Raw genomic sequence first — 57,671 nt, 5'->3', positions numbered from 1 at the left:
CGGCTTTTCTCTTTTAAAAAGCGTAATAGCTCTTTGTAAATGATCCCTTTGGCACAATAGAAATATTTACGCATCAGGGTTCTCCTTCGTCAAATATTTGAAGGTTTGGGTCAAATCCGGTTGGTTATGTTCTGCGATGATTGTCTCAACTTTACCCGTCCCCAGTATTTGCCCTTTATGAATGATCGCGAGGCTGTCGTTTGCTTGAACTTCATCAAATAAGTGGGTAATCCATAAAACGGAAACATCCCCTTGTTCCACTTTGCGGCGCAAATAGTCCAGAATATCAAATCGGCTTTTTAAATCCAATCCGACCGTTGCTTCATCCAATAAAAGGAGCTTAGGTTTGTTGATAAGTGCCCGTACGATTTCAACCCTTCGTCTGTGCCCGCCGTTGAGTTTTTGAACCTTGGTGTCCAGCTTTTCATCCAGTTCAAGATCTGTCAGCTCATCTTTGATCGAGGCAATCGTCTCTTTAAAACTCAAACCTTTTAACGCACCGTAATAGTAAAGATTTTGTCGGACGGTCAAATCCAGATCGAGGGTGGGTTCTTGAAAAACGATACCGATATCTCTGAGGGCTTGGGAATAGTTTTGTATGGTGTATCCATTGATTTTTATCGAACCTGACTGAAGGTTTAAAAGTCGGGTCAACAACGAAAATATCGTCGATTTACCGGCGCCGTTCAGTCCTAGCAGGACAAAAAAGGAGGCTTCTTCGATCGAAAATGAGACATCGTTGAGTACTATATCTTTGTCATATTTGTGGGAGACGCCTTCAAGCTCTAAAATATATTTTTTCATCTTAGTTTGTCGGAACAACCGCTATTCCCCAGGGATAACGGCCTACTTTGATACTTTTAACAACTTTCAGTTCATTCACATCAATCACCGAAACGTCTCCGCTGATCCCATTGGTCGTATAGAGCTGATGTTCATTCTCCGCAAAGGCCATCTGCCATACACGTTTGCCGACTAAAAGATACGTAATGACTTTATAGGTTTTCGCATCAATGACAGCTACATGATTGGCAGGTCCGAGAGCAACAAACGCATATTTCCCATCACGCGTAAGACGGATACCGACGGGCTGAATCTGATCTTTAAAAATACCCGGAATAGCAAACTTGATTTTGGCAATACTTTTTTTCGTCGCAGTATCGACGACCATCACCGTACCGCCGATCTCGGAAGAAGCCCAAACTTTGTCACCGCTTTTACTGAACTCTATATAACGCGGTCTTTGATCCACCAAAGTCGTATGTACTATTTTTTTGGTTTTGGTATCTATCCAGTGTAAAAAATTAGAGGTCTCTGTTGTGGTGATCGCCAATTTGCCATCGGGGCTTACCGCCATCCCTTCCGGTTCTATTCCGACCTCAATCTGTGTCACAACACTTTTTTTTACTGTATTTACGACGGTTACCATCGCATCATTCTCATTCGCAATATACAGCTCTATCCCGTTCGGGTGAAGTGCGAATTGTTCCGGATCCTCACCTGATGGGAGGTTAGCGACTACTTTTTTGCTTTTAAGGTCTAGAATCTGTACGGTATCATCGTCGCTGGCACAGACAAAAAGTTTTGTTTTAGACTTATCGAGAACGATGCCGCGCGGTCTTTGCCCAACCTTTATCGTATCGGTCACTTTCTGGGTTTTAGAGTCTATGACCGAAACCGTATTGTCCTTCTCATTAGACACATAAACCGTGTCTGCCTGAACGCCGATACTAAGAAACAAAATTCCCAAAAGTGCTATTTTTTTCATACAAATCCCTAAACCGCTGAGTTGTAAAAATTATACAAAAGGAATATAGCTCGAAAATAGCTATATACACGCTATATACTTTTTCTATAATAAGCGCATATCATTATCACAGGAGAGAGCATGCCTACTGTACTGCGGTTACTGCTTTTTACACTTATATGGACCGTTTCATTGAGTGCTTCAGGGCTACGTGTCAACATCCTTTATTTGAACCAAAAAGTACAGCGTCCTCCTGTACTTTCAAACATCATCGAAAAACCGGATGATTTAGGATTGACTGGGGCGAAGATAGCGGTAGAAGACACTCAAAAAACGGCAAAGTTTCTGGATCAGCATTACTCTTTGACAACGGAAGTGTCGTATAAAGAGGAAGATCTGATAAAAGCTTTTGAGCGTTTTGTCGATGCCGGCGGACACTATGTGATTGTTAATGTCAAGCTTCCTCTCTTTCTTAAACTGATGAAACACCCGAAAATCAAAGAGGTTCTGATAATCAATGCGGGACTCAGCGATACCAGTCTTCGTATGTATTACTGCAACATTAACCTTTTACACACGATGCCAAGCGATGCCATGCTTTATGATGGATTAATGCAATTTCTCGTCAAAAGAAATTTCAAAAAAATATTTTTGCTCCAGGGAAAAACGGTTAAAGACAAACATATAGCCATCGCCATCAGAAGAGCCGCAAAAAAATTCAATGCCACGATTGTTAAAGAAAAAATCTGGAATAACGCCACGGATATTCGTCGAAAAGCCGAAGATGAATTACCGGTATTTACCCAAGGCGGAGACTATGATGTCATCGTCACGGCAGATTATTTCGGCGATTTCGGGGAGTTCGTCTATTTTAATTCATGGCTTCCCCGCCCTGTAGCCGGAACGCAAGGACTCACTCCCCTCATGTGGCATAAAAGCATCGAGCAATGGGGTGCGGCACAAATGCAGGAGCGTTTTAAAAAATTTGCAGCGCGTGATATGGAGTCCGAAGATTTCGCGGCCTGGGTAGCCGTCCGAACGATTGCAACCTCCCTAATGCATACGAATACGAGCGATGTCAAAACCAATATTGCCTATATCCGCTCCAATGAATTTGAACTGGCAGCGTACATGGGACGGCCACTCTCGTTTCGAAGCTATAACGGGCAGCTCAGAATGCCGATAGCTCTTGTTCAGCCGCTGGCGCTTATCTCTAGCTCACCGCAAGTAGGCTTTCTGGATCCCGTAACAGATTTGGATACGCTGGGAATCGCGAAATTCGAGATGAAATGCAAAAGATAATTTTGATTTTAGCCCTCTTCCTAAACGGAATGCTCTGTGCGGAGAGTCTCCGTAGTGAGACAGAAAACTCCATCTCCTACAGAGTCAGTGACACTTCTTTCGAAGAGGTGCAATTGCGGATCAACAATGAACTCCAGGTTAATGCCTTTAATATTGCCTACGAAATCAATATCGCCAAAGCTTTGTCAGGGGTATCCAAAAGTATGGAACACCAGCCCCTGATTGTGAAGGGAGTCGGAATAGGATTTTGTAAACCTTCGGCTACGTATAAAATGGTGGAGAAGAGCGTCGATGTACTGCTGTACTGTCCATTCAGGATACTGATTGTTGAAACACAAAAGAGTCCTGATATTACGGTCTCTTTTCTCAAAAATCCTCGCATCAGTGAGAAGATTGATCCGAAAGAGCTTGATGAGATGATTGAGAATATCATCTCGTCTGCCTTGAATTAGAACGTTTCGTAAATCTTATACGTCCCGTCGGCGTAGATAATATAGACTTTTTTGACCGCTTCTTCATTTTGGCTGGCGGGAAGACTCAGGCCGATAGCCCCTTCGGGTTTCTCTGCCATAAACTTTTTAATCACGGCAGGAGGGACATTTCCTTCAAATACATAATCGCCGAGAACGGAAGTATTGCAAGAATAGAGCTCTCTTGGAATACCGATACTGTGTTTTAGACTTTTAACGTCGGTAAGCGAGACTATTTCCGGTTTCGCTATCGTCATTTCCATCTCCGTCATCCACGATGCGGGGCATGAACCGGTTAACGGCTTGTAAATCTGTAGTTTAAGATCTTCTGCATCTGCTAATGAAAGCATCAAAAGAATCAGGGCTGTTTTTTTCATAATTTTCCTTCTAAGATATGGGGATGACGGGATAGGATATTCTCTTTTATCGATTGAACCTGCATGGGATCAAGAGTCTCAAATCCGTTTGTAGGATTGTGATGCGTCATGATTTCTTCGGTCACTTGACCGCCTAAAAAAAGTATTTTCTGCGAGAGTGCGATGGCTTCATCCAGATCGTGTGTGACCAAAATCACAGTCGGATTGAAACTTTTGCAAAAGAGCATAAGATCATTTTGGAGCGCTCGTGCCGTAGGTTTGTCCAGTGAGACAAACGGTTCATCCAATAAAATGAGTCTCGGTCTGTTGATAAATGCCCTCACAAGAGAGACACGTCTTGCCATACCGCCGGAGAGATTTTTAGGGTACATTTCCAGCGTATGCTTCAGCCCCACCATCTGTAAAAGATTCTCTATCTCTTCGGGATCACCGATTTTGTCTATCACGGAGATATTTTCTCTGACGGTAAGCCACGGCAATAGCCGGGGTTCTTGAAACATCATTCCGATGGAATCACTGTCCATCTCGATGGAACCTTCAAAATCATCATCTAACGATGCAATCAGCTTTAGCAGGCTCGTTTTTCCGCATCCGGAAGGGCCGACGATAGAGAGAAAAGTCCCCGGTTCAAGAGTGAAACATATATCTTGGAGAAGCTCTCTATCCGCGTATTTTTTACTATGAATATCGATATTCAGCATCTTATCTCCATTTCGCTATCCGGTCGTCAATCGGTCGGAAAATAAAATTTTCGATGAGTATGATGATAATGATAAATGAGAACGAATAGGCAAGAATCGATGTGATATCAAAAAACTGAAAAAACATGGAGAGCTGAAATCCGATACCGTCGCTTCTCCCCAAAAGTTCTACCACCAGAACAATTTTCCAGATCAAGGAAAGGCCGTTTCGGGCACTTGCAATGATATACGGATAAAGCTGCGGAATGTAAAAGGTTGAGAGCAATCGGTAGCGTGATACCTTGTAAACGCAGGCAACCTCCAGAAGTTTTTTGTCAATCGCCTTGACCCCTTCTCTGATATTGACGATTACCATCGGGACCTTATTGATAACAACGGCCAAAATCGCTGCAACATCGCTTAATCCCAGCCAAATATAGCAGAGCATGATAACGACCAATGCCGGCATATTCAGACCGAGGATCAAGAAGGTATCCAAAGCCGCATCGATTTTTTTAAAGTTCCCCATCAGCAGACCAAACGCGATACCGATAGGCATGGCAAAAAGAAAAATCATCGATACGCGATAAAGGGTAACACCCAGATGATGGAGCAGTTCTCCGCTTGAGATATGCTCTATCAGACTACTAAAAACATTCATCGGTGAGGGAAAAACAGGAGAATCGGCCAAAATTGCTGTTGCCTGCCATAACAGAACCAGCAAGACCATCGATCCGATACGCAGATACATAGAATTAGACATCTGTTTTACCGCGAAGCATCATAATCATAAGGCCAAAACATGGTTCTATCCAGACGTGTAGCATTGCCGACCAGCTCTTTGCCGCCGGTTTTTTCCAAAAGGGTATAGATTTTTTCAATCTCTTTCATTTCATCTTGGGTAAACTTTTTAGGAATTCCCGCACGGTACCCTTTTTTTAGGGCTTCAAACGTTGCATCATCGTTGACATGCATGGATGGCCGTAAATAATCCCATGCTTTGTCGTCTTGCTTAAGTATCGTATTGGCTTCCTGTGACGCTTTTAAAAAACGGTTGATCACGTTTTTATTTTCTACCGCATAGGAACGTTTAAATACCCATCCGATTAGCGGGACTTCTTGGTTGGAAATACCGAGGCTGCCTAAAATCTCCGGAACGGATAACACCGGGGTCATCCCCTGATCTTGCAAACGTGCATTATAGTGCCAATAATTGAGCACGGCATCCAAACTGCCGTCTTGTAATTTGGCATTTAAAATCGGAGGAGCGGCAAAGACGATCTCCGTGCTGTCTTGCAAATCGATTCCGAGTTTTTGTGCCGCATACGCCTTTAAGAATAACCAGCTTTTATCCATCGGACCTCCGGCAACACCCAATTTTTTACCTTTTAGGTCATTAAGGGTGCGGTAGCGGGGATTATTGGTGTAAATTCCGCCGGATACTTTGGAATAAGGGTAGAAAAATAAAGAGGGCTTAGGGAAATTTTGACGATTGACCCAGACCCAGTCATTCACGATGACATCAACACTGTCCGCTTGAAACGCAACGGCGACCCCATTTTTAGAAGCGAGTTCTTTAATTTCAAGATCAAATCCGTATTTCGTATCGAGTCCGCGTGATTTGATAATCATCAATTCCCAATTGACCGTTCCGTATGCGAGAACGCCCACTTTGAGCTGCTTGTTATTTCCGTATATTAATGTAAGTAAAAATAAGAGCGATAGAAAGATTTTCATAAATAGTTCTCCACATTTTAATTCGAAGTACCTGTATTCTAGTACAGAAATATAGCTTGAATATAGCGGTAAAAATTTCTTTTAAAGCGCTATTATCAGGCTATTTTCATATCCTATAATTTCCACATCAAAAGAAAAAAGGAGTTGAGTATGAAGAAATTGCATACACTTGGATTGATGGCATTGCTATCAACAACACTAGTATTTAGTCACGGAAACGTAACCCCTCAACCGGTAGACACTAAAGGTTTGGCGCCGATAGGAGAAAAATGGTTGGAAACGAATCCCTATGTCGGAAATGAAACGGCTATTGAAATCGGTAAACATGCCTATGCCGAAAACTGTGCCCGTTGTCATGGATTGGATGCTGTATCCGGCGGTGTTGCACCCGATCTTCGTTTTCTTGATCCGGGCTTAGAAGGGGACCAATGGTTTATGGAGAGAATCCGCGGCGGAGCTGTACGTAACGGTAACGTTTACATGCCTAAATTCGAAGGTATTATCAACCAAGAAGGTATGTGGGCAATCCGTTCTTACTTATTTTCAGTCAAAGTCGACCATTAATCCATGAAACTTCTAACGCTCATCATCGCGTTCCTGCTTCTTCCTCTTTGCTCCTATGCCAGGAGTATTGAGGATATTCAGGCGAGCGGAGAAATCATCATTGCTGTCTATAATGATTTTGCACCCTACTCTTACATGGAGAATGGTGAGGCCAAAGGGATTGATATTGAAATCGGCAAGGCTATTGCCGAGTCCCTCAATGTCAAGCCCAAATGGTACTTTACAAACTCAGATGAAAATCTCGATGATGATCTTAGAAATTTGATATGGAAAGGTAATATAATCCATAAGAACCGCGCAGATGTTATGCTCAGAGTTCCCTATGACTATGATTATATGCGAGAAACAGATGCCACAACCGGTGGACTCCGAACCGATATGGTGGTTATCAAATCACCCTATCATGCGGAAAAATGGGTTATCGTGACGCACAAAGAGACGATACCGTCGATTAATACGATGGGTATTTTTGCCTATCATACAATCGGTGTAGAGCTCGACACCCTTCCGGACAAACATCTCTCAATGCTCAACCGAGGTCTGCTGCGTAAAAATGTTAAACGCTACGCGAAATACGGCGATGCCGTCCAAGATTTTAAAGACGGTAAAATCGATGCTATTTCCGGACTGCAGTCACAGCTTGAGTTTTTACTTGATTACAAAAACAATCAAGACAAATATTATATGACCAAGGAAGTGCTGGGTATCAAATCCATATGGGATTTAGGTATCGCTGTTCGGACGGACTACCGTGAGTTAAGCAATCATATCGATGGCGTCATTACAAAACTATATCAAGCCAACACCCTGCAGACAATATTTGATCAATATCACGTAATGTATACCAAACCGGTCTCTTACGGACCTTAAAGGACAATAGATGCATTCTATCCTGTGCAAATGCGCACTCACTATTCTTCTGCTAGGGATCACCCTGGAAGCAAAAAATCCGATTTATTCCCCCACATTTGATGATCTTATCCACAATACACTTCATGGCGCAACCTATAGTTATGATGACACCAATATTACGATAAGCGTCCCAAAATTTGCGGACAATCCATCCCAGGTACCGGTATCGATCGATGCTTCGAAAATCAAAGAGGCAAAACGGATGATCGTCTTCGCCGATCTCAATTACATACCGGAAATTATGGATGTTAAATTATTAAAACTCGACCCCATTTTTTCTTTTAATATCCGTGTTGCACAGGAAACCCCTGTTCGAGTGCTCGTAGAAGATGCAAATGGACTATGGCACGTAGGGAGCGCCAATATCAAAAGTTCCGGAGGAGGATGCGCAACACCGAACACGCCGGAAGAGAGTAAAAAATTTGCACTTCTGCAGGGTAAGCATAAAAGCAGCGTGACACGGGTTAAGGATACTTATTTTATCAATTTTTCTATTTTTCACCCGATGGAAACCGGTTTGATGTTTGGAACCACCGCATTTTATATCAAGCATCTTGACCTTTACTACAAACAAGAGCTGATCGGCAGTATGGAACTGACCTCAGCCATCAGTCAAAACCCGACATTATTACTCCAAACCTCAGCCGGAGACGGCACCTACTCGATCGATCTGGAAGATACGGATGCCAATGAGTACCGCATATTAACGAAACTCCATGCGGAATAAGGGGCTGTTCGGGCACCCTTACTCAGATCCTTCCATATCGTCTTAGAAGTTATAATTTAAACGAACGAGAAACCGGTTATATCCGCCGTCATACTCGCTAATGCCGTCATTTCCCAGATTATTGTTTTGATCATTTACAATCACATAGTTTACTTCGGCATGAAGCGCTTCCGTTATCTTATACATAGCGATGAGATCAATCTCTTCCACCTTCATATTTCCCGGAGTACTCGTAAAGTGAGAATAACCGGCATTCAGGGTTACCCCTTGTATACCTGCATCTTCCAGATCCGCTTCCGCATTGAATTGATAAGCACTGACATCTTCAAAATCATCTAGATTCACCTCTTCCGTATCTACCACATACGGCCCGTTACCAAAGCCGCTTGTTATCTGCTTTCCCGCACTGCTGGATGCTTTGTTGTATGCTGCGCCGAATGTCAGCATACCGATACTCAGATTCGTACCGATGCCGTAAACATTCCCCTCTGCACCACTGCTGCTTTTTTCATTAAATCGGCTCAACTGACCAATGATCTCTAATCCGTCCTTTTCGTTGAACTCGATGGTATACGTTGCATCCGTGTAGAAAATATCAGAGAGCTTGTCTATGCCGTAATACCATCCTTGCAATGCAAGATTCTCAATACTTTCGTTCGTTATACCGGCAACGGCGGCACCGTTGCTTCCCGGAACCATTTTTTTGAATTTTGAAATATCGTTCCCGGAATCGTACCCCGCCCATCGCGTGATGTATCCTCCATGAATGGTTGTCTCATCTATCCCTTTATAGGTTGCCATCGCCGCTTCAAAACTGTTCGGATGCATACGGATGTCATCGGTATCGGCGAACGGAGTATCAATCAACTGACGGCCGATACGAAACTCCAAATCTTCGGTACCGTAATGGAGATATCCCTCTCCGATATAAGCATAGGAGCGAGTCTGTTCTCCGAAAAAATCCGGATTTGTTTTCTCATCACTGAAATTACCGGTTGCAAAATTGAGTTTCCGGGATATATATCCACCGACTCCGAGCTTGATGCCATTCCAGGTATCTGTTTCATACTTCACGATACCTCCGACTGCGCTTGCGTAGGTATCACTCTCTATTTCATTATTTTGGCTGATGTATGCGGTACGGATTTCACCGCTTATTTTCTCTTGTATAAATGCTTCATCAATACTGGATGCATTTAATACCGCTACCGCAGATAAACTCAACGCAACTGTTTTTTTCATGTAAATCTTCCAATCGTATCTTTGTTTGGGAATAAGTATATAGAATGTAAATAGCTCTAAAATAGCTCTTGCATGAAAAAAACAAAAGGGGGATTTGACTCTTGTTCTGGAGGTGATAGATGGTTATGAGGATTTTTTTTGTAGATTGAAGAGAGACGGTATACCCGAAAGAATTTGCATCCTCAGGTACATGTACGTCTTTCTCCCCTTCTTTTCATCATTACCTTATTGACGTCGACGAAACTTCACATAGGTTCAAAACTTTTTTAAAAAGGAGGGTTCATCCCCGAAGGGATGAGTCTTGCATATCGATTCTTAGAAATTAAGTGTCAAATATACTTGGATTGAATTGGATTGTGAACCGTTATTCTGGTCATCCGCGTCCGTAGATACGTATGCCAAAGTCGTGTCCAATGCTCCAAAAGACTTCGATGCTGACAATGCGATCTCTTGCATATCAACTCCGACGCGCGGCGTTGCAAGGGTATCGACGAATCCATTGTTTACATTAGTATAATAAGCGCCGAATTTAGCGATATCCATATTGTATTCAGCACTCACGTTTACAGTCTGTGCATTCGGTGCACCGACATAGCCATAATTCCAAAATGCTTCCGTATACAATTTTGATTGGGAAGCAACCGTATTGTTAGTAGCAAGGTTGGCAACTTTAAATACACTGTCTTTGTCTACATCAGAATAGGCAGCAGATACTTTGAGGTTTTCGATACCTTCATATCCGACTTTGAATGCATATCCTTTGGAATCATGAACACCTTCATATTCACCTTTTGGACTGATTTCAGTATATTGAGCACCCAATTTCAGACCTTTAAGCAATTCGCAATTCACGTCTCCCTGTAACCAGAAAGCATCTGCGGCATCAACAACATTGTAGTACCAGGCCTGTGCTGTCAACGGTTTGTACGAGTTGTTGATGATACCCGCTACATTCGCACCCTGCGCACCATGGGTACCGAATTTTCCTCCCGCACCTACAATACCGTCAAGTCCAAGACCCGAAGTGTTATCGGCAGCACCGCCAGGACCGTCAGTGTAGCCGACAGCATTGACACCGTTACTGTGTCCGGCATATACAGCGACCAAAGTCGTATCAGGAATATCCTGGTTGATAAGAACAAAAGCTTCATAGCTATTGGGTGCAACCGACCACGTTTCACTAAATGAAAGCGGTGAATCGAGCAGCATACGCCCTGCTTTAAACGTTGTATTGCCATACGTTGCGGCAATCCATAGTTCACCGATCCATGCTTCATCAGAAACATCATTACCGGCACCCGGGTTAGTAGCCGTGTGCGCACTTGACCAGGTATTGCTTACAAGATTGTTTTCAAGACCGAGCGTACTGATCGCATATCCAGTGATACCGAAAGAGAAATGTTTGGCAAGATCTCCGGTTACACCGAGACGAAGAGCAGTATCTGCTGAACTTGATGCTTGACTAAAAAGATCACTTGGATTTTTATCATCCGTATAATAATAAAGCTTAGCGTCACCGCTTACTTTTACATTATCGATTGCAAATGCACTTGTTCCTAGCAATACTGCCGCTGCAAGACTCATTACGACTGCTTTTTTCATATCATCTCCTTATGTTATCGATTTTGATTATAAAAACAATACTAATTTATATAGATATTATTTATATAATTTGAAATCTTCCGATAAGTATATATAATGTAAATAGCGGTGAAATAGCTTGAAAATAGCCTGAAAATAGCCATGTTGTGCAAAAATAAATCCATAGTGATTTAGCATGATTTTGAAACAGATATGGAAATTATCTGAAAAATGGTCTCGGCAATGAATGAGATCTATTTTTTACTAAGATCTACTGATCAAGGGTATGTTTTTATAAAAAAAGACCAAATTCACCCTCGAATACAAATCCTTTAGTATTATTTAAACGTATACGTCCTATGATGCTTTAAAGAGAACAACATATAAGGATTTTTAATGTCAGTAAATCCATTAGAGAGTATAAGCCTGCAAGAAATTCTAGATCATTCTCCTGATGGCATATTTACGATAGATACCAATCAGTTCATTCAGTATGTCAACCCTTCCTTCTGCCGACTGCTTGGATATTCTGCGGATGAACTCTATCGAACCTCAATTACCGATCATCTCGGAGATTTAAAGATTCTGGCTACCTGCATGAGAAGTGTCGAAGCCAATGGACACTGCAATGATCAGGAAACCATTTTCAAACGCAAAGACGGTTCCATCGTCCACATTTCCAAAAATGTTCAAGCTCTTTATGATGAAAACAATAACATTCGCAGTATTCTCATCAGTATCCGAGACATGACAGCGCTGCATCAGCTGAACAAAGAGCTGATGGAAGCCAAATACGATACACTCACCAATCTCCCGAACCGGACAAAGCTTCTGAGTGATATCAATGACATTCAATCCCACTTTACGATCATACTGCTCAATATTGACAGCTTTAAAGAGGTCAATACCTTTTACGGTCATGAAATCGGGGATCAGCTTCTCCTCTCACTGGGGAGACAGCTGGGCAATTATGCTCAATCGTTCGGGCAATCTATCATTTACAAACTCCCTTCCGATGAATATGCCATCCTGATCAAAGGTTCGCATACAAAAGATGAGATTGAAAGTTTTATTTTCGGATTGTCTCATTCCGTCAGCAATACGACATTTCAGATATTGGACCAGGAGATCAGCCTCAATATCACCGTCGGCATCGCAGGATCATCATCTAATCTAAACGTACCCAAAAAAGAGATCATACTCCATGCGGATATGGCGTTAAAGCTGGCAAAACAAACCCGAAAAAATTTTCTTTTTTATGATGAGTCTCTCCACATCAAAGAGGATTATGAAAACAATCTTTTGTGGATCAAACGGTTACGAAACGCTATCGATGACAACCGGATTGTCCCCTTTTTCCAGCCCATCGTCAATGCCAAAACGCTTAAAATCGAAAAATACGAAGCACTGGTGCGTATCATCGAAGAAGACGGAACCATCATCTCCCCGTTTCACTTTTTAGAAATCTCAAAAAAAGTAAAACTCTACCATCAGATTACGACCATTATGATTGATAAAGTATTTGATGAGATGCAGCATCATCAGAATCTTCAATGTTCGATCAACCTCTCGATTGAAGATATTCAGGACGGTTTTATGAATGCCTATATCCTCAACAAGATCAAATGTTGTCCATACGGAAACCGTATCATCTTTGAAATACTCGAATCAGAGGGTATTCGCAACTACGAAACGATCAATGCTTTTATTACCGAAGTCAAAAAATACGGTGCCAAGATTGCCATCGATGATTTCGGTGCCGGATATTCCAACTTTGCCTATATTACGAAACTCGACATTGATTTTATTAAAATTGACGGTTCCATTATCCGCGACATCAATACCAATACGACGTCCCAGATCATTACCAAGACCATTATTGATTTTGCATCGCAGCTGGGGATCGAAACGGTCGCGGAGTTCGTCCATAATGAAGATGTTCATAATTACCTCAAACACCTTCCTCTCAACCACTTGCAAGGATACTATTTCGGAGAGCCGAAGCCTTCTATACCATAAGGAGTGTCTCTCTGAAATCAGCTATGATCCTGCTCTTTTTTGTGAATGGGAATACGCCCGAAAAACTCTCGGCACACTCCTATGATCTTCTCCTGACGCTCTTTGCCGACAGGTTCGTTTTGTCGAATAGAATGTACATGATCGATCAGTCCTCCGATCCCCTGAGGGATCATCGATGTCAAATACTGACGCAGAGCCGAGCTCACGGCCGGTGCACGTCCTGAGGTATTGATCCCGACACAGAGATCCCCTTCCACGATCAAAGCCGGAAAAATAAAACTGCACAATGCGGGAGAATCGACACAATTGACGGGAATACGCTGTTCCATACAGATTGTATAGATTTTTTCCTGCTCCGATAAATCATCCAGCGCCCCGATCACCAGATAACGTCCTGCTAAATCTTCGATGACGTAAGGACGTTCGATAAGGGTAATAGTGTACTCCTGAGAGAGCAGACGAATCTCATCATGTATCTCTGGCGCTATCACCGTTAAGGACGGATTGAACTTGACCAGCTGTTCGATCTTTCTGAGGGCAACTTCCCCCGCTCCGACGACAAGACACTCTTTGTTTTTGAGATCAACGAACATTGGAAATAGTGCCATAGGCTGTCCTTTTTAGTTTAACCGTCAGATTGATTAAAAAATAATCATAAATTTGTTTTACTTATCGATATTTTACACTATTATTTTTGAAGACAAAAAAGTCCTAATAAAAGGAAACCCTATGAACGGCAAACTTTATTTGATCGGTTGCGGTCCAGGCGATGCCGACTTGCTAACGCTCAAAGCATTAAAAACCATCGAAAAACTTGATGTTGCTTTAATCGACCATCTCCTTACCGATGAGATCATTGCCCTTATTCCAGATACCACCAAAGTAGTATTTGTCGGAAAAGAGAAAGGGAAACACAGCTTTCCGCAAGAAACGATCAATGCAATGATTACCGAATACGCCCATCAAGGCTACACGGTAGGCCGACTCAAATGCGGCGACCCCTATATTTTCGGACGGGGAACAGAAGAAGCGATCTATGCCTCATCCAACGGGATTGAAACCGAAGTGATCCCCGGTATATCCTCGGCACTCTCAGGTCCGCTCTCTGTGGGAATCGCTCCGACGGCCCGCGGAGTCAGTACGGGAGTCTCGATCGTGTCGGCACACTTGTCCGGAGACCGCGTCAACCTCTCATGGATTCCGATGCTCGGAGTGAGTGATCATACGACAGTCGTACTGATGGGTCTCAGCCGTATACGCCAGATCGTCAAAGAAGCATTGGATCAGGGAATTGATCCCGCTCTTCCGGTCGCCATTGTCTCCAATGCCACCACAGCGATCCAAAGTTCCATCGTCACGACCCTCCGTGATCTCGCCGCTACCGCCAAAGGGGCACCCAAACCGGCGATCTTGGTCTTCGGGGAAGTGGTCAATCTCTCTCAGGTACTCCCGAAATACCGCTATGAGGAAAAGGAGGTTTCGTATGACATCGCTAATGCAGGCTAATGAAGCACGCTCTGCCAAGCGCCACAAAACCGAATCGATCAAAGATACCTTCGATGCCGCCGAAGCATGGGACCGCCTGATAGGGTATTCGAAAAACGGCTACGCTTCGATCAGCGATGACGATAAAGATTTTGTCCTCAAAAGTTTCGGGATTTTCGACCGACCTGCCACGCCGGAGCGCTTTATGCTCCGTGTCCGCATTGCAGGAGGCTCTTTAAGCGTCGAACAGGCTATGGCGGTTGCTTATACGGCAACGACATTCGGACAGGACTATATCGACCTCACGACCCGCCAGCAAATCGAACTCCGCTATCTGCGGATCGAAGATATGCCCGAAGTCTACAAGCGCCTGGAAGATGTCGGACTCACCGGCTATCAAACCGGGGTCGATAATTTCCGCAATATCCTCATCGATCCGCTCGATGGCTTGGCTATGGACAACATTATCTCCTGCCGAAACATTATGGAGGAGATCCAATCGATCTTTTTAAAAAATCCCGACTGGATCACCACCCTTCCCCGTAAATTCAACATCGGCATCAACGGCTCACTCTCCAACCGGTGTAATATTTTCGGTCAGGACTTTGCCCTCTCTCTTGCACAAAAAGACGGAATATACGGGTTTAATCTCTATCTGGGAGGCCGTGTCGGATCGTTGGCTCACAATGCAAATATGTTTGTTTTGCCCACTGAAGCGGTCAAAGTCTTCGAAGCGGTCGCAACCCTTTTTAAAACCTACGGCTTCCGGGACAACCGTAATAAAAACCGTCTCAAATTCCTCATCGAAGCGGTGGGAATGGATGAGTTCAGAAAAGCGATCGAAGAGCAGCTGGGGCAGACAATGGCGACGGCGGGAGAGTCTTTAACGGCATTGGAAGGGGGTGATCATTATGGAAAGATATCCCTCAACAACGGTTCATTCGCCCTTTATTCCGCAGTTCCTTCCGGTGTTTTCAGCGGAACCGATCTTCGCCACGCGGCAGAAATCGCCCAATCACAAAACGGAGAAATCCGTCTTACGATTGAGCAAAACCTGATCATTACCGGGGTTCATGATGAAGAGAGTGCACTGCGTTCACCGCTGTTTATCAAATATCCGAACCGTCCTTCCCCCTATATGGCCAATCTCATCGCCTGTGCAGGGAGCGAACATTGCCCTTTTGGAGTCATTCCCGGTAAACCCGATGCGATCAGTATGAGCGAATACCTTGCACAGACCGTTCCGATGGAAGATGGCAAAATACGCCTCTACTGGTCAGCCTGTGTCAAAGGATGCGGTGTTCACGGAGCCGGAGATCTGGGATTTGTCGGGTGCAAAGTCCCGAGAAACGGCAAGACGGTTCTGGGTGTCGATATTTTCATCGGCGGAACGCTCAGCGGCGAAGGGGGAGAAGCTCATCTCCTGCTCAAAGGGGTCGTCCTCGAAGAGGCAAAAGAATACGTTGCCGAATTGATGTGCGAATACCGTGATCTAAAACTTCCGAAAGAGAGTCTGGAAAATTTTATCCAACGCCTCCAGACCCGTTACAGCAACTATGCGATCGCTTTTTTGATGCGATGGAACCGTTTGATGAATCTGCAAGAGCTGGATACGCACCTGCATTTTAATCTCAAATCCCACGGAGGAAATCACAAAGAGTCCGATGAACTCTATACCTTTGGATTGATGATGGTGCATACGATCACCGGAACGCGCGCTTATGATGTCGACGAACCGTTGCTAGAAGGCAAAAAACCGTTTGGGTTTGAGTCCAAATCATTGGAAGGCCGTTATCTCCCCTATAAATCCATCATCGAAAAAATGGTCCATCCCAATCCGATGAATCGGTATCAGGTCTTTACGGAAATCGTCAGTGATATTGAGAAAATTCAAAATGATATTTAATAATATTACATCTACCGGATGCCCATTTTGCGGGACTGGATGCGCATTAAGTGTTGAACGCAGCGAAAACGGCTACAAAGTCAAAGGGGATAAAACCAATCCTTCCACCCGTGGAGATTTGTGTTTTAAACCGATTCAGATGGCAAAAGCTCTTGATACCAATCGTTTGAATGCCCCGCTGTACCGCCTAGATAAAACGAAACCTTTTCAGGAAATATCGTGGGATGAAGCGATCACGATTCTTGCTCAAAAAATTTCCGAACTTCCGAAAGAAGCCCTCTATTTCTACCTCTCCGGTCAGCTCCTGAGTGAAGAGAGCTACCTTTTTACGAAACTCATCAAAGGCTATCTCGGGACCAATAACGTCGATGCCAACTCCCGCCTATGCATGGCGAGTGCCGTCGTTGCCCACAAAATGGCGTTTGGCAGTGACGGTCCGGTATCCAGCTATAGCGATATCGACGATGCGGAGGTCATCATCATCAGCGGCTCCAATCCCGCGTGGGCACATCCGATCATCTTCCGCCGAATTCTCGCACGGAAAAAATCCCATCCGGATACGCAGATCATCGTAATTGATCCGATTTATACCGAAACGGCGGAAAAGAGCGATCGATGGATCGGGCTCTCCAGCGGAAGCGATACGATGCTTTACAATGCCCTCATGGGAGAGCTCTACCGCCGCGGGAAATGCGACCTCGCTTTTATCGATCGCGCTACTGAGGGTTTTGAATTGAGCCTCGCCGAGGCTCTCTCCGTCCCTTTTGCCGATGCACTCAAATCCTGCGGGATCACGCTGGAGGATGGCGAATATCTGATCGAACAGTTTGCGTCTTCCAAAAAAATTCTCGGATTATGGTGTCAGGGGCTTAATCAGGCTGTTGACGGTGTCATGCGCAATCTCGGATTTATCAACCTCTTTTTAGCGACGGGACGGCTGAATGCGGCTAAAGGATCACCCCTCTCACTTACCGGTCAACCCAATGCCATGGGCGGACGAGAGGCAGGATATCTCTCCAATGCCCTCCCCGGCTACCGTGATGTACGCAATCTCCCCGATAGAGAAATGTGTGAAAAGCAGTGGAACCTGGAAAAAGGCTCGATCGATTCTACCGTCGGAATGACTATCACCGACGCTATCGATGCCATCATGGATCAGCAAATTCAATTGTTATGGGTCGCGTGTACCAATCCGCTCCTCACCCTGCCCGATCTCCAAAAAACCGAACATGCCCTTAAACATCCGAGTCTTTTTATGGTTGTGCAAGATTGTACGATGAGTCAAACAGCCTCTTTGGCCAATCTCGTCCTTCCGACACTCTCCTGGGGAGAAAAAGAGGGGAGCATGACCAACTCCGAACGTTTTATCAAACGTGTCCGCCCTTTCAAATCCGGTCCGGAAGAAGCCAAATGCGACAGCGATATTATTTGCGGCGTAGCGCAGAAACTCGGATTTGAAGGTTTTGAGTACACCAATACGGAAGCAATCTATAATGAGTACAAAGCGCTCACAGAAGCTCGCTTGTGCGATCAAAGTACTCAGGAGTACGAATCGCTCTCCTATCAATGGGGAGGCGAACGCCTCTATGCGGATGAGCACTTTGCCACACACAGCGGCAAAGCACAATTCCACCCCATTGTCTCCGCAGCCGACACACCCGATTCAGATACATTTATTTTGATAACCGGCAGAACGAAAAAACAGTGGCACACGATGACCCGAACCGGATACGTCGCGGAACTGCTCAAAGAAGAAGAAATGCCCTATCTGCTGATGAATGCTTCGGAAGCATTTGCACTGGGAATACAGGAAAACGATGTGGCTGTGATCACCAATGCTCTGGGATCTTTAGAGTTCAGAGTACGATTCGGGCGGCTGGCAGATGGACATGTATTTGTCCCGTTCGGATACCCATCGGCCCCGGTCAATATCCTTGTCCCGGTCCGTAACGATCCGTTCTCTTTCCAAAGTGCACTCAAATCTTCACGGGTGACGGTAAAGGCAAAAGCATAAAATACTCATTTAAAAATCATTTTATACTTATTTGCCTTTTTCATTGACATAATAAAACTTACTTGTTATATTATGAGCATAAAGATATATGTAGATAAAAAACGTAACAACGTAATTTGGATTAGCATGAAAAAACATACATATGTCGGCATTGGTTCAAGCTCGGAGAGTCTGAAAGCATCGCAAAAACCTGCGGCGATCGAGCCTCTCAAAACCATACGGACGATCTTCCGGTCTCAGATTCATTATAATTTATGCAATTATAAAGATGAGACGATTGCCCGAAGACTTAAAAAAAGGATGGTGGCACTACACCTTGATACACCGCTGCAATATGCCGAATATCTTTTAGAACATCCGGAGGAAGCCCATCTGCTGCATCAAGAAATTTTGATTGGAGCCGGCGATTTTTACCGAGACAAAGAGGCATTAAACGCTCTCGAAGACATCCTGATCCAGTCATTGGAGAAAAACCCTGAGCAGAGCGAATTACGAATCTGGTGTTTAGCCTGTTCTACCGGAGAAGAAGCCTATTCTTTGGCTATTCTGGCCTCTGAAATGTGTAAACGGCTTAAAAAAAATATTGATATTTCTATTTATGCGACCGATACGGATGACGGTTCCCTGATCAAAGCACGTGCGGGTGTTTATTCCAAAGATTCTCTCCAAGAGCTGGATAATGCTTTAATAGAAGAATATTTCACCCTGGATAAAGACGGGTACCATGTCGTACCGTCTCTGCGTCAGCAGGTTCTCTTTTCTAGACATGATCTTCTCCAAGATCCCCCGCTCATGAATCAAGATCTCATCAACACTCGTAACCTGCTGAATTATCTTTTGCCTGTCGACCAAAAAGAGACATTCTCGCTTTATCACCAAGCACTGAATCCACACGGAATCCTCTTATTAAGTCACTTTGAATCAGCACACAAGAGCGTTGATTACTTTACGCCCCTGAATTACCTGTATAAAGTTTACGGAAAAATCATCTGATTTTGGGAATAAAAACATCAAAACCGTCTATAAGGGCTTTCAGCACGGCACGCTTTCCATGCGCTGTTTCCTGATAGAATTAGTTATCCGAATGCTATTCGCCGCTCATCAACTGAATACTCCAGAACACCAAGAATCCGGCGAATAACCAGAGGGTTGATGAGGGCTTTTCTTCGATCGTATGGGCTTCCACTAAAAGTTCATCGGTAACCAGATACAAAAGAGCCGCGACACCGAATGCCAAGATAGCACTGATAATACTGGTCGATGCCCCGGACAAAAGATAGTTCCCCAAGAGAGTACAGGTTAATACCACACCGGCCAAAGCAACCGTCATGATGACAACGCGCCATCCTTTGATCGTATTGGAGACCAGAGACAACCCGAGAAAGAGCAATTCAACCGACAGCCCCAGCGCTAATATCAGCCCGGTATTTCCCCCCGTGGCAAATCCGGCACCGATGATGAAACCATCCACCGCAACATCGATAAACGTCGCGGCGATTAATCCGTAGTTGAACGATTCACCCCCCGAATGACTCTGCTGTTCCTCAAGATGCATACTCCACAGTTTCATCAGATACATCAACACACCGCCGATCGTGAAAGAACCGATCAGTACCCATCCCGGGGCGTGTTCCCGTCCGAGTTCGGGCAATACTTCAACCGCTAATGCCGCCAATACAACTCCGGCAGCAAAATGCTGAATCAAACTGCGTGCCTGGTGCGAAGGGCTCCAGACAACGGCCAAAAGACCTCCGAGGGAGGCAACGATAGCGGGAATAAACATAGCGATAAAGGGTGTCATATCAATCTATCCTATAATAATTTTTTTACTCAGATTTTAATGTCAGTATTTTAATCCACGACGATCGTAAAACGGTGAAATCCATTCTCGTAGTCATACGTCAGGTAAAAACCGTGTTTCTCAACAATTTTTGTGACGATATTAAGTCCAAGCCCAAACCCCTGTGTCGTGCGGGAGCTCTCTTGGCGTGTAAAGGGGGTCAGGAAATGGGTATATTCTTTTTCCAACGGCTTTCCGTGATTGAGTACACTGATCCCGTGTGCATTGACTTCACATATGATCGGCAGTTGATCGGCGTATTTGAGTGCATTATCCAGAAGATTTTTCAATGCCAGAGAAAGATACTGCAAATCCCCTCGCAGCGGCAGATTGGTTTGTATATCGATGGTTATATCCGATTCATTCACGAGACAAAGTTTGCTGAGTGCTTCCAATACCAAGGTTTCGGCCGTAAAATTCTCGGATTGAATGACATCGGTTGCCTGAAGCTTTTCGATCTCCAACAGCTCGCGTGTCAGCCGGTCGAGTTCGTCATAGGAGTGTTTGAGCGTCTCTTTGGTTTTCGAATCTTCCATCTGTTCCAATGCAAACAGTCCCCGCGCTATAGGGGTACGCAGTTCATGCCCGATATCCCGCAGCAGTTCTTGACGCGAAAGGATCAGATTTTCTATCGTTTGCGCCATCTCATTGTAGGTATGTGCGACTTCCCCTATTTCATCGTGCGAATCTACATCACTGCGATTGCGGTACTCTCCGGTTGCGAATTGACGCATACTGGCCGTTATCGATTTCAGCGGCGACAGCATCCGTAAGATGATCATAAAGATAACCGCCAAAACAACCATATCCGCAATCACCAAAAGATTCAGTATCCACCCCTCTTTTTGTGAATCCTGCAAGGACGTATCGCGCAGATAGATATCGTCATCGATGTAGCGAACATGCATCACATACTCTCCGCTATCCGCTTCAAATATCTCGAAAACACCGAAGGTATGGGGTTGACGCATAATGATCCGTTTGGGGGAAGACGGCGCTATGGTCACAAGGTTTAATTTGGAAAGTTTATTCTGCAGTTCGTCGGCTGAGGAGGTTGCCATCCACGAAAAAATCTTTCGGCCGTCGACGACATATTTTTGGAGTATCAGCGATTCATATTTTTGGGTATTGATCGTATCGATTTGATACCCGATCCCGATCATAAGGGTCAGACTGATCGTAAATAAGAGGCTTATTTTAGTAAAAATAGACATCATTCCCCCACAAATTTATAGCCGATGCCCCACACCGATTTGATATAACGCTGCTCTTTGGCATCATCTCCGATTTTTAAACGGATATTACTGATATGCATATCGATCGTCCGGTGTTTGGTCTCCTCATCCAGCCCTAAAGAACCGATGATCTGGTCACGTGAAAGATTTTTGCCCCGGTTTTTGATCAAAAGGAGAAAGATATCGAATTCAATCCGTGTCAGATCGATCGGGTAGCCGTCCATCTGGACGGATTTATTTGCTTCGTCAATCGTAAAGTCGGAGACGATTATCTCATTCTTATGTCCATAACGGCGTAACACGGCTTCCAGACGTAGAACAAGCTCACGGGGTTCATACGGCTTGTCCAGATAGTCATCCGCCCCCAGATCGTACCCGTAGATCTTGTTTCCGAGATCGGTACGAGCCGAAGAGATGATAATCGGTATGTCCATTTGTCGTTTGATCATTTTAGCGACATCAAATCCGTCCATCCCCGGAAGCATCAGATCGAGGACCACGATATCAAAAGGCTCTTTTCTCACCAGCAGGGCATCCAACGCTTTTTGAGGATCGGCATATCCGACAGCCTCAAATCCGTACGGTTCCAAAAACGAGACGATCAATTCTTGAAGGGGAAGATCGTCTTCGATCAAAAGGACTTTTCTACTCAACTTCCCACTCCTTGATATGGCGGATAAACCGTCGCTTTTGTTCCGGGGTCAAGATCGTATGGAGGCGCTCAAACAGCCGTGTCCGGATTTCGATCGAAGTACGTTCCATCTCCAGATTCTTGGTACGGAATGTTTCCGTATCAAACGTCGGGCTGAGAAACAGACTGTTCAATTCATCCTGTGTCTTTTCACTTTGGCGGTGATGGCGGCGATAGGCATGCTGATACTCTTTCATCGCCGCTTCTACCGATTTATGCTGCTGGTGGGTCAAGCCCAGATCATGCAGGTCCATAGGAAAACTGCGGACATCGTCATCTGCATAGACGGGATTTGCCGTCGTGAGGCACAGTGACACTATGATAATTTGAATCCAGCTCATACTTCGCCCTTTCTCATATCGCTTTTATCGCGTTGTCTTCGATAATCCCCTGCTCTACATCGCTATGGCATGCTTTGCAATTGGCACGGCTTTTGATCGCATCACGTTTGAAGACCTCATCCGGGATATCCCTGTGGGTCCGTTTCCAAAACGGTGTTTGGGTAATTGCTATCATATCGCGATTTTCCAGAGATTGCATCATTTTTACCGACATTTCCTGTGATGAACTTTCTGCCGAGTGCGCAAGCAGATACGCTAAAATCGTAGTATGATCGGCAGGATCAAGCGAAGCATCGTCTCCGAAATGGTTCGATAGATCTCCCATCATTTTTGTCCACGATTCTCTCGGTAAAAGGGTCGGAGGATAGAGGGTATGGCATGAACCGCACTCGTTTACAAAAGCCGGATTGGCTTTTGCGTAATCGATCTTCTCATTGTGTCCGGCCGTGAGCGGGTTGCTCGGTACATAGAGCGTATAGATGAGCAGCGCTATCGTGCCGCCGATCCCTATGAGTGCAACCATTTTTTGCGTTCCTGTCAAAACAGCACTCTCGCCGTCAACATTTTTGTGCCCGTCGATCATCGAGTTGAGGGTACGATCCGATTTATGCAAGAGTCTGTCACTCAGGACTCCCATGACATGCGCCGCGATCAACACCCATAAAAGGTTGACAAAAAACTCGTGTATTTCGCCGAACCAATCCATCTCAGCAAAGAGCCCTGTATGCATAAATGCCAACAAGCCTCTATTTTCCTGAATACCGTAAGCCAGCACTCCCGTAATGATGGCAAGTGCCACGGTGGATAGCATCGCGATCATCACATAACTGGCGGCAGGATTATGACCGGCATAGTGACGGGAGGGATTAAAGAGAGTCAGAAGATACTCTTTCAATGCATCCAGCCGCAGATTGAAGTCACTGAAACGGGAATATTTCGGTCCCATGATTCCCCATATGACCCGAAATACCAGCAATACGCCAAGAGCACTGCCGATCGCCGCATGCAGTGAAAGCCAACGATCTTCCAAGGAGGCGATCCATGCACCGACTATCAGCGAAACAAACAGCCAGTGGAATAATCGTGTTGGAAGTGTCCAGACATATACCCGTTTCATTATGATCTCCTTTGGTTTTTACTCTTTATTCCCAACTGCCGTAATTTGGAATACGGATTTCACGCTCTCGATAGCTTCCGCTGGCGGCTTTCGTATGACATGCCGCACAGTTGGCAAAACTTTTGACTTCTGCCTGGGTTACCATTTTTTTAGGTATTTCACGGTGTTCACGTTTGAAATTGGGTGTTTCGGATATGCGCATTGCGATTTCTCCCCCCATTCCGGTCATACGGTCGTATTTGGCTGCGTGCGTTGACAAATAGCCTTGTATCGTTTTATGATCAGCTGGATCAAGTGTTGCGTTGGTACCGAAATGGTTCTCCAGCGTATTCATCGTCTTATCCCATGAACGTTTAGGCAAAAACTCAGGCTGATAGGCGAAATGGCACGATCCGCACTCTTTGGTATAAAGAGCGACGGTAGCTTTCTCTTGTTTACTCATCGGTTTTGCCACTACGGAAGAAGAGTGGTGTTCCCCCTCTTCAAAATCATCATCAGCATACAGATAGGCTCCTCCGGCCAGGATAAGAGCGGCTACGGATAGGTTCAATAGGGTTTTCATTGTGTGTCCTTAATGTTAATGTATAATCTATTCATCTTGCAGAGTAGACTAGTTTTTCATGATGTACGCGAGTACATCCCCTTTTTCCTGAGCGGTTCCCTCACGCGCGTAGACATCCATAAAGTTGCGTCGAAGCCATTTGGTAACCTCTTTAACACTGGTTAAACGCTGCGGATTGGCTCGCGGCGACAAGGGATCGATGACTTTTCCGGTCAAAGAATTTTTACCCGGATTAGACAAGTTCAGTGTATGACAGCTGGTACATGCCATCGGTTTGCCTTGTTTTCCCGTGTGCGTTGAAGTAAATATCTCTTTGCCCCGTGCCGCGTCAAATCCGGTGAAAGCGCGATTCTCTGCTTTTGCTGCCGTTGAGAGTTCGTTCATATATTGAACCACTTCGGTCGATGCCCCCATAAGCGACATCGAGAACATAAATACGATTGCGAGGTATTTCATAACCTGCCTCCTGTTTTTTGATAGTCAAAGTTTAGGAGAAAGGTGTCAATATGTTCCGTCTACTCTCTTGACACTTTATTGACAATTAGATCCGGTTTGACATATTTAATGATTGAGATACTACAATAGAGAAATCTAAAAAACGGGAGCCATACTCTATTATGGAAGAAGCCAAATCAAACGGATTATCCGGTTTAGAAGCGTCATCTTTATTAAAACAGCATGGTTCCAACGTATTGCCTGAAGCTCAACCCAAAACATTTCTCTCAATCTTGCTGAATGTCATAAAAGAACCGATGTTTTTGATGTTACTGGTTGCCGGCTCGGTATATCTGGCTTTGGGGGATCGTGCGGAGGCTCTTTTTTTACTGACATTTGTCTTCGTCGTCATCGCCATAACCTTGGTGCAGGAGCACAAAACCCAGCGTGCCTTAGAGTCATTACGGGATCTCTCTGCCCCCCGTGCATTGGTCAGACGTGATGGAGTAGAGATTCGTATCCCTGGACGAGAAGTCGTTCCGGGAGATCTGCTGATTTTGCATGAAGGAGACCGCATTGCAGCGGATGCGGTGATTGTGGAAGGACAGTTATCCGTCGATGAATCGCTCCTGAGCGGAGAATCCGTTCCGGTAAGCAAATTAGCGAATGGTTCTTCTATCCATCCGGGAGCAGATTCCTGTACGACATTATTTGCCAGTACGATTGTGACGAAAGGGGTGGCATCCGCCATCGTCTATGCAACCGGGATCAATACGGCGGTCGGACATATCGGCCAGTCGATCGCTGCAACCCGTGAAATCCCCTCAGGTCTGCAGCGTTCCTCCAGAACCCTTATTTACAATCTCAGTATCATCGCGATAGCTCTTGCTCTTGCATTGGTTTTTCTCAATTGGCTGTTGAATGATCTCTCTTTTTTAGAAAGTCTCCTCTCGGGTATTACACTGGCCATGGCGACCCTGCCCGAAGAAATTCCCGTCATTCTCACCGTATTTTTGGCACTGGGTGCCTGGCGTATTACGAAAAGAAAGGTACTGACCCGTCGCATAAGCGCCGTTGAGGCACTGGGTGCTATCAATATTCTTGCCGTGGACAAAACGGGGACACTGACACAAAACCGTATGCAGATTGCCGAACTCTCCGTAGGAGATACTTTCTTTACTGCCGGATATGACGAAGAGTTGCCCGAAGATTTTCACCTTTTGATGGAATTTGCAATGCTGGCAACCCCCGCTGACCCGTATGATCCGATGGAAAAAGCGATCCAAACCTTCGGGCATACCCGTCTGATCGGAACAGAGCACCTCCACGACGAATGCAGCCCGGAGTTTCAATATGACCTTTCGCCTGAAATCATGGCCATGACCCTGATTTTTTCCGATATTAATCCTGCACTGCGTTTACTGGCGACCAAAGGTTCTCCGGAAGCCGTCGTCGATCTATGTCATCTCCCTGAAATACAGAAACATGAAATCCTTAGCCGTGTCGAAGCGATGGCCGCACGGGGATTACGCGTACTCGGAGTTGCCAGAGGCGAATTTCAAGCTGAAAATGACACACCCGTTTGGCCGAAAACACAGCATGATTTTGATTTTACTTTTCTCGGTCTTCTAGGGTTTGTAGACCCGCCGCGCCCGGAAGTCTCCGATGCAATAGCCGAATGCCGAAGCGCCGGAATACGGGTACTGATGCTTACAGGCGATCATCCGGCTACGGCACAAGCCATTGCAAAGCAAGTGGGTCTTTCCGAATCTGCCGATGTGATTACAGGCGATGAAATCGCCGCTTTAGCTGATGAGGAGTTGCTTACACGCCTTGGTCAAGCAGATGTCTGCGCGCGTATGCAGCCGGAACAAAAACTTCGTCTCGTGCAGCTTCTGCAGCAAAGCGGTAACGTCGTGGCCATGACGGGTGACGGAGTCAATGACGCACCTGCGCTTAAAGCTGCCGATGTCGGTATCGCTATGGGAGAACGCGGCACCGACGTAGCCCGCGAAGCCGCTGCAATCGTCTTGCTGGATGACAGTTTTACCAGTATCGTCGCTGCCATTTTGCAGGGGAGAAACATCTATGACAATATTACCAAAGCTACCCGTTTTGTATTTGCCGTACACATTCCGATCATAGCCCTTACCCTCCTGCCTGCACTGCTGAACTGGCCGATAATACTGCAGCCGGTCCATATCGTGTTGCTCCAACTTTTCATCGATCCGGCCTGTGCGGTCGTATTTGAAGCCGAACCTGCCGCTGACAAAATTATGCACCGCCCTCCGCGTCAGCTTCATGCCAGCCCTTTTACGGCGAAAAATGTCGGATTTGCCGTGGTGCAAGGATCCGGTATCGCCCTCATCCTGCTCGTCGGATATACCGTATTGGAATCCATGGGATGGCCGATCGGCAGTATCCGTATCAGCCTCTTTTCGGCACTTGTTGCTGTTCTTTTTCTTTTGGTTCTTGCCAACAGCAATACGAACTATTATAGACGATCCGATATCCCAAAAACGAATCCTTGGCTGCTGTATATGTTTGCGGGGGTGAGCTTTTTGCTTGCGGCAGTTTTGTTGATTCCGTTTTTACGCAATCTGCTGGGTTTTGGTTCCCTGACTCTGATGCCCGTTATTGCGTCATCTATTCTACTTCTTTTCTCCGGACTATGGCTTCAGTTGCTCCGATGGAGACCTGCCCGGCACACAGACCTATAAGGTCGTGTTCTTCAGACGCAATGCATTGAGTATGACCGATACGGAACTAAAACTCATGGCGGCCGCGGCGATAACCGGCGATAGCAAAATGCCGAAAAACGGATAAAGCACTCCGGCGGCGATCGGGACTCCGGCACTGTTGTAGACAAACGCAAAAAAGAGATTTTGCCGGATATTCTTCATCGTTGCATGACTCAGCTTTCGCACCCGAACAATCCCGAGCAGATCCCCTTTGATCAAGGTAATTCCGGCACTCTCTATCGCGACATCGGTTCCGGTTCCCATCGCTATACCTACATCAGCCTGGGCCAATGCCGGTGCATCATTGATTCCGTCACCCGCCATCGCCACAACACTGCCGTTCTCTTGTAGTTTTTTGATGACGTTTGCTTTATCCTCCGGGAGTACATGGGCATAGACTTCATCTATCCCCAGTTTTTTAGCTACCGCATTCGCCGTTGTCTCATTATCGCCGCTGAGCATCACGACATGGACTCCTTCGTCTTTCAGAGCTTTGATCGCTTCTTTCGAGGTCGGTTTGACAGGGTCTTCAATCCCGAAGAGTGCACTTAGTTTCGAGTCAATCGCCATAAAAACAACACTATGCCCCTCGCTTCTCAGGATATTTGCTTCACTCTGAATCTCTTTCGTCTCAACCCCCAAGCTGCCCAGAAAAGTATCGCTGCCCAATACGACTTTATGATTTTCCATTTCCCCTACGATCCCTTTTCCGGTAACCGCTTGAAAGTCGTTGACATCGACTAAAGCGACCGAAGCGTCTTTGGCGCGCTCGATGAGGGCTTCCGCCAAGGGATGTTCACTGGCACGTTCCAAACTGGCGGCATATTTCAAAACGATGTTATCCTCGAAACCGCCGAGACTTATCAGACGTGTCACGGCAGGTTTTCCCTGGGTCAGGGTTCCTGTTTTATCGACGACCAATGTTGTTACTTTTTCCATCGTCTCGAGTGTTTGTGCATCTTTAATCAAAATTCCCGAAAGGGCCGCACGTCCGGTTCCTACCATAATCGATATCGGAGTCGCCAGACCCAAAGCGCACGGACAGGCAATAATCAACACAGACACTGCGGCTACAACGGCATACGCAAGGCGAGGTTCGGGACCGGCCAGCCACCATCCGACAAAAGCCAAAATCGCCGATATCACAACCGCCGGGACAAAATAGCCCGATACGGTATCCGCCAACCGCTGGATCGGAGCACGCGAACGCTGCGCGGTGGCAACCATCTGAACGATCTGAGAGAGCATCGTATCGCTTCCGACACGGTTTGCACGCATCACCAGGGTACCGTTTTTGTTGAGCGTCGCGCCGATCACGGCATCATTGATCGACTTGGAAATAACGACAGGCTCTCCGGTGATCATCGATTCGTCCACATTGCTCTGCCCCTCGATGACGACACCGTCGACCGGTATTTTTTCCCCCGGTTTGATCCGAAGGTGATCTCCGACGTGAACATGTTCCAGAGGAATATCCGTTTCGTTCCCCTGTGCATCGATATGATGGGCTTGTTTGGGTGCGAGGTTAAGAAGGGTTTTGATCGCCGTGTTGGTTTTGCTGCGTGCTTTGAGCTCCAGTACCTGACCCAATAGCACCAGGGTGATAATGACGGCTGCCGCTTCAAAATAGACATGAACCAATCCCCCCTCATTTTGCATAAGGGGAGGGAAAATATGAGGTGAAACAAGAGCGACGATACTGTATACCCACGCTGTTGCCACCCCTATCGAGATCAGGGTAAACATATTCAGGTTCCAGGTTCGTACCGACTGCCATCCACGTACGAAAAAAGGCCACCCTGCCCATACCACAACGGGGGTAGAGAAAACGAGTTCAAACCACTGGATAGTTTTCATCGTAATGGCTGCGGGTAAATATCCCGCCGCCATATCGCCCGCCATAGCAATGATGAACACCGGAAGCGTGAGTGCCAACGCAATCCAAAATCGCCGGCTCATATCCTCCAGTTCATCCGTATCTTCAGGAGCCTCTGCCATCATAGGTTCCAACGCCATGCCGCACTTAGGACACGTCCCCGGTACATCGCTGATAATTTCAGGATGCATGGGACAGGTATAGCGCGTACGGGAAGTGGTGAGTATGGGTGTTTCTTCCTCTAATGACATACCGCATTTCGGACAGGTTCCCGGATGCTCTTGATGAATTTCAGGATGCATAGGACAGGTGTAAAAAGGTTGTCTGCTATGGCAGGTATTCATTTGACAGTCTCTATGGTCTGGGATACTCACGCAACACCTCCGGTTATTGTTCTAGATCAGCCTTCTTTGTTTTATACTCTTTCTCATCAATCTCGCCCTTGGCATATCGCTTATCCAGTATATCTCTGGCCGAATCACCTTCTTTTTGATTCTCTTTGATGTAATAGACCACTATGACCATAAAAAGGAGCGGTATTAACCAGCCGATTCCCATTCCGAAACCCCATCCGTGCATTCCAAACTCTGTCATGATAAACTCCTTTTTAGCTAATCGGTTATCTTATTTTTCTTTTGTAAATAGATCGTATACAAAATCGGGATGATCAGCAGACTCAGCACGGCAGAAGTGACAACACCGCCGATCATCGGGGCCGCAATGCGCTGCATCACTTCACTCCCGACTCCATGCGAATACATGATCGGCAACAACCCGGCCAAAATAGCAAAAACCGTCATGAGTTTCGGACGGAGACGCTGTACCGCCCCCGTATAGATTGCCGTTCGCAGGCTCTCTTTACTCAAGCGCCCGTCTCTGCGAAGCGTTTCATCCACACTCTCCTGCAGATATACGATCATCACGATCGCCGTCTCCGCAGCAATCCCCATCAAGGCCAAAAAGCCTACGATAACCGCGACGCTCATGTTGAAATTGAGCCAGTCGATATAGAGCAACCCGCCCAAAAGGGCAAACGGAAGTGTAAAGAAAACGATTAATGTCGGGATCGTCTCTTTAAGGGCAAAGTAGATGAGAACCAAAATAACCATCAAAACGCTCGGAGCGATCCATTTGATTTTTTGCATGGCACTGTCCAGATATTCCGACTGTCCGGCCCATTCGATATAGTAGCCATCAGGCAATTTGATTTGATCCACCAGATCTTTGGCCCCTGTTTTGTACTCCGTAGCCCCTATGCCGCTCTTGGGAGTGATATAGATAAAAGTCACCGGTTTTGCCATCTCGGATTTGATGACCGAAGCGCTTTGTTGATAATCGACTTTGGCCAATTCACTCAGCGGTACAAACCCAAACGGCGTTTTGACTTGGATGTTACGGATAGCGCTGAGCGAATTACGGTCCTCTTCTTCGTAACGGAGTGCGATCGGATAGCGCTCCAGTCCATGGATTTGTGTCGTTACTTTCATACCGCCCAAGGCGCTTCGCGTGTAGGAAAGGACCTCATCTTTTCGTATCCCATAGCGGGCAAGTGCCGTTTCATCCATATCGATATTGATAAAATACCCCGCATCAGTTTGGTCGGCAAAAACCGAAAGAGTTTTATCATAGCTTTGCAATTTCATCTGGATTTGTTCTCCGATTTCCCGGAGCTTTTTAATATCTTTTCCGTAGAGTTTGATTCCCAGCGGCGTGCGGATACCGCTGAGGAGCATATCGATACGTCCACGGATCGGATAGGTCCATGAGTTCACCAGTCCCGGAACCTGTAAAGCATCTTCCATCTCCTGCTGAAGCTTCTCATACGTCATCCCATCACGCCACTGATCTTTCGGCTTAAAGGTGATGATCGTTTCAAGCATCCCCAAAGGAGCCGGATCGGTAGCGGTGTCCGCCCGTCCCCCTTTGCCGAAAACGGTATCGACTTCGGGAAAACTTTTGATAATTTTGTCGGTTTTTTCGGTAATTTGTTTGCTCAGGTCAACGCTGATCCCATAGGGGGTGACAGGCATATACATCAGCGTCTCTTCATTGAGCGGCGGAATAAACTCCCATTTGAGTCCCATATAGACCGGTACCATCAATCCCAGTAAAATAATCGCACCCGCAATAACGCCATAGCGTAATTTCAGACTCCAAATCAGAATCGGATGATACAGCCAGACAAAGAAACGGCTTAACGGATTTTTAGACTCTGACGGCACTTTCCCCCGTATAAACCATACCATCAGGACCGGGACCAGAGTAATGGCCAGCAAAGCCCCTGCTGTCATCGCAAACGTTTTGGTATAGGCCAAAGGGCTAAAGAGGAGCCCCTCCTGGCCCGAAAGGGCAAAGATCGGCAGAAAAGAGACGACGACGAGAGCCAATGCAAAAAAGATCGGACGGCCGACGATTTTGGCGGCATTGACGATCGCTTCTGAACGCTGCTCATTTGTAATGACTCCATTGTTCTGATCGAGAACTTTGTGTATCTCTTTATGGGCATTTTCAATCATAACGATCGAAGCATCGACCATTGCCCCGATCGCAATCGCAATCCCGCCGAGACTCATGATATTCGATCCGATTCCGAAAAGTTTCATCAATAAGAACGTCACCCCGATCGTCAACGGCAATACGATCAATACGATCAGAGAACTCCGAAGATGGAGCAAAAAGAGAGCGATGACGATGACGACGATCACGCTCTCCTCGATCAGTGTCTTTTTCAGGGTATCGAGCGATTTATCGATCAGACCCGATCGGTCATACACCGGAACGATCTCGACCCCTTCGGTTTTGAGTTCGCTGAGTTTTTTCTTGATGTTTTGAATCACACGATAGACATCTTCACCGTAGCGGACCATGACAATACCGCCGACGACTTCTCCCTCCCCGTTAAGGTCCGCCATTCCTCGTCTTGCCGCAGGGACACTTTCTATCCTGGCGATATCTCCCAACCTCAGCGGAATCCCTCCGCGTGAGTTGATCACGAGGTTTCTCAAATCATCCAGACCTTTGATATAGCCGTGCGCCTGCACCATCCATTCGAAGCCGTTATTGATAACGATACGGCCTCCCGTATCGTTATTGTTGGATTCTAGAACTTTCGTCACATCCGTAATAGAGAGGCCGTATCGCACCATCGTATCATTATGGATACTCACCTGCAATGTCGGCACAAAACCGCCGATGGTCGCGACATCACTGACTCCGTCTACGCCGCTTAGAGCATATCGGTAGGTATAGTCCTGCAGCGTTCGCAGTTCAGCAAGATTTTTTGTTTTGGAGCGAAGGGCATATTCATAGACCCATCCCACGCCCGAGGCGTCGGGGCCGAGAGCGACCTCTACGCCGGAAGGAAGCGTGCTTTGTATCGCGGCCAACTGCTCGAGGACACGGCTTCGCCCCCAGTAGAGATCGGTATTTTCTTTAAAAATAATATAAATCAGACCGTTTTCATAGGTGGAAAACCCGCGAACGGTTTCGATCCCCGCAATCGCCAAAAATTTTGCGATCAGAGGATAGGTCACCTGATCTTGGATAATCCCGGGGCTTTGTCCCTTCCATGTCACCTGCACGATCACCTGAGGAGGAGAGAGATCGGGAAGTGCATCCAGGGGAGTATTGCGAATCGACCAAATAGATCCCAAGATCAAAAACAACGTCGCCATCAGAACCAGAAAGCGGTTTTTGACACTGAAATCGATGATCTTCTCTATCATTGTCTCATCCTAAAAAAGCCCGTTGATCTGGGCATCGCTGTCGATCAGGAACAAAGCGCTTCGTATCACCGTGTCCCCCTCGGCAAGTCCCGATAAAACAGCGTAGCGATCTGCATCGATCGCTTTGACTTTAAGCGGCACAGGGGTATATTCTCCCGGAAACTCCCCGGCTTTAAAGGCATACCACTTTCCGTTTTTTCGGATAATCGAGGTTGCGGGAAGCGTCAGCAATGTTTTCGGAGTATTCGTAGCGTAAAGGGTTGCGAACATCCCCGGAACCAGCAAACGTTTCGGGTTGCTGATATCCAAACGCAGTGTTGCCAGTGCTTCGCTGTTGCTGATACTGGGATTCAGCCTCGGGTGGGTCGCATTGAACGTATTAATCAGCGCTCGCGGTTTGAGAGTGAAACGTTCCGCACTTAATACGCTTTGAATATCCTGCTCGGGGACTTTTGCCTCTACCCAGACATTGCGGAGATCGACGATTTCAAACAGGACGCTTTTCGGGGTAAACGATCCTCCCTGATTGACATTTTTTAAAAAGAGGTACCCATCCGCAGGGGATCGGATAATCGTATGGGCATCGGCATTGTTATCCGTTTCGATCGCTTTGATATCGCTTCCGCTGAGTCCGAGATAGATCAGTTTTTGCTTCGCACTGCTTAGCATTCGCGGGTCGTGGCGCTCTTGATCGTAACGAAGGGCAATCAGATACTCTTGCTTTGCCTGAAATACTTCAGGACTGTAGACCTTGGCGAGAGGTTCCCCCTTTTTAATCGGCTTGTAGACCGTATCGGCATACAATGAAACCACATACCCCTCAAAACGGGGGACGACATCGACAACCCGGCTCTGATCGGGGGTAATCAAACCATAAAACGTTTTGGAAAAAACGACCGTCTCTTTTTTGACTTTGGTTGTCTGCACATTAAAAAGCTGTTCTACGCTGGGTGTCTTGGCAAACAATAATAGCGGTGCCATTAACCATAGTATTCGTTTCATTTGATTTTTCCTGTAAGCCGATCGATTTCTGCCATTGTCATGTAAAAACTCCCCTGAGCACGGACCATCTCTTTTTCCAGCGCCAGTTTTTGCTCCAAAAGATCAATGTATTTACTCATATCTCCCCCTGAGGTCACATTCAGACGAACCAGATCGAACATATGCTCTATCTGCGGAAGACTCTCATCTTTGATGATGTGATAGATCCGCTGTTGGTTTTCCAATTTTGCATAAAGAGCTTTCAACTCAGCTTCCAGTTCTTCTCTTAGATTCACCGTATCACTTTGCGCCGCCAGCAATTCGGCACTTCTCTGTTCTACGATACTCTCTTGAGTTCCATAGATCGGCAGGGAAAACCCTATGCCGACAGAGACATAATCTTTGAATGCCTGACGCTGGGAATATTCCGCCTGCACGATCGGATCGATATTTTGATCGAGTTGTGCCGATGTGACCAATCTCGCCTGTTTGCGCTTGATATTCTCCAACATTTCAAGCCGATAGTTGTGCACGAGGTTTTCATGCAGTTCTTCAAAAGAAGGTATTTTCGGCTCTTGCATCGAAACATCGACCTCCTCCACCTCCATACCGCTGAGATATGAGAGTTGTGCGAGCGCGGTTTGTTTATCCGATTCGAGCTGGGAGTGTTCCGTTTTAAGACGCGAGAGGACTAAGCGGCTGGCGAGAATAGAAGCATGCTGATTATTTTTCAGGGTATTGTACGCTTCGGAGAGTTCGATATTCTGCCGGGCCAACGATGATGTTTTATCCACGATCGTTACGAGTTTGTTGATCATCCATACCTGTGCACTGTTTTTTTTGATCCGCTCCGCCAAAGTGGCCTGTGCCTCTTTCAAAGATGCGAATACCACCTCTTTTTGGGCACGCTCACTCTCTTTCAGTGCTTCACGCTTACCGAACCACGGGAGTTTTTGGGTAATGCTCACCGAATTGGTCTGCATCGGTTCAATCGAACGGTTGCTGATATCCTGAAACTGGATGTCATTTATCCGAAAATTCAAAGAGGGGTCACTCAGGTTATCGGCACGATCAACCGCTGATTGCGCCGCATTGACACGAGACTCGATTGCCTTTATCGTAGGATGCGTATCCATCGCGCGGCTGATCAGTGTTTCCACATTGTGGGCTTGCAGCAAACAGCTGCAGCCAAATAACCATGCCAGATATCGCATTACTATCCTTTAAAGATTGAGCGAGGTTTTTAGAAGGTATTTCTGATTGCTTTTGGTCGTTACAAATATTTGGACTTGCCACGTCCCTTCCATATCTGCATTAATCACCGCTTCGTACATTCCTTTACCCTTAGGTATCGCAGTAACTTTCGATTCCATTCTAGGCATACCCGGCATTGCCGGCATAAAAATGTTCAGTGCTACCTTTGCATCTGAAATCGGACTTTTCCCCTGTATGACTTTGAGCATCAGCATGTTGCTGCCGGAGCTCAAGGGCTTGTCGGAAATCAGGGTAACCGTCATATCATTACGCTTCACCTGTTTTTCAAATGCCGCCGCATTGACACACGTGAGTGCCAAAAACACTAAAATGATGGAAAGCAGGAGCTTTTTCATTAATAATCCTTATCATCTAAATTTACAACAATTCTAGCACATAAATAACTAATAATTATAGTCATTAATTTAGTATTAATACGGCGATTCCTATGATAAAGAATACCCGTTAGGATTTCAGCAACACAAAAGCGTTACAATACCCATAAAAACGGAGACATATAATGAACAAAAAACAGATCAGCAGTATCCTTTATTGGGTAGTATTGGCATCTATTCTCAGCTATTTGGCCTATTCAAAAGGGTGGATATTCACTAATTTTGAAACGATCTCTCCCAACCAAGCCTACTCTCTGTTGCAAAAGGATGAAAATGTCACCCTCCTCGATGTCCGGACCCCGGAAGAATATGCGCAAGAGCACATCCAAGGTGCGACTCTGATCCCCGTACAAATCCTGAATACCAACCTTCCCCAGCTTCAGAATGTAAAAAATAAAAAGATTATCGTCTATTGCCATAGCGGCAATCGCAGTGTGGAAGCATCCCGCATACTGGCTAAAAACGGATTCGTTCCCCTGAATATCAAAGGCGGCATCAGCCAATGGAAAAGCGACGGGTTTAACGTCGTACACTAAAGAATTTTATTTTAACAGATTGAATTTCTGCCGATATAGATTTAACTCCAAAAAGGAGAGACATAATGGATTCAATCAATTCGAATGCGGACATGGGCGCTCAAATCTACGCAATGAAAAAAGCGATGGAGATTCAAGGGCAGGGAATGATGAAAGTCTTAGAGAGTGCTTCGGTACCATCTGTTGGCGCATCTGACTCCTCTTTGGGCTCAGCATTGACCGGTCTTGGACAAACGCTCGATATCCGCGCTTAAGAGAATGCCTTTGGTATTCTCTTCTTCCTTTTACTTTTCCCCCTATGCTATACTTTCTGTATGAACGATTTATCTGCCGAAATCCCTTATTATGTCTATATCCTCCGATGCAGTGATCAGACACTCTATACCGGAATCACCCGTGATCTGGAAAAACGGCTCACCGAACACAACAGTTCGCCGAAGGGGGCCAAATATACCCGATCCCGCCGTCCGCTTACGTTGGTACACTCACAGCACTGTCACAATAAAAGCGAAGCCTTAAAGCGCGAAATCGCGATCAAAAAGCTCTCCAAATTGCAAAAAGAGGCCCTGCTATGAAAACACTCATTCTCATCCGTCATGCCAAATCCGACTGGAGCAATCCCCTCTTGCGCGATTTTGATCGCCCTTTAAACGGACGGGGGATGCGCGATGCCCCTTTTATGGGGGAACACTTAGCGCTCCAACATATCAAACCCGATTGCATCCTCTGCAGCCCTGCCCTGCGGACACAAACCACGGCATCCGTCATAGCCGAAAAAACCGGTATGGAACATTCTGGGATTATGAGCGAGGAGAAGCTCTATCTTGCCGATGCCGATACACTTATCGAGGTTTTACGCGAACAAGATTCTTCCCTTCAGACGCTGGCATTGGTAGGACACAATCCGGGAATCACCGATGTGGTAAATCGTCTGGGAGGTGTTGATATCGATAACGTTCCCACCTGCGGCATTGTGATCTTTCGTCTCAACAGCGAAACGTGGAAAACTCTGGGTCAGAGTCCCATGGAGCTCCTATCCTTCGACTATCCCAAAAAATTCTCTCATTCCTAATTCTTTCACCGTGCCATAATTCGGCGGCATTCTTTCCAATCATCGTATCATCGCGTCTATGTTTATCCATTTAGATTTAGATTGTTTTTTTGCTTCCTGCGAACGCTTTCGCAACCCCTCGCTTATCGGTAAGCGGGTCGTCGTCGGAGGACGGGGCGATCCGTTCATCTTTGACCCCAAACCGGCACAGGCCAAAAAACTCGTCACCCTCAATTCCGGGGCATTCGTCCCCTCTCTTTTTCATGCCGACCATGATGCGGGCAATTATTTCAAAGACGGCAATACCATACGCGGTATTGTCACTACCGCCAGCTATGAGGCTAGAGCCTATGGCGTCAAGACGGGAATGAGCATCCATCAGGCATTGAAACTCTGTCCGGATCTGATCCTCATCCCCCCTGACCATCTACTCTACCATACCCTCAGCCATCAATTGATGGAGTATTTAGCGACGGTCGTTCCGGTAATGGAGCAATACAGCATTGATGAGATGTTCGGAGATCTCCGAGGATGGGTAGAAGAAGAAGATACCGAGAGCTTTATCAAAAATCTCCAGCAACAGATTACGAAAGAGTTCAAACTTCCCGTATCCATCGGAGCCAGCAGTTCCAAATGGATCGCCAAACTCGCCACGTCCGCCGCGAAACCCTACGGAACGCGGGTAGTGCATCAACATCAGATCGAATCGTTCGTCAACCCCATCCCTATCGATGACTTCCCCGGAGTAGGGAAAGCTTTTTCCGCCAAGATGAATCGCTACGGAATCAAAACCATCGGAGATGCCTGGAAATCCGACATCCTGTTCCACTCTTGGGGACATGCCGGCAAAGAGCTTTATGCGAGACTTACCGGCACGGATAATGAGAGTATCCATCCCAGCCGAAGCCGCAAAGGGATAGGGATGTCAAGGTCCATGGATCATCCGGTCAAAGAACGCTCCGAGCTCTTCCGTCGTATCCATGTCATGGTACGCCATTGGAGCCACACGATCATGAAACTGGGGGTTAATCCGACGACATACTCGTTTTCTCTCGGATATGAGCGGTGGGAAAGCTCCAAAAAACAGTACACGGTGTATCGCCTTTTCAATGAATCCTTTCTGCAAAACTTTGCGATAGAAAAATTCAAAGAGCTTGATCTCTACCCCCATCTGCCGGTCTGTTTCATCGCCATGAGCGCAACCAAGTTTATCCATCATGATCCGAAAACATTTAATATTCTAGAATATGAGAATGATAGCAAGATGCGTAGCCTCACCGATGCGGTGACCAAGATGCGGGAAAAATACGGGCTGGATATTATGCGCGGCGGCGGAGAACTATAGATCGGATTAAAAGAGCGTATATCCGATCTTCGCCAAATTGCGAAGGTTGCTGTCATCCCCCATTTTTTTACGAATTCTTAGGATCAAATTTTTTAAAGCCCCATCGGACATCTCTTCATCCAAGACTTGAGAAAAAGTTTCATAGCGGATGATCTGTCCGCGATGAGACAAGAGAAGTTCCAGTGCATGTATTTCATTTTTTGTCAGAGATATTTTTGTGCCGTCTGAGTGCAAAAAAACTTTAGCAAAATAATCATACGATACCGAGTCGTTAATTTTGGCGAGCAGGAGACCATGTGTTTTAAGTCGGTCGACGGCGAGATACAGCACCTTGATCAACGCATTGAATTCAATCGGTTTGTGTATATAATCAATCAGGTTGAGTTTACAGGCAGCCAGCAAATCTTCCGTTGCGATTGAACCTGATACAATCACGATTGGAACTTTATCATTATCCTCACGAATTTTTTTGGCAACATCAATGCCGCTGATACTTCCCATATGAATATCAAGAAGCACAATATCGATGGAATTGTTCTTATATATATGGAGAGCCTCAATCCCATCCGAAACCGAGTGGACTGTCCCGACAACAAGCTGTAACGTTTTTTCAGTTATATCACGCAGTGTCATATCGTCTTCGGCATATAAGACGGATAGATTTTTAAATTCGCTAAATTTAGACATCGAGATTCTTTCCTAATCTTTATATTTTGAGGCGATTTCGGTAAAACGGTCTAGGTTATTGATGAACATATCTACCAATACCGGATCAAAATGCCGTCCGCGTTCACTGACAACAAAGTCGATAATTTTCTCCATAGGCCATGCTTTTTTATAAACACGTTCACAGCTTAATGCGTCAAATACATCCGCTAGAGCGGTAATCCTCCCATAAATGTGGATATCTTCTCCTTTTCTGGCATTAGGGTAGCCTGTGCCGTCCCATTTTTCATGATGTTCATTCGCAATAATAGCGGCTGCTTGAAGTAATGGACGATTAGAATGCTTTAAAATATCATAACCGATAGCGCTATGAGTTTTCATCACCTGGAACTCTTCCGTATCCAGTTTGCCGGGCTTTAATAAAATGGAGTCTGGAATACCGATTTTTCCGATATCGTGCATCGGAGATGCACTGTAAAGGAGTCGGATATTCTCTTCTTCTAATCCATACAGTTCTCCTAGCATCTTTGCATATTTTGCCACACGGCGTACATGGTTCCCAGTTTCCTGAGAACGGCTCTCTCCTACTTCCCCAAGAAGCGATAGCATTTCATGCTGTGTCTGCCATATCTCATCGTTCAGATCATACAGTTCTGATACATCATGACTGATACTGATAAACTCGATGGTATTTCCAAATTCATCCACGATCGGTTTTATGGTCGTATCGGTTATATAATATTCACCATTTTTTTTAAGATTTTTGATAATGCCATTCCAAGTTTCCTGATTGAGAATTGTTTCCCAAAGATTTTGATAAAACTCATCGCTCATCTCCGGATGACGAAGAATATTATGTCCTTTAGATACGATTTCAGTATAGCTGTAGCCGCTCGTTTCACAAAATAGATGATTGGCATAGAGAATATTTCCCTTGAGATCCGTTTTTGTCACAATGGTCGAGAGATCGACAACCTCTTTGTATTGTTCCAGCAGAGTTGTTTGGTGGAGAAGATCTTGTTTTAAATTGAGATTAAATTCATCTACTTTACGTTGGTTGGAGATATTGGTTACCACTGCATTGATGATAGTGATCATTTGCTCCGTCTGAATCGGTTTGAGGAGAAATTGCGCGACTCCAAGATTAATGAGTTCTAGTAAATAGCCGCTCTCTTCGCAAGCCGATGTAATAATAATCGACTGATTCGGATTCAGCTCTTTTATTTTTTTGACCATTATGACACCGTTCATCTCTGGCATTAAAATATCGGTGATGACAATATCAAATACCTTCTTTTGATAGAGTTCCAATCCTGTATATCCGTTAGAAGCTGTTTCAACTTGCCCAAAAAAACTCTCAAAAAGCAACTTCGTATTCTCACGTATCAATTCCTCGTCTTCAACATAAAGGATAGACATCCCCTTTGCAAGTGATGAGAGATTATGGAATGTCTCTTTAAAGGTCATTGCGCTTCCTTGTCGTATGGCAATTTGATTGTAAATATTGTTTCAAGTCCTTGACTAAAAACATCTATATTCCCATGACAATGTTCATGAACAATAAGTCTGCTCATATAAAGCCCCAATCCGGTTCCGACACTTTTATCTTTGGTTGTAAAGTAAGGAACGAAGAGTTTCTCCATTACCTCTTTAGGTATCCCTCCGGAATTATCATAAACACTGATGAGACAATACTTGTCGTCACGGTTAACACTGACAATAATTTTGCCCTGCGTTGTAGTATTTTCCATAAACATATCAAGAGCGTTTTTCAATAAAACGATCAATACTTGCAACAGTTCATTGCGATAGGTATAAAGGAGCGTATCCAAAACCGTTTTATTCAATATTTCGATAGAATGATTTTTGAGTGTATGATCGATAAGACTGAGAGCATTTTGAAGCAATGAGGATGCATTGAAGTGTTCTTTAGGTTTATCCGGTCTGAAGAAATCTCTATAATCGGAAATCGTTTGGGAGAGGTGGAGACTTTGTTCCTCAACTTTAATCAGATTTTTAACGTGTTCAGACGTTTCATCCTCTCCCCCAAGCATTGCTTTGAGACGCATTTGAGATATGATCGCATTAATAATCGCTAAAGGCTGTCGCCACTGATGTGCGATCAAAGAGATCATTTCCCCCATCTGAGCTTGACGTGTATTCATCTTAAATAATTTATCTTCTTCAATCTGTTTCGTGATGTCACGCGCGATCAGAATAAGTTTCTTTTCCTCTTTCTTACCAAATCTTGAAAAGGTAAACTCAACAATCTTGGATTCATTTATATCAGGATGGAGACGTACTGAACATTCAGCCACATTGTATTGCCCCTGATATGAGGAATTGAGATATTGGACAAATGTATGTTCTTGACATTCAACATCATGTAAAACCTCCAGTATATTGGACATTAGCAATGCATTCTTCTCGATTTCAAATAGTATAAGTGCCGAGTCATTACAATCAACCACAATATTGTCTTGCAATACAATAACCGCTTCACTGAGTGATGTAAACATCGTTTGGTAAAATTCCTTACCTTCTTTGAGCTTCAGTTGTACATCGCGAATATCGGTAATATCTTCGCCTGAACTTAAAATTCCGGCAAAGTGGTTTTCATTATCTAAAAGGACTTGATTTTTCCAAGCAATCAGCCGTTCCTCCCCTGTTTTGGTGACAATCAAATTTTCGTAATAACCAGGGCCGTCTGAAGCGAAGAGACTATCGGCTACATTTATCAACTGAGTTCGGAACCGTTCAGGTACGAAAAGTTCCGCAAAATTTTTTCCGATCACTTCATCAACTTGATATCCTATAATCTCGCATCCCCGCCGATTCATAATCTGAATATTGTAATCTTTATCGAGAACTACGATCATCACAGCAACGATATCCAGATAGTTTTGTGCTTTCTCTTTTTCATTTTCAATGGCTTTTTCGGCCCTTTTTCTTTCCGTCAAATCGGTACAGATCTGAAGTGATCCCATCAGTGCTTTTTCAATCTGTATTGGGCTGATGGTAAAAAGTTTATGTCGCTCACCTACGTCGGCTTCAATATTTGCGTTATCCCCTCTTTTAATCGCTTGACACATTTGACATTCTGCCATAGTAACATCATTAGGGTGCATGAGGTCATGATTGTATTGTCCTATCATATCTTCAACCGGCTTCATCGCGCATGCTGCAGCTGCCGTATTGACCTGACGAATGACACCATCGCTATCTGAGACGACGACAGGCAGAGGGATCGCATCATACGTATACGAGGATTTCGCCATAATTGAAAAGGGTTCTTTCAATGCCATAATAGCCACACCCTGAAAAATAACCCAGTACGACAGGAATTTAAAAATATGCCCTACAAAATTAGAAAATCCATAGAAATCGGTATAGAAAGTAAAACAGCCCTCGGCAGCTATCCCCAATAAAAGTGATAGTTGTATCATCCGGTACATCATCGGATTAAAATTATTTCGTTTGTAACGATAAATCAACATTCCAAACAGATTAAGGATAATGATGCCGTATTCAATAGCGATTTTTATCGGTGTCAGCCCCGTTTCAGCTACATACATCACTGGAAACAGACTCATAAATGTTCCTGTGTATATCCCTACAGCCACACTGCCTATAATAATAAAAAAAGCTGTAGGCGATATTTTTTTAAAACGGACAAAAGGAGCGGCTAAAATCGTTACTGTCTCTAAAATTCTCGTAAATACCCACAATGATGTTGGCGTATTAAAAGATGAAGTCTCCGAATAAAGATTCATCCCATGATAGCTGAGCATGTGAAAAAGATCTAATGACGCCACCCAAAAAAAACCGATGCCCAAAAATAAAAGAAAATTGTTTCGGGTAAAAGGATACATATAATAAGCGATTACAGCGATCAGGATTCCTTCAATAACAGCAAACAGTTCAACAACGGAATGGAAAAGCAAATATCCCTCACCTAGCCGCATGGCTACAAGCATCAGTATCAATAATGCAGGCAATAAGAAAGTGACTAAACTATTCTGTTCTTGTTTTTGAATCACACTACGCACCATAATAACTCCCAAGGTTCATCACATAAATGGATAAATAAAATCATTATCACCCTCTTTTTCTTCACAGCCGATCGGATGAATCATCGTAGTCTTTTGCTGAAGACTCAGAGAACAGCGAAATGGGTTTGTACATCTTTAATCATAGCCAAACCACTTTTGATAACTGAGTTTAAAATGATAGCCCACACAAATCATAAAACAATCTCAGTTAATTAAAGCGACCCCAAAATCCCCTGAGCAATTTTCGACAAAGGTAGCTGCTTTTCAACTCCACCCAATTCATAGGCGACTTTCGGCATACCGTACACAACACAGCTCGCTTCATCCTGTCCGATGGTTTTGGCACCTGCGTTACGCATGGAGAGCAACCCTCTCGCTCCGTCTCCCCCCATACCTGTCAGTATGACACCTATGGCATTGGCTCCGGCAATTTTGGCAACGGAGTTTAACAATACATCGGCTGAGGGACGATGACCGGAAACTTTTTCACCGCTTCCGATCTCGACATAATAGCGTGAGCCTGAGCGACGTACTACCATATGATAATCCCCCGGAGCAATGAGGACTAATCCAGGAGTGATAGAATCACCGTTACGAGCTTCACGCACTTCCATCGCACATAGTGCATTCAGCCTCTCTGCAAATGGTCCGGTAAAATTTGCTGGCATATGTTGTACGACTATGGTACCGGGAGCATTTCGAGGAAGTCCCATCAGGACATCTTTCAGTGCTTCCGTTCCTCCGGTCGATGCACCGATGGCCAGAATTTTATTTGTAGTTTCTGCCAATGAAGTGGTATTGGCTTGCTGTGCAGTGCTAATAATGCGTTTTTGTACTCGGACTTTTGACGCAATTTTTATTTTGGCCAACAGCTCATCACGCATCTCATCTTTACCGTCATAAATGTGCGAATGGGGTTTTGGAACAAAATCAACTGCACCGGCTTCGAGGGCTTCGAGGGTCGTCTTTGCCCCGTTTTGGGTTAGGGATGAGACCATGATGACCGGTACAGGCATATAATGCATCATCTTCTTTAAAAATGTGATCCCGTCCATGCGCGGCATCTCAACATCCAAACAGACGACATCCGGTTTGAGTTCAACAATTTTATCCCGTGCCACATAAGCATCGGATGCAGTTGCAACAACTTCAATCGTAGGATCAGATTCTAATATCTCACGAAGAACTGCCCTCGCCGTTGCACTGTCATCGACGATTAATACTCGAATCGGCATCATTTATCCTCCATTCATCATCTCGCTGCGCTGAGCATATTTTAAAAGCACTTTTCCACGTTCCAAATCAAACTGGATTTTACGACCGTTTTGGCCGCCGACATCTTCGGCAACAATAGATATTTTATACTCTTTCAAAATTTCTTTGGCAACTAATATATTTTTCTGACCGATCATCATGGCTTCTGTTCCCATGGAGTTCATTGAAGCACCACCGAATATTTTTGCTTGAATCGTTTTAGAATTTGATCCTCTTGCCATCATGGCTTCGATCAGTTTTGGAATCGCAATATTCCCAAATTTTGGTGATTGTAAACCATTTCCATTCCAAAATGGGAGTAAATAGTGGTTCATACCGCCAATCCCAAGATTGCTGTCATACAAACAGACCGATACACATGATCCCAACACTGTCGATATTGCATGCGGAGCATCATCCACATGTATTTGTCCGACATGGATAAAGGTGGAATGACCGCGTATCATTTACAGTTCAATCGCATCATCAAACGGTTCAAATAAAAATTCATTTGATCCGCATGCTTCAGAATTCGGTGCTGTTTCCGGTAACGGCAAGGTTATGACAAAGGTCACATAACTTTCATGAATATGATAATCTATTCCGCCATCCATCCATTCACTTAACTCTCGAGCAACACTCAATCCCAGACCAAGACCGTGCTCCCCTTCTAATCCACACGCAAATCGGGTAAAGACTTGAGGCTTAAACTCTACTTTCGGGCCTTCACCCTGATTGGTAATTGCTATGGTTAAGACGGATCCCTTCATTCGGATATCAACATTTACAGTTGCACCGGCGGATCCATAATCACACGCATTAGCCAAAATATTTTTGATGATGAGATAAAGCTTTTTCGGATCAGAAACTATTTTTTCATATAAAGAATTTGTCACTGATACCGTGATATTTTTTGATTTTAAGCGATATTTGAATCCTTCAATCGCTTCTTCGACAAGTACTTTCGGACTCACCAATGCATAAGAAATATCCATTTGACCATTTTCTATCTCAGATGCAGCCACTAAATTTTGAATACGGGAATCCAATAAAAGCGCCTCTTCATGCGCCAAGGCAAATACCCCTTCACGTGTATCACCGATTTCAGGAGCCAAATGGGGAATTATCCCCAATAGTGCGGTCATCGGATTATTAAGCTCACTCGCTATTAATGATAAGAAACGTGATTTCGCTTTTTCACTTTCAATGAGCTGCTTATTAAGCTCTAAAATTTTACGACTTAAAAAAGATATCTCATCATTTTCTATTTTTCCCATTCACGACTCTTCCATATTCTTGATTGTAAACATTTCTTCTTTTAAATGGTTCATGAGGGCATCGATAACTTTCGAGTTTTCCGTCATATGCCGGTTCTCACTAGAAAAATTTTCACCTACTTTTTGCATTATCCCAATCTCATTTCTCGTCTCTTCTACCAAACTTTTAAGCTGTGAGAAAATAACCCCGAATCGTATTGATTCATCATAACTTCCTGCTGCTTCGATGATCCCATATACTTGAATATATCCTAAATACATCATTTGCTGTTCCAATTGGTCCAGATTTTTTAATACCGTTTGGATATATTGGGCAAGTTCACCCTGAAGCTGGCGCAAATAAATCGAATATTGCGTAATCAAGCCAACCAAATCAAAAATTTTATCAATTAAACCCGGAATTTGAAGATCACTGTTTTTGCATGAAACTTCATGAATAAAATAGCTCACCATTTCAATTTGCAAACGCATCCCAGCAACCGTAAAGACAATATTATTCAAAGCAAGCGAAAAGTGATGGGCAACCGTATCGATATCAGCGATCAAGGTGTCATTTTCTTTTGCATTTAAACGAATATCGCTCGCCAAAACACCGAATGTCTCTCCACCGCTGGCAACTTTATAAGACGACACGGAAGCGTTTAACGATAAGAAAACAATGTCACGAGCTAATTCACGTAATTTCAAACCCTTCTCTTCAAACATCGATTTGACTTTCAGAAAGAAATCGATTTTTTCAAACCATATATCGTATTGATTCATCAAATCTAGACTGTATCCATGAACAACTTTTAGTTTTTTAAGAGAAGGGGATACTATATTGTTATCTTCGTTAGGAGTAATATTAGAAACATATTTTTGTCTCTCTCCTAACTCTTGCAATAAAGCATCATTCATAAAATGGTCATAATCTTCATAACCATTAAGATTTAAAAGCTCAGACAAAATTTTGCCGCTCTCATCCATGCCGCCCATTTCTTCAGCTGCTAATAATTTAGCGTAAATCTCTTTTACCGCTGCGAAAATTTTGCTAGTCGGTTTGATACGAATCGAAATATATCGATCGTTTATTGGGAATACGGCGGCAAGTACCCAATAAAAACCCCCTTCTTTAGTTTTGTTTTTTACATATGCGACAATCGGCTTGTCTGCTTGTAAATAATCCCATAATGTTTTAAAAATAATGCGTGGCATGTCGGGATGTCGTATGACATTATGAAATTTCCCGATTAGTTCTTCTTCTCTATATCCGCTAATACTCACGAATACTTCATTACCGCAAAGGATCGTGCTTGCATGATCCGTGATCGAAAAAAAGAGTTCATTAATATCAAATTTTGCCTCTTTAGGTGGCAAGGCATGTTCGGTGTTCTCCACTGGAGTATTTCCTTTATAGTCGTTGATAAATAGAAGATCCCAAAAGTTTCAGGCTCTCTCGATGCGTTGTTAATGATTCGGAACTCCCTAAAAAAAGAGGAGCTCCTTTAGGGAGTATGGTGGTAAAACGTCCTATTAAATCATGGCGGGTTTTGTCATCAAAATAGATCATTACATTACGGCAAAAAATCATGTCAAAACGATTTTTGAAAAAGAACGGATCGGTGACCAGGTTATACAAACGAAACAGCACTTTACTGCGAAGGTGTGGCTTAATCTGATAGCGGACACTGTTATCGAAACGTATTTTTTCAAATGACCGCAGTACAATCTCTTTCGGCAAGGGTTCGACACCTTTCGCATCGTAGGTTCCTGCCATGGCGTGAGACAATACTTTCGGCGAAATATCGGTCGCTAATATCTTGATATCCCATTGATCGAAATCACTCAGGTGATGTTGTAAAAACATCAAGATCGTATAGGGCTCTTCTCCGCTGGAACATCCAGCCGACCAGATACGAATCTTTTTCTCCCGCTTTGAGGCGATCAATTCGTCCAGATATCCCTCCAGCCATTTCCATTGCGCCCCTTCTCGGAAAAAGGAGGTAACATTGGTTGAAATGGCACTGACGAACAGTGCGAGTTCATCACCGCTCGTATCACTGATTAAGTAATCATAATAGGCCTGGAAGGATGTTAGGTTTAATTGGTTCAGCCGTTTATTGAGCCGCCCTTTGACCAAAGTACTTTTTTGATCGGAAAGAGCAATCCCTACTTTTTCGTAAATATATTTTCGAAAAAGGGAAAACTCTTCCGGTTTAAGCTCAATTTCCGCCACTTTGCACCTCGATCAGTGGGCGCAGTTCATCGACGTTGAGGATCAAAGCGATATCGCCGCTTCCGAGAATCGCACCTCCGCTGATCTCTTTGAGTTTTGCCAATGATTTTCCGAGCGGTTTGATAACGACTTGCTGACGGCCTACGAGCTCATCTACCATAATCGCTATTCGTCCCGCTTCGGTTTCGACACAGACGAGTATTCCATCCCACGGTTCGATATGTTCGGTTGGAAGATCAAATACATCGCTGAGACGAATGACCGGAATGTGTTGTCCTCGAAGAGAGACGAATTCCCCTTTTTCTTTCATTGCATGAACAATTTCCCGATCCGGTCGGAAAGATTCAACGACACTGAGTGTTGGGATAATATAAATCTCACCCGCTGTTTGTACCAGCATTCCGTCGATAATCGCTAACGTCAGAGGAAGAACCATAGAGAAGGTTGTCCCCTCCCCTTCACGCGATTCGATTTCAATCTTGCCGCGCAGTTTTTCGATCGAGGTTTTGACGACATCCAATCCGACACCGCGTCCGGAAAGGTCACTGATCGTATCGGCTGTCGAGAAACCGGGCTGCATGATAAGACCGAAAATTTGGCTATCGGTGAGATTTTCATCTCCGGTGATAATACCTCTCTCGATCGCTTTGCGGAATACTTTCTCTTTGTTGATTCCGCGTCCGTCATCGCTGACACTGATGACGATACTGCCGCTTTTATGATATGCACGCAGCGTGATCGTCCCCTCCACTTTTTTACCGACACTGAGGCGCTCTTCGGCATCGGCTTCGAGACCGTGATCGATCGCGTTACGGATGATATGGATCAGCGGATCGGAGAGACTGTCGATCATTGTTTTATCAATCTCCGTCTCTTCTCCCAAGACATTGAGGTTAAGTGCTTTACCCGTCTTTTTTGAGGTATCTCGAACAACACGCTTCATCTTGTCAAACGTATCGCGTATGGCAACCATCCGCAGGCTCATCACCCGATCCTGAATCCGCTTCGTGATCTTGGAAAGGGTTTCGATCGCACGACTGATCGATTCGTCTTCGATGGATCGAATCTGCTCATTCTGAGCAATAAAGTTTTGGGCAATCACCAGTTCCCCGACAGAATCGAACAATTCATCAAGCTTGAAGGTGTCGATGCGTATTGTTGATTTAGCTGAACTGGTGCTCGATGCCGCAGCCGTAGCAGCACTTTTTGCAACAGGTTGACTTTTTTCCTCAACAGCAATAGGTTTTATTTCCTCAATTTCAGGAGTAGCTGCAGCATCGATTTTACTGACAGTATATTCATGATCGAATAAAAACTCAAAATTCTCAACTACCTCTTCAAGACTCTGTGGAGTCAACACGATTACACATACGTTTTTGACAACGTTTTCATCACATGTAAACTGCTCAAGCGGCTGAACATTTTCCATATTGAAAAAACTTTCCATCAGAATAGCTTTTTCCCCTAAAAGCCCTAAAAACAGTATATGATCAAATCCACGTGTATACGCATCACGATCCAAGGTCAAATCAATACGATAAAGATTTTCTCCTTCTCCTTGAGACATCTGATATATCTGAATACTTTGCGCTACATTAGTCTCAAACTGATCACTGCATTTAAATCCGAATTCCGAAGCCAGATCTGTCATATATATTTCTTGAATCGGCTCTGCTACAACATTAATACCTCCATTGCGCTTGGACGCGATAAGGTTTTTAATTTTGGACAAACACTCTCCATAGTCTCCCGGTAAATCAGGAAGGGCATCCAGCTCACAGGTCATTACCTCTTTGATAATATCCACACTTCCGACGAAGAGTTCGAGATGGTGTTCTTCTACATCTTCTTTGGTACTGCGGTAGTGATCGAGAACATCTTCGAAATGATGAACGAATTCACCTAAACGGGTAAATCCGAAAGCATTCGCATTCCCTTTTAGAGTATGAACCCCTCGGAATATTTCGTTTAATAGGTCAAAATTGGCAGAATTTTCTTCAAAACGGAGGATATCGACATCGAGCTTTTCGATAATCTCACCCGCCTCTTCGATAAAAATTGCTTTGACTTGTTCTTGTTTAGTCATGACACATCCAATGCAGTGTTCCATACCCGTTCAAAGCAATCAATCCCTTTTCTAAAAAAGGAATTTTTAACTCTGGACGAGTTCGTTTGAGGCTTACTAAAAGAGCCAAAAGTGCGCTACCTTTGAGAAATCCACCTTCTTCAACTTCAATGGACTCAATATACTCGATTCGAGGACGAACAAATTGTTCAAATTCACGTACCTCTTCCATCGTCATATCAAGTGTAATCGTTAAAGCATCTCCATCGAATTGCATCTTAGAACTCTTTCAAATCGTCCTCATGGAGAGGGAAAATCTCGTCGGCTTTAGACGGAATTGATTTACGCTGAGGCTGTGCAGGTTTGCGGTGTGCGATAACTGGATTCGAATCTAAATGATGCAAATTCACTTTACGTGGAGCACGCACTGGATCATCAGACTCCATCCCGACCATTTTTGCCAAAATACGAACGGTTTCCATCATTGATGTTGCTTGTGCATTAAGTTCTTCTGCAGCGGCAGCAGCCTCTTCCGAGTTAGCGGCAACTTGTTGTGTCACTTGGTCGACTTGACCCATAGCCTGATTGATCTGAGTCATACCTTCGGATTGTTCTTTACCGGCAGTCGCGATCTCACCGATCAAATCGGATACTTTTTTCGATTGCTCGACGATATCTTGGAATGCGGTATGAGTCGCATGGGCAATTTCATTCCCCTCTTTGATCTGTCCGACGACTTCTTCGATGATATCTGATGTCTCTTTTGCCGCAGAGGCTGCACGTTGTGCAAGATTACGGACTTCGTCCGCTACAACCGCAAACCCAAGACCATGTTCACCTGCACGTGCCGCTTCAACCGCTGCATTAAGGGCAAGAAGGTTCGTTTGGAATGCGATTTGATCAATGGTTTTAATAATTCCTGAAATTTTAGCCGCCGATTCGGTGATCGCATGCATAGAGTGGGAAAGCTGTTCTCCCTTTTGATATCCGGCTTTGGCCGAATCATTCGAGTTTTTTGCCAAGATATCGGCTTGGCGTGCATTATCGACGTTTTGTGTATTGATTGCGGTAGACTCTTCAAGTGTTGCACTGACCTCTTCGACGCTCGATGCCTGCTCGCTTGCACCTTGTGCCAATGAAGATGATGATGAAGCCACCTGGTCACTAGCAGAAGTAATTTGCATTGCACCGTCACGAATGGATGTCACACTTGATGTGATCGCACGGGTAATTGAACGGATTAGTGCCCATGCTAAAATAATTGCAAAAAGAATTGAAAGAATAGCAACAATCATGAACATCTGTTTGTATGAGGTTGACTCTTCTTTTGCTGTAGTATTAGTTTTATCAATAATATCTTTATTGATATCATAGACATTTTGAAGCGATTCTGTCATCGTAATACGACTTGTACGAATTGTTTCTATTCTTACAGTCATATCATTAAAAAGTGCATCGATTTGAACTGGGTCATTAGCTTTTGCCAAAACATCAACAACTTCTTTTTGAAACTTTTCACTCTCTTTACGCCAAACATCATAACTGGCTTTAAAGTTTTTCCATTCAACCGCTTCTTCAGGTGATTGAGGAAGTGGTTCATAGATTTTCATACCTTTATCGATACGATCAAACCCTTTTTGTATTTCCTCTGAAGCATCAGCCATTTTACTCTGTAATGCTGCATTACCTTTGAGTCCCCGTACACGGTTCATCTGAATGGCAATTAATTGTGTTCCGTTTCTCATAGTCCCTACACTTACTAGTGATGGAACACGGACATCGCCGATCTCAACAATATCGGATTGCCATCCGTCCGTTGCCTTAAATCCCATGACCCCTAAAAGGATCATCGCCGCGACCATGATACCTGTGAGAAGCATTAACTTACTCTGTAATGCCATATTTTCCAACCAATTCATATTATTCTCCTTCACTTGTCTGTGTTTGTTGTAACTGTTCTAAGCTCACCAGTTCATCAGCTTCGAAAAGCTTCAAAACATCCAATATCATTACGACGTTCTCTTCAATCTGTGCCATCGAGCAGATAAAGTCAGTATCGACATTGCTGCCGAATTTCGGTGCAGCCCCAAGATTGGAGCTGTCGATACTGGCAACTTCTTCGACACGGTCAACGATAAATCCGATATTCACTTTATCCACTTCAACGATGATGATCGCCGTGTGCATGTCAGGCTCACGGGTCTCCATACCGAAACGCAGTCGCGTATCGACGACAGGAATGATTGAACCCCGTAGATTGATTACCCCCTTCATATATGAGGGAGTTTTCGGGACATAAGTCACCTTCATAATCGCGATTATCTCTTTGATCCGATCAATCGCGATCCCGTATTGTTCTGCACCCAAAAAGAAAGTGAGATACCGTTCTCGTCTATTTTGAACATTGTTTTGTTCCATAACGTTATACTCCTAATACCATTTTCAGGGACTTGACTAACTTATCATCGCTAAACGGTTTAACCATCCAACCGGTTACCCCGATCTCTTTGCCCATCATTTTCAATTGTTCTGAACTCTCGGTTGTGAGAATAATGATTGGTTTGGTTTTATACCGGTCATCCGTTTTGATTGCACGGGCTAAATCCAGGCCATTCATCTGAGGCATATTGACGTCACTGATCAACAAATCAAAGTTTTCACTTCCACCTTGCAATGCACTCAAAAGTTCTGCTGGGTTTAAATACGATTTAAAATCGATTGCACCGCTGCTGATCATTTGATCCAATGCTAACTCCGCAGTTGCTATAACCGCTCTGGAATCATCCACAATAATCACTCTCTTCGCCATTTTTTTACTCCTTGGTTGTGTTTAAAAAAATTCCATATCATTGTCATCATCCGTCGCTAACTCCTTATCGCCTACAATTCCTTCTATTTGCATGCACGAACTAAAAAATGAACTGTCCAAATAATGGATATCTGCCGTATCTTGCAGCGAAAATATATGTTCCCTCCAAGATACGAGATCCATTCCCAAATGCTCTAACAGCATTGAAAGTGTTTTGACTTTACCGGCATCTTGTGTTACCGATTCTGCATGCTCCTTTAAAAAAGTCCCCAGTGATGATAGGGCATAAGCCAATGCCGTAAACTCAAAAAGATTATTGATTCCACGCACATAGATTCCCAAAACACCATCCGCAAAATCTCGAAGATTTTCGGCTGTCGGCTCAGATTCAAAATCGCGGAGCTTTTCTCCCCACTCTTCATCCAAACTTTCCAAATCTCGTATTTCATCGAGAACATCTCCACCGATATCCCGGACATAGTCAATAGCTGCCGTTTTTTGAACAAAACTTTGTCTTAATAGATCTTTCTCATTGCTATTAAAAATTCGTACATCTTTGGCTGTTTCAGGTTCATTCACAATATATACCGGTTCTTTCACAATTATTTCAGCCCTTTTAACAATGGCTTCAGGTTCTTTAACTTCCTCTTCCTCCCTTTTAACGACAGGTTGATGAGTACTAGGAGCTATTATCGATTTTAGAACTTTCGGCTCGTCAATAACAACAATTCGAATGCAGACAACATTATCTTGAATGATGCAGTCATTTCTCATCTCATCCATCAAGGCCGTTATTTTTTTATTCACTTGAACCATCTCATCAAATTTCATCGTGACAAAAATCTCTTCAAAACTTTCTTCGACAATAATGCTTATCGAATGAGTTTCTTGTTTACCATAACGCATCAATTCATACAAAAGTTCTATCGTAGAATCAATCTTATTGAACACTTTTAGTTTTCGATGTTCACATTGGGCAAGAACCCATAAACCAAAATCCATCATCGTTTCTGTATCCCTGATATCAAATATCGTTTTAAAATTCCGGATATCAGTAGAAAATGGATTTAAAGCTTCTTTAGGTAGAGATGGATTAAATCCCCCCCCTTTGGAACGGATTAGATTTGCACGGTCATCTTCAAGATCTTCGACGATTAAAAGCTTTAAATCATTCATGCATTCACCATATAAAGGGTTAATTCATCGAAGCTATCATTGAGAATTTTCGCTTCGATTTTTTAAAAGTGGGGAATTCTATTGCTAAAAAGTCACAAAAAAGTCACAACAAAAAATATTTTTACTTTTATACTGTCAAATATTTCAGAATGATTACAAAAGAAATTAAAGTTGAGTATTCAGCATGGATTATTGATAAAATGAACAAATATCCTTAAAAATAATTCCTACATTCTTATCAGATATAACTCTTAATCCGATGAGTGCTACAACTTACAGTGAAAATTCAGCGAAGGAGAATTTTCATGAAACGGATTATCAGCATCTACACGGAACATAAAAACAGTGTCCAATTTTATCTGCGTACAACAATCGAAAATTTCAATCCTATCAGTATTGACGCAAAAGATATGCGCCGATTTTTTGAATCTGAAAAGGCAGCAGAAGTCATTTATGCCGTCAATGCCACATTTACCCAGTCTACCCCCAGTTTTGGCAGGAACTATATTGATGAAGATCGTCAGGGGACCGATAAATCTTTTTATTTCAAATGGGTCAGCTTTGTCAATGAACCTATCCATATCAGCAATCCTTATCTCCATCATGTCACGGGTTTACCGACCCTCACCGCTGTAAAGCAAGTCAATAATCAATATTTGGTTGCCGATTTCGATATGCTCAAACTCCTCGAAGAGCTTCGTCTTATCGAGCATAACAGTGCATTTGAAAAGATCAACACATTCGTCATGGGAATCGGCGGATTATTACTCGGTATCGTCTCGGTCTTTTTAATCTTTTATGGTGCCTATATCTTTTTTACGATGCTCGTTTCACCCAATACGGGCGAGGTCGTGATGCATGAAATCTTCACCTCAATCATCTCCATAACCATTGGTCTGGCCATCTATGATTTGGCCAAAACCCTTCTCGAAAATGAGGTTCTCTTTAAAACCTTTAATTACGGCAACGACCTGCAAAGCAAAACCCTCAGTAAGTTTCTCACCTCCATCATCATCGCCCTCTCAATAGAGTCACTGATGGCTGTATTTAAAATTGTTTTGGATGATTACAGCAAACTCATCAATGCCTTTTATCTGATCATCGGGGTGACACTTCTTATTGTCGGAACGGGAATATATAATCAACTTTCACGCCATAATAAAGTCTGAAATGATGGGGATTAAAAATCAGAATTGTTCACTTCTACGTAAAGTATTCTGAACAGTTACTGAACTAATTATCGAATCTGTCACTTTTTTGTATTTATTTATTATATTAAGTTACCATGACTCTATAGATTTTATAAATGGAGGATTAAGATGACCCATGTACTTATGGAATTGCCCTATGCACAATCCGCATTACAGCCTTATATTTCTGCTGAAACTGTTTCTTATCATTATGGAAAACACCATGCAGGATATGTCAATAAACTCAATATACTGGTCGAAGGAACCGAATTTTCGGATAAAACCTTAGAACATATCATTATGTATGCGAAAAATGCGATCTACAATAATGCAGCCCAAGTCTATAATCATGATTTCTACTGGAAAGGGCTTATCAATACGCCAACAAGTCCATCCGTAGAACTTTTAGGACTGATCGAGCGTGATTTCGGCTCCTTGAATGCATTTGAGGAAGCTTTTTTAGCTGCCGCTGCAGGATTCTTCGGCTCTGGATGGGTTTGGCTGACCATCAACAGCGAAAATAAGCTTGAAATTAAAATGACAGCGAATGCCGATACCCCGATACGCCATGGAGACACCCCATTATTGACATGCGATGTGTGGGAACATGCGTATTACATCGATTATCGCAATGCACGCCCAAGTTACCTTTCCAATTGGTGGAAACTCGTCAATTGGAATTTTGTATCGGATAATCTTGCTGCATTTGAGAATAACCCCATAGCCGGATACAATCAGTCGTGCAATGAACTTACCGCGATATGTGACTATGTCGATTATATGCAAAAAAATGAGCGAACACCATCCTAGCAGCCATTAGCGAGATTGATGTTACAATATATTTATGAACTATATTTTGATCTTCTTGCTTTTGGTAAATATTACCGTTCTGATCCTCTTTGCACTTGACAAATATCTGGCAATGACCGACCGATACCGGATCAGCGAAAAAACCCTCATCCTGATGACCTTGGCGGGAGGGAGTATCGGAGCCATCACGGCGCAACGACTGTTTCGACACAAAACACAAAAATTTAAATATCGGCTATGGATAATTTTATTCATACATCTCACTGCTGGATGGTATGTATGGATAACTTTATACGCATGATATACAGACGCTATTAACTGCAGGTAGACGATGGAAATTGGCATAAAAATAACAGCAGTCATAATCATCACGATCCTCGTCTATCGCGAAATCATAAAATCAGCATCCAAACAATCCGCGTATACTGATCATCCCAAATCCAAAGCCAGTTTTATCAGTTTAATGATGGTAGGTATGAGTGTAGGAGCTTTTGTATATGCAGGAATGTCCATCAGTTTTATTGAAACACGAGATCTACGCCCTTATCGCCAAAATACCTCACCTGAAATGGTGAGCATGTTTGATAAAGGGGTCATAGAACTCAACGGAATGTTTATCAAGACCAATCTGGCTAAAACCGGCGAATTAAAAAGTCTCTCAGAACGATTGACACAAGGTTGTAATGGGGATGATGGGTGCGAAGTCCAGGAGTTATTGGATTACGTAACCCATATCCCGTATAAAACGGATTATACAAGTCGTAATGCCAAAGCTGTGATCAAAACAAATTGGGGAGATTGTGATGATAAATCCAATCTGCTTGCCTCATTACTCAATGAAAAAGGTCTTGACTATAAATTTGTCTATGTTCCCCATCATGTATTTGTCGTTGTCCATCTCGATGACACTTCAGTTCTCCCTTTTTTAAATGCAAAACTAATCATTGACGGAAAAAACTACTATTACGCTGAAACAACCGCTTCAGGCTCTCGCATCGGTGAATTCAACGGGCAATTTCCATCGAGTTTTGAAGGGATTTATGATATTAGGAAGAATGAAAGTATCGATTTGAATCGCGTAAAATTTAGACTGATATGATTTGAGATTTAAATGATGAAAAGGGATTTTAAAAGAAGGAAGAGTAATAAATCTGAGGCCAGGCGGCGACCTACGTTTCCACACCTGAAAGATGCAGTATTATGAGCGATGAGGGTCTTAGCTTCCGGGTTCGGAATGGGACCGGGCGTTTCCCCCTCTCTATAGCCACC

General features: G+C 44.2%; 57 protein-coding genes and 1 rRNA gene (1 of these 58 running past the window's edge). 20 read left to right on the top strand and 38 right to left on the bottom strand.

All coding sequences use genetic code 11. The annotated features are described in order from the left end of the window. The 3 genes in view from WAO38_RS06300 to WAO38_RS06290 are tightly spaced (at most 1 nt apart) and all read right to left on the bottom strand, a layout consistent with a single transcriptional unit that may run on beyond the window. Window positions 1-74: the 5' portion of an ABC transporter permease gene (locus tag WAO38_RS06300; protein ID WP_422235410.1), read on the bottom strand. The gene continues 712 nt to the left of window position 1, outside the view; 74 of the gene's 786 nt are visible here — the first part of the coding sequence; the start codon lies at window positions 72-74; its stop codon lies off the left edge, out of view. Further along, the gene (locus tag WAO38_RS06295) at window positions 67-804 is read right to left on the bottom strand and encodes an ATP-binding cassette domain-containing protein (protein ID WP_422235409.1); all 738 of its coding nucleotides are present in this window, start codon (window positions 802-804) and stop codon (window positions 67-69) included. The genes WAO38_RS06300 and WAO38_RS06295 overlap by 8 nt, the downstream gene beginning before the upstream one ends. Window position 805: 1 nt before the next feature. Then, on the bottom strand, window positions 806-1,768 hold the full coding sequence (locus tag WAO38_RS06290) for a PQQ-dependent catabolism-associated beta-propeller protein (protein ID WP_422235407.1): 963 nt from the start codon (window positions 1,766-1,768) through the stop codon (window positions 806-808). Between the two features lie 120 nt (window positions 1,769-1,888). Here WAO38_RS06290 and WAO38_RS06285 point away from each other — a divergent pair, with 120 nt between their 5' ends. Further along, the gene (locus WAO38_RS06285) at window positions 1,889-3,049 is read left to right on the top strand and encodes an ABC transporter substrate-binding protein (RefSeq protein ID WP_422235405.1); all 1,161 of its coding nucleotides are present in this window, start codon (window positions 1,889-1,891) and stop codon (window positions 3,047-3,049) included. Then, window positions 3,037-3,501, top strand: a complete 465-nt coding sequence (locus WAO38_RS06280; protein WP_422235404.1) for a hypothetical protein — start codon at window positions 3,037-3,039, stop codon at window positions 3,499-3,501. Before WAO38_RS06285 ends, WAO38_RS06280 begins: the two co-directional genes overlap by 13 nt. On the opposite strand, the gene WAO38_RS06275 is transcribed toward WAO38_RS06280, so the two are convergent. From WAO38_RS06275 to WAO38_RS06260, 4 genes are read right to left on the bottom strand one after another with little or no spacing between them, the layout of a single operon-like run. Further along, entirely contained in the window at window positions 3,498-3,896 is a 399-nt protein-coding gene (locus tag WAO38_RS06275) for a DUF411 domain-containing protein (protein ID WP_422235402.1), read from the bottom strand. The genes WAO38_RS06280 and WAO38_RS06275 overlap by 4 nt on opposite strands. Continuing rightward, window positions 3,893-4,597 (bottom strand): ABC transporter ATP-binding protein, encoded by a 705-nt coding sequence (locus WAO38_RS06270; RefSeq protein WP_422235400.1) that lies wholly within the window; start codon window positions 4,595-4,597, stop codon window positions 3,893-3,895. Before WAO38_RS06270 ends, WAO38_RS06275 begins: the two co-directional genes overlap by 4 nt. A 1-nt stretch (window position 4,598) precedes the next feature. Continuing rightward, window positions 4,599-5,339 carry an ABC transporter permease gene (locus tag WAO38_RS06265; RefSeq protein WP_422235398.1) on the bottom strand — a complete coding sequence of 247 codons (741 nt, stop codon included), beginning with the start codon at window positions 5,337-5,339 and terminating at the stop codon, window positions 4,599-4,601. A gap of 5 nt (window positions 5,340-5,344) precedes the next feature. Then, window positions 5,345-6,313 (bottom strand): ABC transporter substrate-binding protein, encoded by a 969-nt coding sequence (locus WAO38_RS06260; RefSeq protein WP_422235396.1) that lies wholly within the window; start codon window positions 6,311-6,313, stop codon window positions 5,345-5,347. Between the two features lie 150 nt (window positions 6,314-6,463). On the opposite strand from WAO38_RS06260, the gene pedF reads away from it, so the two are divergent. The 3 genes from pedF to WAO38_RS06245 are packed head-to-tail and all read left to right on the top strand — an operon-like array spanning window position 6,464 to window position 8,516. Continuing rightward, window positions 6,464-6,877 carry a cytochrome c-550 PedF gene (pedF, locus tag WAO38_RS06255; RefSeq protein ID WP_422235394.1) on the top strand — a complete coding sequence of 138 codons (414 nt, stop codon included), beginning with the start codon at window positions 6,464-6,466 and terminating at the stop codon, window positions 6,875-6,877. Window positions 6,878-6,880: 3 nt separating this feature from the next. Beyond that, complete coding sequence (locus tag WAO38_RS06250) at window positions 6,881-7,747, top strand: substrate-binding periplasmic protein (RefSeq protein WP_422235392.1); 867 nt, start codon at window positions 6,881-6,883, stop codon at window positions 7,745-7,747. Between the two features lie 10 nt (window positions 7,748-7,757). Next, a complete protein-coding gene (locus WAO38_RS06245) occupies window positions 7,758-8,516 on the top strand; it encodes a thiosulfate oxidation carrier protein SoxY (RefSeq protein ID WP_422235390.1) in 759 nt (252 codons plus the stop codon). Window positions 8,517-8,558: 42 nt separating this feature from the next. On the opposite strand, the gene WAO38_RS06240 is transcribed toward WAO38_RS06245, so the two are convergent. Together WAO38_RS06240 and WAO38_RS06235 are read right to left on the bottom strand one after the other, a co-directional pair. After that, window positions 8,559-9,758, bottom strand: a complete 1,200-nt coding sequence (locus WAO38_RS06240) for an OprD family outer membrane porin (RefSeq protein WP_422235388.1) — start codon at window positions 9,756-9,758, stop codon at window positions 8,559-8,561. A 315-nt stretch (window positions 9,759-10,073) separates the two neighbouring features. Then, entirely contained in the window at window positions 10,074-11,360 is a 1,287-nt protein-coding gene (locus WAO38_RS06235; protein WP_422235386.1) for a hypothetical protein, read from the bottom strand. Window positions 11,361-11,735: 375 nt separating this feature from the next. Between WAO38_RS06235 and WAO38_RS06230 the strand changes: the two genes are divergently transcribed. Further along, window positions 11,736-13,358 (top strand): EAL domain-containing protein, encoded by a 1,623-nt coding sequence (locus tag WAO38_RS06230; protein ID WP_422235385.1) that lies wholly within the window; start codon window positions 11,736-11,738, stop codon window positions 13,356-13,358. Window positions 13,359-13,375: 17 nt separating this feature from the next. Here the strand turns inward: WAO38_RS06230 and WAO38_RS06225 are convergent, their stop codons facing one another. Then, entirely contained in the window at window positions 13,376-13,966 is a 591-nt protein-coding gene (locus WAO38_RS06225; protein ID WP_422235383.1) for a precorrin-2 dehydrogenase/sirohydrochlorin ferrochelatase family protein, read from the bottom strand. Between the two features lie 121 nt (window positions 13,967-14,087). Here WAO38_RS06225 and cobA point away from each other — a divergent pair, with 121 nt between their 5' ends. The 4 genes from cobA to WAO38_RS06205 all read left to right on the top strand — a co-directional run bounded on the left by cobA (window position 14,088) and on the right by WAO38_RS06205 (window position 19,756). Continuing rightward, complete coding sequence (gene cobA / locus WAO38_RS06220) at window positions 14,088-14,864, top strand: uroporphyrinogen-III C-methyltransferase (RefSeq protein WP_422235381.1); 777 nt, start codon at window positions 14,088-14,090, stop codon at window positions 14,862-14,864. Continuing rightward, complete coding sequence (locus tag WAO38_RS06215; RefSeq protein WP_422235379.1) at window positions 14,842-16,749, top strand: nitrite/sulfite reductase; 1,908 nt, start codon at window positions 14,842-14,844, stop codon at window positions 16,747-16,749. The genes cobA and WAO38_RS06215 overlap by 23 nt, the downstream gene beginning before the upstream one ends. Beyond that, the gene (locus WAO38_RS06210; RefSeq protein ID WP_422235378.1) at window positions 16,739-18,763 is read left to right on the top strand and encodes a molybdopterin oxidoreductase family protein; all 2,025 of its coding nucleotides are present in this window, start codon (window positions 16,739-16,741) and stop codon (window positions 18,761-18,763) included. Before WAO38_RS06215 ends, WAO38_RS06210 begins: the two co-directional genes overlap by 11 nt. 126 nt (window positions 18,764-18,889) lie before the next feature. Beyond that, a complete protein-coding gene (locus tag WAO38_RS06205; RefSeq protein ID WP_422235376.1) occupies window positions 18,890-19,756 on the top strand; it encodes a CheR family methyltransferase in 867 nt (288 codons plus the stop codon). Between the two features lie 94 nt (window positions 19,757-19,850). Here the strand turns inward: WAO38_RS06205 and WAO38_RS06200 are convergent, their stop codons facing one another. Genes WAO38_RS06200 through WAO38_RS06170 form a run of 7 tightly spaced genes read right to left on the bottom strand, consistent with a single transcriptional unit; the run spans window position 19,851 to window position 25,005 of the window. Continuing rightward, window positions 19,851-20,564 (bottom strand): ZIP family metal transporter, encoded by a 714-nt coding sequence (locus WAO38_RS06200; RefSeq protein ID WP_422235374.1) that lies wholly within the window; start codon window positions 20,562-20,564, stop codon window positions 19,851-19,853. Between the two features lie 50 nt (window positions 20,565-20,614). Then, complete coding sequence (locus tag WAO38_RS06195) at window positions 20,615-21,817, bottom strand: ArsS family sensor histidine kinase (protein WP_422235372.1); 1,203 nt, start codon at window positions 21,815-21,817, stop codon at window positions 20,615-20,617. Further along, window positions 21,817-22,491, bottom strand: a complete 675-nt coding sequence (locus WAO38_RS06190) for a response regulator transcription factor (RefSeq protein ID WP_422235370.1) — start codon at window positions 22,489-22,491, stop codon at window positions 21,817-21,819. Before WAO38_RS06190 ends, WAO38_RS06195 begins: the two co-directional genes overlap by 1 nt. Next, entirely contained in the window at window positions 22,484-22,870 is a 387-nt protein-coding gene (locus WAO38_RS06185) for a Spy/CpxP family protein refolding chaperone (protein ID WP_422235368.1), read from the bottom strand. The genes WAO38_RS06190 and WAO38_RS06185 overlap by 8 nt, the downstream gene beginning before the upstream one ends. Window positions 22,871-22,883: 13 nt before the next feature. After that, window positions 22,884-23,987, bottom strand: a complete 1,104-nt coding sequence (locus WAO38_RS06180) for a cytochrome b/b6 domain-containing protein (protein WP_422235367.1) — start codon at window positions 23,985-23,987, stop codon at window positions 22,884-22,886. Window positions 23,988-24,012: 25 nt separating this feature from the next. Continuing rightward, complete coding sequence (locus WAO38_RS06175; protein ID WP_422235365.1) at window positions 24,013-24,549, bottom strand: diheme cytochrome c; 537 nt, start codon at window positions 24,547-24,549, stop codon at window positions 24,013-24,015. Window positions 24,550-24,597: 48 nt separating this feature from the next. Next, window positions 24,598-25,005: a DUF1924 domain-containing protein gene (locus WAO38_RS06170; protein WP_422235363.1), complete on the bottom strand. Its 408-nt coding sequence runs from the start codon at window positions 25,003-25,005 to the stop codon at window positions 24,598-24,600. A 161-nt stretch (window positions 25,006-25,166) separates the two neighbouring features. On the opposite strand from WAO38_RS06170, the gene WAO38_RS06165 reads away from it, so the two are divergent. Beyond that, on the top strand, window positions 25,167-27,704 hold the full coding sequence (locus WAO38_RS06165; RefSeq protein ID WP_422235361.1) for a cation-translocating P-type ATPase: 2,538 nt from the start codon (window positions 25,167-25,169) through the stop codon (window positions 27,702-27,704). Here the strand turns inward: WAO38_RS06165 and WAO38_RS06160 are convergent. The 6 genes from WAO38_RS06160 to WAO38_RS06135 are packed head-to-tail and all read right to left on the bottom strand — an operon-like array spanning window position 27,699 to window position 35,917. Next, complete coding sequence (locus WAO38_RS06160) at window positions 27,699-29,945, bottom strand: copper-transporting P-type ATPase (RefSeq protein WP_422235412.1); 2,247 nt, start codon at window positions 29,943-29,945, stop codon at window positions 27,699-27,701. The two genes, WAO38_RS06165 and WAO38_RS06160, sit on opposite strands and share 6 nt — an antisense overlap. A 43-nt stretch (window positions 29,946-29,988) precedes the next feature. Then, complete coding sequence (locus WAO38_RS06155; RefSeq protein WP_422235359.1) at window positions 29,989-30,195, bottom strand: SHOCT domain-containing protein; 207 nt, start codon at window positions 30,193-30,195, stop codon at window positions 29,989-29,991. A 17-nt stretch (window positions 30,196-30,212) separates the two neighbouring features. Then, the gene (locus WAO38_RS06150; RefSeq protein ID WP_422235357.1) at window positions 30,213-33,326 is read right to left on the bottom strand and encodes an efflux RND transporter permease subunit; all 3,114 of its coding nucleotides are present in this window, start codon (window positions 33,324-33,326) and stop codon (window positions 30,213-30,215) included. 9 nt (window positions 33,327-33,335) lie between these two features. Continuing rightward, a complete protein-coding gene (locus WAO38_RS06145) occupies window positions 33,336-34,328 on the bottom strand; it encodes an efflux RND transporter periplasmic adaptor subunit (RefSeq protein WP_422235356.1) in 993 nt (330 codons plus the stop codon). Next, on the bottom strand, window positions 34,325-35,521 hold the full coding sequence (locus tag WAO38_RS06140) for a TolC family protein (RefSeq protein ID WP_422235352.1): 1,197 nt from the start codon (window positions 35,519-35,521) through the stop codon (window positions 34,325-34,327). The genes WAO38_RS06145 and WAO38_RS06140 overlap by 4 nt, the downstream gene beginning before the upstream one ends. Window positions 35,522-35,530: 9 nt before the next feature. Further along, window positions 35,531-35,917, bottom strand: coding sequence for a FixH family protein (locus tag WAO38_RS06135; RefSeq protein WP_422235350.1), 387 nt, complete (start codon window positions 35,915-35,917; stop codon window positions 35,531-35,533). A 164-nt stretch (window positions 35,918-36,081) separates the two neighbouring features. Between WAO38_RS06135 and WAO38_RS06130 the strand changes: the two genes are divergently transcribed. From WAO38_RS06130 to WAO38_RS06110, 5 genes are all read left to right on the top strand, one after another. Further along, window positions 36,082-36,492, top strand: coding sequence for a rhodanese-like domain-containing protein (locus tag WAO38_RS06130; RefSeq protein ID WP_422235348.1), 411 nt, complete (start codon window positions 36,082-36,084; stop codon window positions 36,490-36,492). 65 nt (window positions 36,493-36,557) lie between these two features. Then, the gene (locus tag WAO38_RS06125; RefSeq protein WP_422235346.1) at window positions 36,558-36,746 is read left to right on the top strand and encodes a hypothetical protein; all 189 of its coding nucleotides are present in this window, start codon (window positions 36,558-36,560) and stop codon (window positions 36,744-36,746) included. Window positions 36,747-36,806: 60 nt separating this feature from the next. After that, complete coding sequence (locus WAO38_RS06120; protein WP_422235345.1) at window positions 36,807-37,067, top strand: GIY-YIG nuclease family protein; 261 nt, start codon at window positions 36,807-36,809, stop codon at window positions 37,065-37,067. Further along, a complete protein-coding gene (locus WAO38_RS06115; RefSeq protein WP_422235343.1) occupies window positions 37,064-37,564 on the top strand; it encodes a SixA phosphatase family protein in 501 nt (166 codons plus the stop codon). Before WAO38_RS06120 ends, WAO38_RS06115 begins: the two co-directional genes overlap by 4 nt. 58 nt (window positions 37,565-37,622) lie before the next feature. Beyond that, the gene (locus tag WAO38_RS06110) at window positions 37,623-38,888 is read left to right on the top strand and encodes a DNA polymerase Y family protein (protein WP_422235341.1); all 1,266 of its coding nucleotides are present in this window, start codon (window positions 37,623-37,625) and stop codon (window positions 38,886-38,888) included. A gap of 6 nt (window positions 38,889-38,894) precedes the next feature. On the opposite strand, the gene WAO38_RS06105 is transcribed toward WAO38_RS06110, so the two are convergent. The 14 genes from WAO38_RS06105 to WAO38_RS06040 form a co-directional block, all read right to left on the bottom strand. Next, on the bottom strand, window positions 38,895-39,575 hold the full coding sequence (locus WAO38_RS06105) for a response regulator transcription factor (protein ID WP_422235339.1): 681 nt from the start codon (window positions 39,573-39,575) through the stop codon (window positions 38,895-38,897). 12 nt (window positions 39,576-39,587) lie between these two features. Beyond that, on the bottom strand, window positions 39,588-41,021 hold the full coding sequence (locus WAO38_RS06100) for an HD domain-containing phosphohydrolase (protein ID WP_422235338.1): 1,434 nt from the start codon (window positions 41,019-41,021) through the stop codon (window positions 39,588-39,590). Then, window positions 41,018-43,606, bottom strand: coding sequence for an MASE3 domain-containing protein (locus WAO38_RS06095; protein WP_422235336.1), 2,589 nt, complete (start codon window positions 43,604-43,606; stop codon window positions 41,018-41,020). Before WAO38_RS06095 ends, WAO38_RS06100 begins: the two co-directional genes overlap by 4 nt. Before the next feature lie 212 nt (window positions 43,607-43,818). After that, window positions 43,819-44,844, bottom strand: coding sequence for a protein-glutamate methylesterase/protein-glutamine glutaminase (locus WAO38_RS06090; protein ID WP_422235334.1), 1,026 nt, complete (start codon window positions 44,842-44,844; stop codon window positions 43,819-43,821). Continuing rightward, the gene (locus tag WAO38_RS06085; protein ID WP_422235332.1) at window positions 44,845-45,327 is read right to left on the bottom strand and encodes a chemotaxis protein CheD; all 483 of its coding nucleotides are present in this window, start codon (window positions 45,325-45,327) and stop codon (window positions 44,845-44,847) included. Further along, entirely contained in the window at window positions 45,328-46,137 is an 810-nt protein-coding gene (locus WAO38_RS06080; RefSeq protein ID WP_422235331.1) for a sensor histidine kinase, read from the bottom strand. Beyond that, window positions 46,138-47,514, bottom strand: a complete 1,377-nt coding sequence (locus tag WAO38_RS06075) for a PAS domain-containing protein (protein ID WP_422235329.1) — start codon at window positions 47,512-47,514, stop codon at window positions 46,138-46,140. It lies immediately after the preceding gene. Window positions 47,515-47,527: 13 nt separating this feature from the next. Beyond that, the gene (locus tag WAO38_RS06070; protein WP_422235327.1) at window positions 47,528-48,352 is read right to left on the bottom strand and encodes a CheR family methyltransferase; all 825 of its coding nucleotides are present in this window, start codon (window positions 48,350-48,352) and stop codon (window positions 47,528-47,530) included. Next, a complete protein-coding gene (locus tag WAO38_RS06065) occupies window positions 48,339-50,438 on the bottom strand; it encodes a chemotaxis protein CheA (RefSeq protein ID WP_422235325.1) in 2,100 nt (699 codons plus the stop codon). The genes WAO38_RS06070 and WAO38_RS06065 overlap by 14 nt, the downstream gene beginning before the upstream one ends. After that, window positions 50,431-50,694 carry a hypothetical protein gene (locus WAO38_RS06060; RefSeq protein ID WP_422235323.1) on the bottom strand — a complete coding sequence of 88 codons (264 nt, stop codon included), beginning with the start codon at window positions 50,692-50,694 and terminating at the stop codon, window positions 50,431-50,433. The genes WAO38_RS06065 and WAO38_RS06060 overlap by 8 nt, the downstream gene beginning before the upstream one ends. A 1-nt stretch (window position 50,695) precedes the next feature. After that, complete coding sequence (locus WAO38_RS06055) at window positions 50,696-52,336, bottom strand: methyl-accepting chemotaxis protein (protein WP_422235321.1); 1,641 nt, start codon at window positions 52,334-52,336, stop codon at window positions 50,696-50,698. Window position 52,337: 1 nt separating this feature from the next. Beyond that, window positions 52,338-52,835: a chemotaxis protein CheW gene (locus WAO38_RS06050; protein ID WP_422235319.1), complete on the bottom strand. Its 498-nt coding sequence runs from the start codon at window positions 52,833-52,835 to the stop codon at window positions 52,338-52,340. Window positions 52,836-52,839: 4 nt separating this feature from the next. Next, window positions 52,840-53,226, bottom strand: a complete 387-nt coding sequence (locus tag WAO38_RS06045) for a response regulator (RefSeq protein WP_422235317.1) — start codon at window positions 53,224-53,226, stop codon at window positions 52,840-52,842. Between the two features lie 21 nt (window positions 53,227-53,247). After that, window positions 53,248-54,402 carry a hypothetical protein gene (locus WAO38_RS06040; protein ID WP_422235315.1) on the bottom strand — a complete coding sequence of 385 codons (1,155 nt, stop codon included), beginning with the start codon at window positions 54,400-54,402 and terminating at the stop codon, window positions 53,248-53,250. A 305-nt stretch (window positions 54,403-54,707) separates the two neighbouring features. Here WAO38_RS06040 and WAO38_RS06035 point away from each other — a divergent pair, with 305 nt between their 5' ends. From WAO38_RS06035 to WAO38_RS06020, 4 genes are all read left to right on the top strand, one after another. Then, entirely contained in the window at window positions 54,708-55,571 is an 864-nt protein-coding gene (locus WAO38_RS06035) for a hypothetical protein (RefSeq protein ID WP_422235314.1), read from the top strand. 150 nt (window positions 55,572-55,721) lie between these two features. After that, on the top strand, window positions 55,722-56,402 hold the full coding sequence (locus tag WAO38_RS06030; protein ID WP_422235312.1) for a superoxide dismutase: 681 nt from the start codon (window positions 55,722-55,724) through the stop codon (window positions 56,400-56,402). 34 nt (window positions 56,403-56,436) lie between these two features. Further along, on the top strand, window positions 56,437-56,703 hold the full coding sequence (locus tag WAO38_RS06025; RefSeq protein ID WP_422235310.1) for a DUF1294 domain-containing protein: 267 nt from the start codon (window positions 56,437-56,439) through the stop codon (window positions 56,701-56,703). Window positions 56,704-56,733: 30 nt separating this feature from the next. Next, window positions 56,734-57,501 carry a transglutaminase domain-containing protein gene (locus WAO38_RS06020; RefSeq protein ID WP_422235308.1) on the top strand — a complete coding sequence of 256 codons (768 nt, stop codon included), beginning with the start codon at window positions 56,734-56,736 and terminating at the stop codon, window positions 57,499-57,501. A 57-nt stretch (window positions 57,502-57,558) separates the two neighbouring features. Here the strand turns inward: WAO38_RS06020 and rrf are convergent. After that, window positions 57,559-57,671, bottom strand: a 5S ribosomal RNA gene (gene rrf / locus WAO38_RS06015); the annotation flags it as partial.

Origin of the sequence: Sulfuricurvum sp. (assembly GCF_049277495.1) — a bacterium.
Taxonomy (GTDB): Bacteria; Campylobacterota; Campylobacteria; order Campylobacterales; family Sulfurimonadaceae; genus Sulfuricurvum.
This window is presented reverse-complemented; position numbering and strand designations above follow the sequence as displayed.

What these genes read in the sequence shown, in the direction of transcription:
- WAO38_RS06295 (WP_422235409.1), bottom strand. Translation starts at nt 804, where the DNA reads ATGAAAAAATATATTTTAGAGCTTGAAGGCGTCTCCCACAAATATGAC.
- WAO38_RS06290 (WP_422235407.1), bottom strand. Translation starts at nt 1,768, where the DNA reads ATGAAAAAAATAGCACTTTTGGGAATTTTGTTTCTTAGTATCGGCGTT.
- WAO38_RS06285 (WP_422235405.1), top strand. Translation starts at nt 1,889, where the DNA reads ATGCCTACTGTACTGCGGTTACTGCTTTTTACACTTATATGGACCGTT.
- WAO38_RS06280 (WP_422235404.1), top strand. Translation starts at nt 3,037, where the DNA reads ATGCAAAAGATAATTTTGATTTTAGCCCTCTTCCTAAACGGAATGCTC.
- WAO38_RS06275 (WP_422235402.1), bottom strand. Translation starts at nt 3,896, where the DNA reads ATGAAAAAAACAGCCCTGATTCTTTTGATGCTTTCATTAGCAGATGCA.
- WAO38_RS06270 (WP_422235400.1), bottom strand. Translation starts at nt 4,597, where the DNA reads ATGCTGAATATCGATATTCATAGTAAAAAATACGCGGATAGAGAGCTT.
- WAO38_RS06265 (WP_422235398.1), bottom strand. Translation starts at nt 5,339, where the DNA reads ATGTCTAATTCTATGTATCTGCGTATCGGATCGATGGTCTTGCTGGTT.
- WAO38_RS06260 (WP_422235396.1), bottom strand. Translation starts at nt 6,313, where the DNA reads ATGAAAATCTTTCTATCGCTCTTATTTTTACTTACATTAATATACGGA.
- pedF (WP_422235394.1), top strand. Translation starts at nt 6,464, where the DNA reads ATGAAGAAATTGCATACACTTGGATTGATGGCATTGCTATCAACAACA.
- WAO38_RS06250 (WP_422235392.1), top strand. Translation starts at nt 6,881, where the DNA reads ATGAAACTTCTAACGCTCATCATCGCGTTCCTGCTTCTTCCTCTTTGC.
- WAO38_RS06245 (WP_422235390.1), top strand. Translation starts at nt 7,758, where the DNA reads ATGCATTCTATCCTGTGCAAATGCGCACTCACTATTCTTCTGCTAGGG.
- WAO38_RS06240 (WP_422235388.1), bottom strand. Translation starts at nt 9,758, where the DNA reads ATGAAAAAAACAGTTGCGTTGAGTTTATCTGCGGTAGCGGTATTAAAT.
- WAO38_RS06235 (WP_422235386.1), bottom strand. Translation starts at nt 11,360, where the DNA reads ATGAAAAAAGCAGTCGTAATGAGTCTTGCAGCGGCAGTATTGCTAGGA.
- WAO38_RS06230 (WP_422235385.1), top strand. Translation starts at nt 11,736, where the DNA reads ATGTCAGTAAATCCATTAGAGAGTATAAGCCTGCAAGAAATTCTAGAT.
- WAO38_RS06225 (WP_422235383.1), bottom strand. Translation starts at nt 13,966, where the DNA reads ATGGCACTATTTCCAATGTTCGTTGATCTCAAAAACAAAGAGTGTCTT.
- cobA (WP_422235381.1), top strand. Translation starts at nt 14,088, where the DNA reads ATGAACGGCAAACTTTATTTGATCGGTTGCGGTCCAGGCGATGCCGAC.
- WAO38_RS06215 (WP_422235379.1), top strand. Translation starts at nt 14,842, where the DNA reads ATGACATCGCTAATGCAGGCTAATGAAGCACGCTCTGCCAAGCGCCAC.
- WAO38_RS06210 (WP_422235378.1), top strand. Translation starts at nt 16,739, where the DNA reads ATGATATTTAATAATATTACATCTACCGGATGCCCATTTTGCGGGACT.
- WAO38_RS06205 (WP_422235376.1), top strand. Translation starts at nt 18,890, where the DNA reads ATGAAAAAACATACATATGTCGGCATTGGTTCAAGCTCGGAGAGTCTG.
- WAO38_RS06200 (WP_422235374.1), bottom strand. Translation starts at nt 20,564, where the DNA reads ATGACACCCTTTATCGCTATGTTTATTCCCGCTATCGTTGCCTCCCTC.
- WAO38_RS06195 (WP_422235372.1), bottom strand. Translation starts at nt 21,817, where the DNA reads ATGTCTATTTTTACTAAAATAAGCCTCTTATTTACGATCAGTCTGACC.
- WAO38_RS06185 (WP_422235368.1), bottom strand. Translation starts at nt 22,870, where the DNA reads ATGAGCTGGATTCAAATTATCATAGTGTCACTGTGCCTCACGACGGCA.
- WAO38_RS06180 (WP_422235367.1), bottom strand. Translation starts at nt 23,987, where the DNA reads ATGAAACGGGTATATGTCTGGACACTTCCAACACGATTATTCCACTGG.
- WAO38_RS06175 (WP_422235365.1), bottom strand. Translation starts at nt 24,549, where the DNA reads ATGAAAACCCTATTGAACCTATCCGTAGCCGCTCTTATCCTGGCCGGA.
- WAO38_RS06170 (WP_422235363.1), bottom strand. Translation starts at nt 25,005, where the DNA reads ATGAAATACCTCGCAATCGTATTTATGTTCTCGATGTCGCTTATGGGG.
- WAO38_RS06165 (WP_422235361.1), top strand. Translation starts at nt 25,167, where the DNA reads ATGGAAGAAGCCAAATCAAACGGATTATCCGGTTTAGAAGCGTCATCT.
- WAO38_RS06160 (WP_422235412.1), bottom strand. Translation starts at nt 29,945, where the DNA reads ATGAATACCTGCCATAGCAGACAACCTTTTTACACCTGTCCTATGCAT.
- WAO38_RS06155 (WP_422235359.1), bottom strand. Translation starts at nt 30,195, where the DNA reads ATGACAGAGTTTGGAATGCACGGATGGGGTTTCGGAATGGGAATCGGC.
- WAO38_RS06150 (WP_422235357.1), bottom strand. Translation starts at nt 33,326, where the DNA reads ATGATAGAGAAGATCATCGATTTCAGTGTCAAAAACCGCTTTCTGGTT.
- WAO38_RS06145 (WP_422235356.1), bottom strand. Translation starts at nt 34,328, where the DNA reads ATGAAACGAATACTATGGTTAATGGCACCGCTATTATTGTTTGCCAAG.
- WAO38_RS06140 (WP_422235352.1), bottom strand. Translation starts at nt 35,521, where the DNA reads ATGCGATATCTGGCATGGTTATTTGGCTGCAGCTGTTTGCTGCAAGCC.
- WAO38_RS06135 (WP_422235350.1), bottom strand. Translation starts at nt 35,917, where the DNA reads ATGAAAAAGCTCCTGCTTTCCATCATTTTAGTGTTTTTGGCACTCACG.
- WAO38_RS06130 (WP_422235348.1), top strand. Translation starts at nt 36,082, where the DNA reads ATGAACAAAAAACAGATCAGCAGTATCCTTTATTGGGTAGTATTGGCA.
- WAO38_RS06125 (WP_422235346.1), top strand. Translation starts at nt 36,558, where the DNA reads ATGGATTCAATCAATTCGAATGCGGACATGGGCGCTCAAATCTACGCA.
- WAO38_RS06120 (WP_422235345.1), top strand. Translation starts at nt 36,807, where the DNA reads ATGAACGATTTATCTGCCGAAATCCCTTATTATGTCTATATCCTCCGA.
- WAO38_RS06115 (WP_422235343.1), top strand. Translation starts at nt 37,064, where the DNA reads ATGAAAACACTCATTCTCATCCGTCATGCCAAATCCGACTGGAGCAAT.
- WAO38_RS06110 (WP_422235341.1), top strand. Translation starts at nt 37,623, where the DNA reads ATGTTTATCCATTTAGATTTAGATTGTTTTTTTGCTTCCTGCGAACGC.
- WAO38_RS06105 (WP_422235339.1), bottom strand. Translation starts at nt 39,575, where the DNA reads ATGTCTAAATTTAGCGAATTTAAAAATCTATCCGTCTTATATGCCGAA.
- WAO38_RS06100 (WP_422235338.1), bottom strand. Translation starts at nt 41,021, where the DNA reads ATGACCTTTAAAGAGACATTCCATAATCTCTCATCACTTGCAAAGGGG.
- WAO38_RS06095 (WP_422235336.1), bottom strand. Translation starts at nt 43,606, where the DNA reads ATGGTGCGTAGTGTGATTCAAAAACAAGAACAGAATAGTTTAGTCACT.
- WAO38_RS06090 (WP_422235334.1), bottom strand. Translation starts at nt 44,844, where the DNA reads ATGATGCCGATTCGAGTATTAATCGTCGATGACAGTGCAACGGCGAGG.
- WAO38_RS06085 (WP_422235332.1), bottom strand. Translation starts at nt 45,327, where the DNA reads ATGATACGCGGTCATTCCACCTTTATCCATGTCGGACAAATACATGTG.
- WAO38_RS06080 (WP_422235331.1), bottom strand. Translation starts at nt 46,137, where the DNA reads ATGGGAAAAATAGAAAATGATGAGATATCTTTTTTAAGTCGTAAAATT.
- WAO38_RS06065 (WP_422235325.1), bottom strand. Translation starts at nt 50,438, where the DNA reads ATGACTAAACAAGAACAAGTCAAAGCAATTTTTATCGAAGAGGCGGGT.
- WAO38_RS06060 (WP_422235323.1), bottom strand. Translation starts at nt 50,694, where the DNA reads ATGCAATTCGATGGAGATGCTTTAACGATTACACTTGATATGACGATG.
- WAO38_RS06055 (WP_422235321.1), bottom strand. Translation starts at nt 52,336, where the DNA reads ATGAATTGGTTGGAAAATATGGCATTACAGAGTAAGTTAATGCTTCTC.
- WAO38_RS06050 (WP_422235319.1), bottom strand. Translation starts at nt 52,835, where the DNA reads ATGGAACAAAACAATGTTCAAAATAGACGAGAACGGTATCTCACTTTC.
- WAO38_RS06045 (WP_422235317.1), bottom strand. Translation starts at nt 53,226, where the DNA reads ATGGCGAAGAGAGTGATTATTGTGGATGATTCCAGAGCGGTTATAGCA.
- WAO38_RS06040 (WP_422235315.1), bottom strand. Translation starts at nt 54,402, where the DNA reads ATGAATGATTTAAAGCTTTTAATCGTCGAAGATCTTGAAGATGACCGT.
- WAO38_RS06035 (WP_422235314.1), top strand. Translation starts at nt 54,708, where the DNA reads ATGAAACGGATTATCAGCATCTACACGGAACATAAAAACAGTGTCCAA.
- WAO38_RS06030 (WP_422235312.1), top strand. Translation starts at nt 55,722, where the DNA reads ATGACCCATGTACTTATGGAATTGCCCTATGCACAATCCGCATTACAG.
- WAO38_RS06025 (WP_422235310.1), top strand. Translation starts at nt 56,437, where the DNA reads ATGAACTATATTTTGATCTTCTTGCTTTTGGTAAATATTACCGTTCTG.
- WAO38_RS06020 (WP_422235308.1), top strand. Translation starts at nt 56,734, where the DNA reads ATGGAAATTGGCATAAAAATAACAGCAGTCATAATCATCACGATCCTC.